The following is a 56361-nucleotide window of genomic DNA, read 5'->3' as shown; positions in this document are numbered from 1 at the left end:
TTCTTTGCCAGGGTTCTGGAAGCGGCTTGAATAAAGATCCTTGAGGCGGTCGATTTGCCCGCCGCTTTTCGCCGTGCGCCACGATTCAAGAGCGGCTTCGAAATGCTTCCGGTCGGTGTCCAGCGCTTCAGGTTGCACCCACTGCAGTTCTGGCGCAATCACCACAGGGGTGGTTCGGATCTGAATGGTCGAAAGCAGCTTCTCCAGATCCGGATTCGACAGCACCACGCAGCCATCCGAAGCCTGGGGTGCGCGCACAAATTGCTCCCTGGGAGTTCCGTGCAGCCAGATGCCGCTGCCGGTCTTGCCGCGCTGCATGTCGAGTGGATTGGGGTAGTTGATGGGCAATGCGCCCACCCCGTACAGGTCGGGCAGGTTGTCGGGGTTGAGGTTGCTGGTGATGTAGTACACGCCCAGCGGCGTGCGCTTGTCACCCTCCACCGCCTTCTCAATGCCAGACAGACCCACCGAAATGTAGAAGTCGCCCAGCAGCTTCAACTTGGGCGGGGGCGCGATCCGGCTGCCAGACGCCGAGGGTGTCTGGTTTTCAAACAGGTACAACCTGGATCGCGACGCGTCCACCGCAATGGCATGGCGGCTTTGCGACGAAAGTGTGAGGAACTGGGTGGGTACGCTGCCTTCGGGTGGGCGCTCGGTGAGCGCGCTCAGCCGGCGGCGAGACTCCTCGCGGAGCACTGCCAGCTGCTGGGCTGCGGCCTGGGCTTTGGTGTCAGGCACATCGCCAAGTTGGCGAACCGGGCGCATCTGCAGGCTCAACAGGTCGCCGTGCACCAGATGGGCGAGGTGAAAATTGGGGTGGTCACGCACCAGCTGGTCGGTCTTGACCAGCGCCTCCCGGTGCTTCCCCTGGCTGATCAGCCGGTACACATTGATCAGCCGCGCTTCAGCCTGTCCCAGCAGCGGGGCGACTTTGGCGAGACCTTCATCTGACAGACTTTGGGCCTGAAGGCCTGAAATGACAGGCTCGTTGTCGGTGAACTGCGTCGCGTTTTGTACCTTGGCCAGCGTGCTGTCCAGCAAAGTGGGGGGCTCTGTGGCGGAAGAGGACAGCGTACCTGAGCGGAATTCCAGCAAGTCCAGGGACGTGCTTGTGGACACATCGCGTGCCACAAAGGCCGAAAACAGGAGCCAAGCCGCAACCGCGGCGCCCAAGGCCACGGCGCCCATGAACCACCGCGGGACGCCGCTGGGGCCATTGGTCAGGTAGGCGGTTGGGACGCTGGCGTGCCCTCGCTGAAAAAACCGCCGACCGGCCATCAGGAGCCTGTGGATTCGCGCACGATCAGCCAGCGATTGCCACTCTTGACCATGTCCAGTGTCTTGCGGCTGGTCACGCTCAGCGAATCGGAGGTGTAGTCCTGTTTGAAGCGGGCGGAGGCACGGTCACCCGTGACCGACACCGTGACATCGCTCACGTCCACGCCAATGCGGTTGCGGGGCATGATGCGCGCCTTTCGGTCGGCTTCCCAAGCGCTGCGCGACTGGCCGCCAGGCGGCGTGAAGTTGCCGGCGTATGCCCCCAGGTAACCCGTCATGTTCTTGCTGGCCCAAGCCTTCGCCCAGGCCTGCACAGCCGCTTCGACATCGGCTTGGGCATTGCCAGCCGCGGGAGTGGGGGGCGCTGCAGCAGCGGGCGCTGCCACTGGCGGCTTGGCGGCTGCGGCCACCGGTGCTGCCACAACGGCAGAGGGCTTGACCCCTTTGGTGTCGGCAGCAAAGAGGTTGCGGATCAAACTCAGCTTGGGCGCGACCGCAGGGTTTCCTGCGTCGAGTTGCAGCGCCTTGCTATAGGCCTGACTGGCCAGCTTGGCGTACACATCGCCCAGATTTTCATGGGCGGTGGCATAGCTGGGGTTGGTCCGGATGGCCATTTCCAGCGCTGCACGGGCCTTGTCGAACTGACTTTGACCCGCGTAGAGCACAGCCAGGTTGTTGTAGGGCTCGGGCAGCTCGGGGAAGTCTTCCGTGAGCTTGGAGAAGGTGGCGATGGCCTCGGCGGGCTTGCCGCCCTCGGTCTGGATCACGCCCTTGATGAAGCGCATCTGCGGATCACGAGGCTTGCCCGCGAGGTACTGGTCCACCTTGCTGAGCGCTTCGGTCAGTTGCCCGGCACGCATCAGGCGGTTGACCTCGGCATAGTCGTCTGCCTGCGCCATGACGAAGGACGAGGCCAAGGCAGCGGACACCGCCACGGACAATGCCATCAAGCGCAGTGGGGCCGCGACCAGGGAGTGGGCAAGGCCACGGACGGAGGAGGTCAGGGCAGAGGGTGTTTTCATGGGGTGGATCATGGGACCTCAGATGGCGAAAGCAGCAAACCTAAGGCCCGATGGGGCCAGTTGCCAAGACTATAGCGCTCCAGCTGAAGCGGTTGAATCGCATTGGGCTGGCTATACTGGCGCATTGTATCTGAGGGTCCTCGCCCAATGGCCGTTCGCCAACGCTGCGGCGGCCTCGTCTGCACCCCCTTTCTCTCCCTTGGTCCTTTGCTCCAGATTTTCCCGTTTGGGCGGTTATTGAGCGCTCCACCGGCTGCACGCGGTTGTGGTCGGTTCAACGTGTTTCTGGTGACGTTTTCTTCATGACTTTGCGTATTTTCAACACCCTGTCGCGCAGCATCGAGCCCTTTGCGCCCCTGGAACCCGGTCACGTCCGCATGTATGTGTGTGGCATGACGATCTACGACCTGTGCCACATCGGCCACGCCCGGATGATGATGGCGTTTGACGTGGTGCAGCGCTGGCTCAAGGTCAGCGGTTACCGTGTGACCTATGTGCGCAACATCACCGACATCGACGACAAGATCATCAGGCGGGCGGTGGAGCGAGGCATCACGCTGCGCGCGCTGACCGACGAGATGACCCTTGCGATGCACGAGGACATCGCCCAGCTCGGGATCGAGCCCCCCAGCGTCGAACCGAGGGCCACCGAATATGTGCCGCAGATGCTCGCGTTGATCGAGCGGTTGAAGGCAAAAGGCCTGGCCTATCAGGCGGAGAACGGCGACGTGAACTACGCCGTTCGCAGGTTCGAGGGCTACGGCAAGTTGTCTGGCAAGTCACTCGATGACCTGCGGGCGGGCGAACGTGTGGCGGTCGCCGGCGACAAGAGCGACCCTTTGGATTTTGTGTTGTGGAAGTCCTCCAAGCCGGATGAACCGGACGAGGCACGCTGGGCGAGCGCGTTCGGGCCGGGCAGACCGGGGTGGCACATCGAGTGCTCCGCCATGTGCAGCGCGACGCTCGGCGACAGTTTTGACATCCATGGCGGCGGTGCCGATCTCCAGTTTCCGCACCACGAGAACGAGATCGCGCAGTCGGAAGGCGCGACCGGCCAGCCGCTGGCCCGTTTCTGGATGCACAACGGCTTTGTGCGGGTGGACAACGAAAAGATGTCCAAAAGCCTGGGCAACTTTTTCACCATCCGCGAAGTGCTGGAAAAATACGATGCCGAGACGGTGCGGTTTTTCATTCTTCGCGCCCACTACCGCAGCGCGCTGAACTACAGCGATGTGCACCTCGACGACGCCCGGGGTGCGCTCAAGCGCCTTTACACCGCGCTGTCTCAAGCCCAGCCTGGCCCGCTTGCGCAGATCGATTGGGATGAACCATTTGCCGCGCGTTTTCGCGCCGTCATGGACGAGGACTTTGGCACGCCTGAGGCGGTGGCGGTGCTGTTCGATCTGGCGACCGAGGTCAACCGCAGCAAGGACGCACAGCTCGCAGGTCTGCTCAAGGCGCTGGGCGGTGTGCTGGGTCTGTTGCAGCAGGACCCGCAGACTTACCTGAAATCGGGAGGTGCTTCCGACGGGCTGGACGAAGACCGCATCCAGGCGCTGATGGCCGAACGCGCTGCTGCCAAGGCGGCGAAGAACTTTGCAGAAGCCGACCGAATTCGCCAGGAGCTGCTGGCACAAGGCGTGGTGCTCAAAGACGGCCCGACGGGCACCACCTGGGAGCGCAGTTGATGGCTTCTTCCGTGTTGCCCGACGTCGGTCCGGAAGCGCCAGAGTACTGGCAGGAGGCCTGCCGCCACCTGATGAAACGCGATCGGGTCATGAAGAAGCTTATTCCTTCGCACGCCGGTGTGAGCCTGCAGTCGCGCGGCGATGCCTTCGTGACGCTCGCGCGCAGCATCGTTGGGCAACAGATCTCGGTGAAAGCGGCGCAATCGGTCTGGGACCGCTTCGCCCTGTTGCCGAAAAAACTGGTGCCCGCCCAAGTGCTCAAACTCAAGGTGGATGACATGCGCGCAGCCGGCCTGTCGGCGCGCAAGGTCGAGTACCTGGTGGATCTCGCGTTGCACTTTGCCAACGACCAGGTGCACGTGAAAGCCTGGGCCGATATGGACGACGAGGCCATCATCACCGAGCTGGTGGCCATTCGCGGCATCGGCCGCTGGACGGCCGAGATGTTCCTGATTTTTCACCTGATGCGTCCCAACGTGCTGCCACTGGACGACATCGGCCTGCAAAACGGCATCAGTCGTGCCTACTTCTCGGGCGAACCCGTGAGCCGCAGCGAGATTCGCGAAGTGGCCGCTTCTTGGGCGCCGTTCTGCAGTGTCGCCACTTGGTATATTTGGCGCTCGCTGGACCCGCTGCCGGTCAGCTACTGAAACGTCACAGGACGTCGTTCGAACAAGACCAAAGGAGTCGCACCTTGGCCAAAAGAAATTTTCTCGACTTCGAGCAACCCATTGCCGAACTCGAAAGCAAGATCGAAGAACTGCGCTATGTGCAAACCGAATCTGCGGTGGACATTTCGGCAGAGATTGAACAGCTGTCGGGCAAGAGCCTGCAGCTCACCAAAGACATCTACAGCAATCTCACGCCCTGGCAGATCACCAAGATCGCCCGGCATCAGGATCGGCCCTACACGCTGGACTATGTGCGCGAAATTTTCACGCACTTCCAGGAGCTGCACGGTGACCGTCACTTCTCCGATGACCTGAGCATCGTGGGGGGGCTGGCCCGTTTCAATGGCCAGCCCTGCATGGTGTTGGGGCACCAGAAAGGCCGCGATACCAAGGAGCGGGGTCTGCGCAATTTCGGCATGACCAAGCCCGAGGGTTACCGCAAGGCGCTGCGTCTGATGAAGCTGGCCGAAAAGTTCAAGCTGCCGGTGTTCACCTTCGTGGACACGCCCGGTGCCTATCCGGGCATTGACGCTGAAGAGCGCGGCCAGTCCGAAGCCATCGGTCGCAACATCTTCGAGATGGCGCAGCTGGAAGTGCCCATCATCTCCACCATCATCGGTGAGGGTGGTTCGGGCGGCGCTCTGGCCATTTCGGTGGCCGATCAGGTGTTGATGCTGCAGTACTCGGTGTATTCAGTGATCAGCCCCGAAGGTTGTGCATCGATCCTCTGGAAAACCAGCGACCGCGCCAGCGACGCTGCCGACGCGCTGGGCATCACCGCACACCGCCTCAAGGCGTTGGGGTTGGTGGACAAGATCGTGAACGAGCCAGTGGGCGGCGCGCACCGCGACCATGGTCAGATGGCGGCCTTCCTGAAGCGCGCGCTGGGTGATGCCTGGCGCCAACTGGCCGACCTCAAGGTCAAGGAGTTGGTGGACCGCCGCTACGCACGCCTCAACAGCTACGGCCGCTACACCGACACCAAGGCCGACAGCAAGCCTGAAAAGCGCTGACGTGACCGCAGCGCCAGCGCCCAACCCGTGCGGGCCGGCGCTGGACCGCTGGTGTGCGCGCTGGCTGCCCGATCCCTCAGGCTTCATCGCTGTGGCCTACAGCGCTGGTGCCGATTCCACCGCCTTGCTGCTGGCCGCGCGCGAACGCTGGCCCAGCCGCGCGGTGGCCCTGCATGTGCACCATGGCCTTCAGGCTGCGGCCGATGGCTTCGAGTCGCACGGCCGTGCTTTCTGTGAGCAGTTGGGTCTTCCGTTCTCATCAAGCCGCGTACAGGCAGCCCACGAACAGGGTCAGAGCCCCGAAGAAGCCGCGCGCGACAAACGCTACCGGGCCTTGGCCGACATGGCGCAACAGGCGGGCGCTGCTTGCGTGCTGCTGGGGCAGCACGCCGATGACCAAGCCGAAACCTTGATGCTGGCCCTCAGCCGCGGCGCTGGCCTGCCGGGGCTGGCGGCCATGGCGGAACGCTTCGAGCGGCATGGCGTGGTCTTTGGCCGCCCGCTGCTCGGGCTGCCGTCACAGGTCCTGCGCGAATGGTTGCTGGCCCAGGGTCATGCGTTTGTGGACGACCCGACCAACACCGACCCCCGCTACACCCGCAACCGCATCCGCTCGCTGCTGCTGCCGGCGTGGGAGGCCTGCTTTCCAGGTTTTCGCCCCATGTTGGCACGCAGCGCCCGGCATGCCGCACAGGCGCAGACGTTGCTGGACGATCTGGCGGGCATCGACATGGCGCAGACCGGTGCGCCGCCAGCCATCCTGGTGTTGAAGGCCCTGAGCCGCGAGCGCCAGGCGAACGTGCTGCGCCGCTGGTTGCGCAGCAGTGCAGGGGTGGCCGCCAGCACGGTTCAACTGGACGAACTGCTGGACCAGATCGCCGATTGCACCACTCGCGGCCATCGCATCCGGATCAAGGTGGCCAGCGGATTTGTGACCCGTGAGGGCGAGCGCCTGGCGTTTGTCCCGCCTGACAACACCCCGCCGATATAATTCCAAGGCTTTGCCGGGCGGATTTGATGGTCCTCCGGTGACAACCGCAAGGCCACGCGTTGCGGTCATTCCAATCACTCTTCCAACCTCGTCCAAACCGATGGCTTTGATAGTTCACAAGTACGGCGGCACCTCCATGGGGTCCACCGAGCGCATCCGCAACGTGGCCAAGCGCGTGGCCAAGTGGCACAGGGCCGGACACCAGATGGTGGTGGTGCCCAGTGCCATGAGCGGCGAAACCAACCGCCTGCTGGGCCTGGCCAAGGAGCTGGCCCCGAGCAAGACCGACAGCGCTTACGGCCGCGAACTCGACATGCTGGCCGCCACCGGTGAACAGGCTTCTTCGGCCCTGCTGGCGATCGCGCTGCAGGCCGAAGGCATGCAGTCGGTGAGTTACGCCGGCTGGCAGGTGCCGATCAAAACGAACAGCGCCTACACCAAGGCCCGCATCGAATCGATTGATGATGTTCGAGTGCGAGCCGATCTGGACGCCGGCAAGGTGGTGATCGTCACCGGCTTCCAGGGCGTGGACCCGGACGGCAACATCACCACGCTCGGCCGTGGTGGCAGCGACACATCTGCCGTGGCGGTGGCCGCCGCGCTGAAGGCCGCCGAGTGCCTGATCTACACCGACGTGGACGGCGTCTACACGACCGATCCGCGTGTGGTGCCCGAAGCACGCCGGCTGTTGCGCGTGAGCTTCGAAGAGATGCTGGAAATGGCCAGCATGGGCAGCAAGGTGCTGCAGATCCGCTCGGTGGAATTCGCCGGCAAGTACAAGGTGCCCCTGCGCGTGCTCTCCAGCTTCACGCCCTGGGACATCGACCTGAATGAAGAAGCCGCCTCCGGCACCCTGATCACTTTTGAGGAAGACGAACAAATGGAACAAGCCGTCGTTTCCGGCATTGCCTTCAACCGCGACGAAGCCAAGATCTCTGTGCTGGGCGTGCCCGACAAGCCCGGCATCGCCTACCAGATCCTGGGCGCGGTGGCCAACGCCAACATCGAAGTCGATGTGATCATCCAGAACCTGAGCAAGGACGGCAAGACCGACTTCAGCTTCACGGTGCACCGCAACGACTTCCAGAAGGCCATGGACATGCTCAAAAGCACGGTCGTGCCCGAGCTGGGCGCGGCCGACGTGGTGGGTGATGCGCGCATTTGCAAGGTGAGCATCGTCGGCATCGGGATGCGCAGCCATGTGGGCGTGGCCAGCCGCATGTTCAAGTGCCTGAGCGACGAAGGCATCAACATCCAGATGATCTCCACCTCGGAAATCAAGACCTCGGTCGTGATCGACGAGAAGTACATGGAGCTGGCTGTGCGCGCGCTGCACCGCGAGTTTGATCTGGACCAGACGGCCGACAGCATCGCCGGTTGATTTCGTTGCCTTCTTGAGAGTCCGATAGGGACCTCAAGTTGAGGCATAATAAGAGGCTCTGGAGTGATGACCGAGTGGCCGAAGGTGCTCCCCTGCTAAGGGAGTATGGGGTGTAGAGCCTCATCGAGGGTTCGAATCCCTCTCGCTCCGCCAGTAAGACAAGGCTCCCACGCAAGTGGGAGCCTTTTGTCTTTCTGGGCCCAGTGTTTTCGCGGGGTTGCGGGCGGTGACCGATTCTCTGAGGTCTCGCACGCGACGGCAATATCGGCCCACCCGGCGGGGCATTCTCAAACGGCAGTTTTTGGCAGTGAGGCTTTTGGTTGAGCTTCAGTAGCTGATTTAGTGCCGTACCAGGAGGAGGGTGACGTATTGAGACCTCTTCAGATCAGTACGATTTGGAGCATGGAGGCCCGCTTTGCAGCGAAACCACCAGTCCAAGTGATGGGGAAGCGGTCGGTGGCACGGTGCCAGTGATGTCGGGCTCGAAGAGGGCGCCGCGTCAATGTCACTTTCGGGCCGGAGCCGCCGGCGGTGAGGGGGCGCCGGCGGTGGCCGACGGGTTGCACGGGTCCTTGGCATCGGTGTTGCCGGTTTCGATCAGCGGCAGGATGGCGGCCGCAGGGCCTGCCACGGTCCCCAGGGCCAGCGCGCCCAGCACGCGCTTCGCGAGACCCTTGGGTTCGATGCCCACCGCCGGGTCCGCCAGCGTTCCGGTGATGGTGACGGGCGTCCTCAGGGACAGCAGAGACCAGTCCTTGGGTCGTGTGACCACGTGCAGGTTCAGCGATTCGTCGCGAAGGCTGACCTGGCCGGTGATCCACAGCGTGCTGTCCTTGTTGTCCATCACAGCCAGGGTGGGTTGGATGACGCCGTCGCGCACCACCAGATCGAACCGGGCGCAGCGCAGGGGCAGCGGGCGGTCCCCGGTGATCACCACCTCCAGGGCCTGCGCGAGGTCGAGGCCCATGGCTTCGGTGACCAGGTGCGACAGGGTGCCTTCGCGCAGCCTGAGGTGCAGAGGGCCGTCGGCCGAACCCAGGATGGCCGCCGTCGAGTTGCCGGCGCCCCGCAGGTGCAGGTTGCCGGAGAGCACGCCGGTAAGGTAGGCCTGCACCGAACGATCGCCGCCCTGGCGGGCCTCCTTGCGCTCGCGTTTGAGCGCGGTCGTGGCGGTGGCGGCTGGGGCCTTGCCTTCTGCCGAACCGGGGCGCAGGCCCCTGATCCAGCCCGCCATGTCGATGCCCTCGAACGCCAGACGGGCTTCCCATTTCGCGGGGGTGGCGCTGCTGTCCAGCGCCGTCATGCCCTTGAACTGCCCGCCCGACACCACGGCCTGCAAGTCCTCCAGTCGCAGCACGCCACCGTTCAGGAGCAAGTGGGTTTTCAGCTGCCGCAAGGGCGCCATCGCCTGGGTGCCGAAGTCCAGCTCCTGGATCGCCACGTGCACATCGGCGTCCATGGCTTTCAGCGAGGGCAGGTCGAAGCGGCGTTGCGGCAGGGCGCGGCCCGCTGGCGTGTCGGCAGGCGCCGCCGTGCCCGCCTTCCTGCTCCCGCCGATGGCGGGTCCCAGGTCGGCCAGGGCGAGCTTGGGGCCGGTGATGGTGCCCGACAGGCGTGGCGGCTGGGTGTGCTGCTGGTACTGCATGTCGCCCTGGAGGCGGCTGCTGCCGATGTGCGCGCGCGTCGTCTTCAGCCGCCAGACGCCGGCATCCTGCTGCAGCTCGCCACGCAGGTCGAACCCCGGTGTTCGCGGCAGGGTCAGCCCCAGGGGTTTGGCCACGTCCGCCAGCGAGGGGCCTGCCACTTCCACCTTGCCCTGCATTCGCCGCGAGCCCAGCAGCGAAGCGGCCTGGCCATCGAACAGCACGCGTGTGGACGCGACCGTGCCCTCGATCCTGACCGGCACCCAGGGGGCGTCGGCAGCGGTGGCCGGGTCCTGCAGCAAGGGCAGCGTGCTGCCGGCGCGCACCGCCAGCTTGAGCGGCAGGGCGCGGTAGCGCCCCGTGATGGACGCTGCATAGCCGGTGTCGGTGCCGGTGCCGGGGCTTCTCGCGGCGCTGCCTTCGCTGCCGCGCAGTTGCACGGCGACGTCGGCGTCCTGCAAGGCATCCACCCATGCGATCCGCCCCTGGCCCACGGTCAGTTCGCCGAAGCCCGGCAGTGCCGCCTTGGCGGACGCACCGGTCTCTGGCGGGGTGCTCCCTGCACCCAACTGCCAGTTCGCCGTGCCGTCGGCGGTGCGCACCAGATGCGCATCGAGCACGTCGGCGCGCAGGGCTTGAAGGTGCAGGGTGCCGCCCTGTCGCCAGCGCCACACATCGGCCCAGCGCCAGGCCAGTGTGATGCGCTGCGCTTCCAGCAGGGGCGGTGCCTTGAAGCGGGGATCGGATGCGATGTGCAGGTGGTCGACGTCCAGCCGCGGTCGCCAGAGGAGGTGCAGCTTCACCGCGCCCTGCAAGGTCACGGGCACGTCGGCGCTGCGCGACATGGCGCGCTCCAGCGGTTGCCGCAGGATCAGCCAGCCGGCCACTTCGCCCCACGCGATCACGGCCGCCAGCAGACCGACCACTCCCGCGGAGGCCCACAGGATGGGCCGACGGGTCCACGCTGGCCGATCCCGCAGGGGAGCCGATGGCGGCGGAGGGAGATCGCGAGGCGAAGTATTCACTTGGCGTTGAAACCGTGGCAACAGAGCGCAGTTTCGGTTCGATCATAGAAGTCGGATCTTGAGAATGTCGTGCGCCAACGCACACACCGTCCCAGATGGGCGCGCCCTCGGCCGACAGGCGCACGGCATTGGCTGGTGGACGTCCATGCGAACGGCGTGGTGGGGCACCTCACCCCGGGCGCCACCCTGCCGTCGTCCCAGATCACCCCGTCATCGACCAATCCCACGCACACCCGCCAAGGCTTCACGGGAGCGTTCCGCCTCGTTGCCGACGACGTGCAGCAGGGCGGTGCGCTGGGTCGCTACGCGGCTCAAGCACTCAAGGCCACGGACCGTGGCGGTGATGGCCTGTGCAGGTCTGAAATGATCACCTTGTCCGCGAACGCGCTGGGTGATGAAGCGGCCATGCAGGCCGCGGGCTCGGTGGGTCCCCAGAAGTACCTGCCGGCGCTCAAAGCCAGCCAGCACCAGGGCGCGTCCGGCCACGTGGTGTTCGATGAAAAAGGCGACCGCAAGAACGCTGCGCTGACGCTCTACACCGTCAAGGCGGGCCAGCGGCTGAAACTGGCCGTGATCCGCTGATGGCTCAGGGTCTGCAGACCGTTGGGTCTGTGGGCCGGGGGTGAGGGGCCCCTGCCATCACACCGTCATCTTGAACCCGTAACCTCGGGGTGATCCGCTGGTCCTGACGGTTGAACAATATCGGGACACCAAACAACCATGGCGCTTCGAGTGGCCAGGCACACTGTCGACGGTGATGAGACCTGGCTTGAGTGGGATGTATGCCCCCATCGGCGACACGACCCAAGGGCGTATCTACAATCCCGGCATGGCTTTCCACCCCACCATCACTGCCCACACGGCAGCTTGCTTGCCCCTCGCGGCGGGTGACGCTGTGGCCGGTCGCCAGCTGATGGGTTCGGCGGGACTGCGCCAGCCGGTCGCACATTCCTGAGCCCGGCGATACCCCTTCCTCCTTTTTGCGCAAACCAACCATCGCCGGGCCCCAACCCAGCGCGATCGCGGGCGTCGCCTTGTTCTGGCGGGCCAGCACCAGTTGGAGTGCACCATGCACAAGAACCTTGCGGGTGAGCGGCTGCTCACCGAAATCGATTTCGTTCGCCTGAGCAACCTGCGCGGCGCACAACTCCCGCCCGAACTGCTCGACACGCTCGAATCCCTGGACCTCGTTCCCTCGCGCGAGATCCCCCCCGACATCGTCACGATGTACTCGCAGGTCATCGTCGAAGACCTCGAGTCCCGGACGCGGCAGAAGCTCACGCTGTGTTACCCCAGTGACGCCGAGCCGCACCTGGGCTTCATCTCCGTGCTGTCGCCCGTGGGCGCGAGCCTGCTCGGTCAGCGTGAGGGTGCGATCGCCCGCTGGCGCACGCCCAATGGGGACGCCTGCGCGGCCAGGATTGTCACGCTGCTGTTCCAGCCCGAAGCCAGCGGCGACTACACCACCTAGCCGCCCGTCGCCACCGATCAGACCCCGCAGGCCTCGCGCTGCGGGGGCATGCCCTCGTGCGCCCAGGATGCCCCACGCACTTCGGCACCAGCTCAAGGGAATCGATGGCGCGTGGTGGTGGGCGGATGCCGGTTGTCATGGACCGTGCGTTCGGCGTCACCATCAAAGACCCCGATGGCAACACCTTCATCGACCTGTCCGCCGGTGTGGGCGTCAGCAGCGTGGGGCGTTGCCACCCGACGCACTCGAAGCGGCGGTGAAATTCGCCAAACGCGTCACCGGCCGGCACCAGATCATTGCCTTTCATGGCGGGTACCACGGCGTGTGGAATGCCTCGAACGCCCTGACCACGGGCACGTCGTACCACAAGGGCTACGGACCGTTCATGGGCGGTGTGATCCACGCGCCGTATCCCTATGCCTACCGGTTCCCCTTCGACACCACCCACAAGAGCGCCGAACAGATCGCGGGCGAGTACGTCGACTACCTGCTCAACACGCCGTACACCGCGGCCGACGATGTGGCGGCCGCGATCGTGGAGCCGGTGCAGGGGGAGGGCGGGTACGTGCCCATGGCGGGCCTGGTGATGCGCTCCGACCTCGCGGCCAAGATTCCCGATGGATCAGCGCCCAACACCTTCGCGGCCAATTCGCTGTCCGCTGCGGTGTCGCTGACCACCATCAGCCTGCTGCAAGACCCGGAGCTGGATCTGCTGAACCGTGCCCACCAGCTGGGTCAGGAAGCACAGGAGGCGCTGGACGTCTTTGGCGACGCGCTGAAAGCCCTCTGAGCAGGGCTAGGCGGGGGCTTGCCACAGGTTCCATGAAATGCACCGACCGGCCCACCTGAGGTCCGGCCGGTGCACCTGGCTGCGATGTCAAGGCTCTGGAAGTTTCGACAGCTCCAGACAGATGTCCTCTTTCAGGCGCAGCAGGTGGGGGGCGAGGGTCTTGACCCAGCGGTCAACATGCTCCTGTGTGGACACGCTGACGTTGATGACACACGTGCCTTCCGAGGACGGGAACGCTGTCGAGAGGGCGACCACCTCGGGCTGCCAGCTGGCCCAGCAATAGCCCTTTGAATTCATGCTTTCCATCGACGCTTCGATGGCTTGTTGGACCTCGGGCCAGTGCCGGCCGTTGCGGCGTTTGAAGATGGGCTTCAGCACCTGGTAGCGCTCCAACGGTGCCGTCGCCAGGTACGCCTGACCGAGCGAAGTGAGTTCCATCGGGACGCGCTGGCCCGACACGACATTGCGCAGCGCGACGCGGCGGTTGTAGCGGATCGACTCCAGGTAGACCATCTCGTCGCGATCAGGGTAGGCCAGTCCGACGTTGATGCGCTCGCGCTCGGCCAACGCGCGCATGCGCGGTGCGGCGATGGCCAGCACCTGTGAGCCCGATCGCATCGCATGGCCCAGGCTGAGCACCAGCGGTGCGAGCCGGTAGGCACGGCGGGCGCGGTCTTGCTGCAGCAGACCGGCCGCCACCAGGGTCTGGGTGAGGCGGCTCACCGTGGAGTTGGACAGACCTGTGCGCTCCGCGATCTCCCCGTTGCCCAGCAGATCCGACCCCGGCCGAAAGGCCCGCAGGATGTCGGCGCCGCGCAGCAGCGAGCGGTTGGAGGCCGATCGGCCGGGGTTTTCTTCGAGCGGGTTCATGGTGTGCCTTTCGAGGGTTGACCCCTGTGCTGCTGCGGTTCCAGCGCTTCAGAGGCCCATTCTAAATTCCACTGAATGGAATAGCGTGGGTTTCAAAAGCACCGCGTGGTCCTAAGCTCAGGGCTCGGCCCATCGGTCGATGCGGCGCTACACCAGGGGTCGCACCCGAGCCCTTCCATCAAGGAGACATCCCATGAAATCGTTCCCCACTTCCCTGCTGCGTGGCCTGGCCAGCGGCCTGTGTCTGAGCCTGGCGGTGTTGGCTGGCGCTGCCCACGCCGAATACCCCGACAGGACCGTGCGCATCGTCGTGCCGTTTGCTGCTGCCGGCGGAACCGACCTGATCGCACGCACCCTGGGCCAGGGCATGTCCAAAGAGCTGGGCCAGACGGTGATCGTCGAGAACAAGCCTGGCGCCGGCACCGTGATCGGCACCGACCTGGTCGCCAAGAGCCCTCCCGACGGCTACACGCTGGTGATCGCCACGCTGGCGCACGCGGTGAACCCGAGCCTGCTGACGAAGCTGCCCTACAACAACGAGACCGCGTTCGCCCCCGTGAGCCTGATCGGGAAGGGCCCGAACGTGCTGGTGGTCCGTACCGAGAGCCCGTACAAAACCGTGAAAGACATCCTGGACGCAGTGAAGGCCGGCAAGAAACTGACCTACGCATCGCAGGGCAACGGCACCTCGGCTCACCTGGCGGGTGAGATGTTCACCAACCTGACCAAGGTCGAGCTGCTTCACGTTCCCTACCGCGGCGCAGGCCCGGCCATGACCGACCTTCTGGGTGGCCAGGTGGACCTGTTCTTTGGCACGGCTGCAGCGGTGTCCAGCATGGTCGACCAAGGCAAGCTGCGGGCCATTGCGGTGACGACACCCGAGCCATCGCCCGCATTCAAGGGGATTCCCACGGTCGCCTCAACGGTGCCCGGCTACTCGGTCGAAAGCTGGTACGGGTTCTTCGTGCCGACCGGCACACCCGCCCCCGTGATCGCGAAGCTCAACGCCGCCGTCAAGAAGGCCGCGCAAAGCCCCGAATTCGTGAAGAAGGTGGAGCACGAAGGCCTGGTGGTCACCGCTTCTGATCCCGCCGAGTTCGATCGCTATGTGAAGGCCGAAGAAGCACGCTGGAAGAAGCTCGTCAAAGAAAACAACATCAAGGCCGACTGAGCGAACGACAACCCAGCGACCCAGCAACACCATGGAATACAACCTCATTGAACTGACGGTGACCAGCGGCATCGCCACCCTCACCCTGAACCGCCCCGACAAACGCAACGCCATGAGCGACGGCATGCGCTCGGAGTTCATTCACGCCCTGGAGTCGATGACTGCCGACAAGGCGATCCGCGCCCTGGTGCTCACCGGCGCTGGCAAGGGCTTTTGCGCAGGGGGCGACATCAGCGGCATGCAGAAGCGCATGAACGCGCCTGCGGGTGAGGTGGGCTTCAACGGCTGGCACCGCCAGCAGCGCGTGCACCACACGCAGTCGCTGCTGCACACCTGCCCCAAGCCGGTGATCGCCGCCGTGAACGGCGCGGCCTCGGGTCTGGGGGCCGACACGGCGCTGGCCTGCGACTTCATCATCGCCAGCGAGTGGGCGAGCTTCGCCTGGTCGTATGTGCTGCGCGGCATCATCCCGGACGGCGGCGGCATGTACTTCCTGCCGCGCCGCGTGGGCCTGGCCAAGGCCAAGGAATTGATCTTCACCGGCCGCCAGGTCAAGGTGGACGAAGCGGTGGCGCTGGGCATCGTGGACCGCAAGACCAGCGCAGACACATTGTTGGTCGATGCCCAGGCCTGGGCCGCGGAGCTGAGCCAGGCCTCCAGCACGGCGCTGGCGCTGACCAAGACCATCCTCAACCAGAGCTTCGAGCTGAGCTCGCACGATGTGTTCGCGCAGGGCAGCCAGGCACAGGGCATCTGCTACACGAGCAGTGAACACCGCGCCTCGGTGGAAGCGTTTCTGGCCAAGGCCGCCAGCAAGGAATGAAGACCATGGACGCCACCACCTCCACCCCCATGAACGCGATCTCCCGCCTGCTGCAGCCGCGCAGCGTGGCCATCATCGGTGCCTCGGCCGACCCCGGTAAAACCGCTGGCCGCCCGGTCGCTTACCTGCAAAAGCACGGCTTTGCCGGCCGCATCCTGCCGGTGAACCCCAAGGCCGACCGCATTGGCGACCTGCCCTGTTACGCCGACATTGCATCGCTCCCGGAAACGCCCGATGTGGCCATCGTGCTGCTGGGTGCCGAGCGTGCCCATCTCGCGGTGAAGGATCTTTCGGCGCGCGGTTGCGCGGCCGCCATTGTGCTGGCCAGTGGTTACACCGAGACCGGTGAAGATGGCGCGCGCCGCCAGCAGCAGCTGGTGGAGGCGGCCGGCTCCATGCGCATCCTGGGCCCCAACACCATCGGGCTGGTGAACCTGACGGACAGCATCGTGCTCTCGGCCACCGGCGCGCTGGAGATGGATGAATTCCCGGTCGGTGGCATCGGCGTGGTGTCGCAAAGCGGCGGCATTCTGGGCTCGCTGCTCTCGCGAGCCGCCGCGCGCGGCATTGGTCTCTCCAAGCTGATCTCCACCAGCAACGAGGTGGACCTGGAGCTGGCCGATTTCATCGACCACCTGGCAGACGACCCTGCCACGCAGGTGATCGCGCTCTACATCGAAACCGTGCGCGACCCGGCCAAATTCCGGGCCGCCTGCCTCAAGGCCGCGCGCAAGGGCAAGCCGGTGGTGGCCTTCAAGATCGGCCGCTCGGAAGCGGGCGCCCAGGCCGCCGTGTCGCACACCGGCGCCATGGCCGGCGCCGACCGCATGTACGACGCACTGTTCAAACAGGTGGGCGTGATCCGCGCGCAGACCTTCAACGACCTGCTCGACATTCCCGTGGCGCTGGCCACCGGGCGCCACATGCGCGGCCAACGCGTGGCCATTCTCACCAGCACCGGCGGTGCCGGCACGCTGGTGTCCGACGACCTGGGCGTGGCCGGCTTCGAGACACCGGCGCCCGACGCCGCCACGGCCGAGGCGCTGCGCGCCCTGCAGACCGGCAGCGAAGCCGTGCTGGACCGCAACCCGATCGACGTGACGCTGGCTGGATTGCGGCCCGACCTGCTGCGCGGCGCGATCCGGGCCCTGCTGGCCAGTCCGAGCTACGACGCGCTGGTGATCATCGTCGGCTCGTCCAGCCTGGCCATGCCCGAGCTGATGGCCAACGCCATCCGCGATTGCCTGCCCGATTCGGACAAGCCGGTGATGGCCTATGTGAGCCCGCACGCACCCGAGGTGGGCGCCTTGCTCACGCGCCACGGCGTGCCCGCCTTTGCCGCGGCCGAGAGCTGCACCGCGGCGCTGGCGGCCATGTTCAAGGTCAGCAGCTTCGTCGCACCGGTCGAAGAAGCGGATGCAGGAAGCGCCGTCGCCGTGGGTGAACTGCCTTCAGGATCGCTCGACGAGGCACAGGCCAAGCAGCTGTTTGCGCGTTTCAGCGTGCCCTGTGCGGCAGAGCGCATCGTCACCACCCCGGCCGAGGCCGAGGCCGCCGCGCGCGAGCTGGGTGGCCGTGTGGTGCTGAAGATCCTGTCCTCGCAGATCACGCACAAGAGCGATGTGGGGGGCGTGGCCGTCGGCCTCACACCTGAAACCGTGGGAGAGCGCCTGACGGCCATGACCGCCGACGTGCACGCCAAGGCCGGTGTGCGTCCCGACCGCTTCCTCGTGCAGGAGATGGTGGGCGGCGGCACCGAGCTGATCCTGGGCATGCACCACGATGCGCTGGGAACGGCGGTGCTGCTGGGCATGGGCGGCATCACGGCCGAGTTGTTCAAGGACACCACCATGCGCCTGTTGCCGCAGGATGCTGCCGGCATCCACGGCCTGAGCCGCGCCGATGCACTCTCGATGGCGAAAGACCTGAAGACCTGGCCGCTGCTCGACGGCTTCCGGGGCCGGCCCAAGGCGGACGTGGACGCGCTGGTGGACGCCATCGTGGCGTTTTCCCGCATGGCGGCGCAGCTCGGTGACCGTCTGGTCGAGGCCGAGATCAACCCGGTGTTCGTGCGCACCCAAGGCCAGGGCGTGAGCGCGGCCGACGGCGTCGTCGTGCTGGCCTGAGGACCATTTCATGACGCCACGTGTGCACCTGGAACGGGATGGCGCGGTCGCCGTCATCGTGATCGAGAACCCGCCGATCAACGCCGGTTCCGCCGCCGTGCGGCAGGGCCTGATGGCGGCGATCGAAACACTGCGCACCGACGACTCGCTGGAAGGTGCGGTGCTCATCGGCGCCGGCAGCACCTTCATTGCCGGCTCGGACCTGCGCGAGTTCGGTCAGCCGCTGACCGAACCGCAACTGCCCTCGGTGATTGCCGCCATTGAGACCTGCGGCAAACCGGTGGTCGCCGCGCTGCATGGCGCTGCGCTGGGTGGGGGCTTCGAGCTGGCACTGGGTTGTGATGCGCGCGTGGCCGCACCGGGCACGGTGGTCGGGTTGCCCGAGGTGACGCTGGGCATCATCCCCGGCGCCGGTGGCACGCAGCGGCTGCCGCGAATCGTCGGCATTCCGCGTGCGATCCGCATGATCTGCTCGGGCGAACGGGTGCCCGCTGCGGCGGCGCTGGAGACCGGTCTGGTGGACCAGATCACCACCGGTGGCCTGCGCTCTGCGGCGGTGGCCTGCGCGAGAGCACTCATCGGTCGAAAGCAGCGCCTGCGGGACCGGGCCGTCCCGACCGCTCCGAGTGCGGACGTGGCCGAGGCCGCGACCGCCGCCCTCAAGGCCGGCAAGCGCCGGCCCGCGGTGCAGGCGGCCATCGACGCGATTGCGGCCACTGCCGCCGTGGGCATCGACGACGGCCTGGCCAACGAGCGCGCCGTGTTCCAGCAATTGCGTGTCTCGCGCGAGGCCTTTGCGTTGCGGCACCAGTTCTTTGCCGAACGCGACAGCGGCAAGCACCCTTCACTGGACGGCGCCGTTCCACGCGCCGTGGAGCTCGTGGCCGTGATCGGCGCGGGCACCATGGGTTCCGGCATCGCCATCGCGGTGCTGGACGCGGGTTACCGCGTGCTGCTGCTGGAGCAGGATGCTGCCGCGTTGGAACGTGGCGCACAACGCATTCACGGGCATTACGCCTCGCGGGTGCAGGGCGGCAAGCTCAGCGCCAGTGGGGCCGCAGCGGTGGAAGCGCGGCTGCAGACCAGCCTGGACTGGACCGAACTGGCCCGCGCCGACCTGGTCATCGAGGCGGTATTTGAAGAGCTGGGTGTGAAGCAGCAGGTGTTCCAGCGCATCGACGCCGTGGCGCGACCGGGCGCGGTGTTGGCTTCCAACACCTCGTACCTGGATCTGGATGCGATCGCGGCGGCCACCTCAAGGCCGCACGACGTGATCGGCCTGCACTTCTTCAGCCCCGCGAACGTCATGAAGCTGATGGAAGTGGTGCGCGGCCAGGCCTCTGCGCCCGATGCGCTGGCCACCGGCCTGGCCCTGGGCAAACGGCTGAAGAAGCTGCCGGTGCTGACCGGCAACGCCTTCGGCTTCATCGGCAACCGGCTCTACGCGGCCTACCGCAGGCAGTGCGAATTCATGATCGAAGAGGGCGCCTGGCCCGAACAGGTCGACGCTGCGCTGCAGGCGTTTGGCTTTGCCATGGGGCCGTTCGCGGTGGCCGACCTGTCGGGCCTGGACATCGCCTGGCGCATGCGGCAGGCACAGGTCGCCAACCGCGACCCGAAGGCGCGCTACGTGCACATTCCCGACCGCCTGTGCGAGGCCGGGCGCCTGGGTCGCAAGACCGGTGCGGGGTATTACCGCTACCCCGAAGGCAGCAAGGGCCCGCAGGTGGACGAAGCCGTGCATCGGCTGATCGAACAATGTCGGACCGACAAGGGCGTTCTCGCCCGCGATCTCAGCGATGACGAGATCGTGCGCCGGGCGCTGCTGGCCATCGTCAACGAGGCGGCGCAACTTCTGGCCGAAGGGGTGGCCGAGCGCGCCACCGATGTGGATGTGGTGCTCGTCAACGGCTACGGTTTCCCGCGCTGGGAAGGTGGCCCGGTGTTCTGGGCCCGCGAACGCGGCGCTGCTGCCCTGCAGGACGACATGCTTTGGCTGGCCGGCCTCAGCGGGCCGGGCTTTGTGGCCGGCGACATGCGTCACCTGCTCACCACGGAGAACTGAACATGCACGCTGTTGAAACATTCGCGCGCTTCGCAACGGGCTTTGCCCGGACACCGCTGCCCGCCGAGGTGGCGCACCACGCCCAGCGCGCGGTGATCGACTGGTACGCCTCGATCTACCCGGGCCTGGACACCCCTGCGGTGCAGGTGCTGACCCGCACCATGGCCGACGACTTGGACCGGGGCGCGGCCCAGCTGGTGCAGGGGCGAGCAGCCACCACGCGCGCGGCGGCCCTGATCCAGGGCACGGCCGCACACGCTGCCGAGGTGGACGACAGCTTTCGCGATGCGATGTACCACCCCGGCGCGGCCACCATCGCCGCCGCGCTGGCGGTGGCCCAGTCCACGGGCGCGAGCGGTCCCGAGTTCCTGCGCGCCGTGGTGCTGGGCTACGAAGTCTCCACCCGCATCGGCGTGGTGATGGGACGCCCCCATTACAGGTACTGGCACAACACCGGCACCATGGGCAGCTTTGGCGCGGCCGCCGCTGCGGCGAGCCTGCTGAAGCTGGACGAGGCTGCCTTTGCCCACGCGCTGGCCATTGCCGCGACCTTCACCGCCGGGCTGCAGCAGGCCTTTCGTCTGGAGGCCATGGCCAAACCGCTGCACGCGGGGCGTGCGGCCGAGGCCGGTGTGCTAGCGGCACAACTCGCTGCGGGCGGCATGCGCAGCTCGCTCGATGTGCTCGAAGGCGAATCGGGCCTTGGACAGGCGATGAGCGAAGGGCCGGACTGGTCCGCCGTGGGGGCCACGCTGGGCACCGACTTCCACATCACCCGCCTGACCTTCAAGAACCACATCGGTTGCGGCCACACCTTTGCGGCCATCGATGGCGCGCTGGAACTGCAGCGCCAGCACGGATTCCGCCACGCGGACATCGAACACCTGGCGCTGGGCGTCTACCAGCCCACGCTGGACATCGCCCCCCACGTGGACCCGCAGAACGCCGACCAAGCCCGCTTCAGCCTGCACTACATGGTGGCCACCGCGCTGTTGCACGGCAGCGTGCGTCTCTCGGCGTTCGAGCCGGACCGGCTGAACGACCCGGCCACGCGTTCGTTGATACAGCGCATCGACAAGGCGTTGGATCCCGAGGTGGACGCCGCCTTCCCGGGCCGGCGCGGTGCGCGGGTGTCGATCACGCTGTGCGACGGCCGCCAGCTGACGCTGCTGCAGCCCGACCGCAAGGGCGACCCGGAACTGCCGCTGTCCGATGCCGATCTGGAGGGCAAGCTCATGGAGCTGGCCACGCCGGTGATCGGCGAAGCATCCGCCCACGCGCTGCTCGGCCGCATCTGGCAACTGCACCAGAGCGCCCAACTTCCTTGAAAAGAGACCCCATGACCCACGCCTTCATCTGCGACGCCGTTCGCACACCCTTTGGCCGCTACGGCGGCGCCCTCTCCAGCGTGCGCGCCGACGACCTCGGTGCCATTCCTCTGCGGGCTTTGATGGAGCGTCACTCGCAACTGGACTGGGCCGCGGTGACCGACGTGATCTACGGCTGCGCCAACCAGGCCGGTGAAGACAACCGCAACGTGGCGCGCATGAGTGCGTTGCTGGCGGGCTTGCCGGTCTCGCTGCCAGGCTCCACCGTGAACCGCCTCTGCGGTTCGGGCCTGGACGCACTGGGCACGGCGGCGCGCGCGATCAAGAGCGGCGAGGCACAACTGATGATCGCCGGCGGCGTGGAGAGCATGAGCCGCGCGCCCTTCGTGATGCCCAAAGCCACCAGCGCGTTTTCGCGCGCCAACAGCGTGGAAGACACCACCATCGGCTGGCGCTTCGTCAACAAGTTGATGAAGGCGCAGTACGGCGTGGACAGCATGCCCGAGACGGCGGAGAACGTGGCGACCGAGTTCAACATCTCCCGCGCCGACCAGGACCGCATGGCCGTGGCCTCGCAGACGAAGGCCCTGGCGGCGCAAGAGGCGGGTGTGTTCGACGCCGAGATCGTGCCGGTGCATGTGCCGCAGAAAAAGGGTGATGCCCTGGTGGTGAACCGCGACGAGCACCCGCGCGCCACCACGCTGGAAGCGCTCGGGAAACTGAAGGGGGTGGTGCGTCCCGACGGCAGCGTGACAGCCGGCAACGCCTCGGGCGTGAACGACGGCGCCGCCGCGCTGCTGCTGGCCAGCGAAGCCGCCGCAGCGCGGCATGGCCTCACGCCGCGCGCCCGGGTGGTGGGCATGGCCACCGCTGGTGTGCCGCCGCGCATCATGGGCATGGGCCCGGCTCCCGCCACCCGCAGGGTGTTGGCGCTCACCGGGCTCTCGCTGGCGCAGATGGACGTGATCGAACTCAACGAAGCCTTTGCCGCACAAGGCCTGGCCGTGCTGCGCGACCTGGGCCTGGCCGACGACGACGCGCGTGTCAACCCGAATGGCGGCGCCATCGCTCTGGGCCATCCGCTGGGTGCGAGTGGCGCCCGCCTGGCCACCACCGCCATCAACCAGCTGCACCGCAGCGGTGGCCGCTACGCGCTGTGCACCATGTGCATCGGGGTGGGGCAGGGCATTGCGGTGGTGCTGGAACGGGTTTGACGCGCCTTTCAGATCACACTGATAGCCCATCACCGGTCCGTCCGACCAATTTTGAAAGGGTGAGCCACCATGGATCTGCGTCAACTCCGCTATTTCGTGACCGTTGCCGAGGAGTTGAACTTCAGTCGTGCCGCACTGCGGCTGCACATGAGTCAGCCGCCTTTGTCGCACCAGATCAAGATGCTGGAAGACGAGCTCGGCATCGTGCTGCTGGAGCGCAACCGTCGCGAGGTCAAGCTCACGGCGGCCGGGCGCACCTTCCTCCACGACAGCCGTGCGCTGCTGGACCAGGCGCAGGTCGCTCTCCAGCGGGCCCGTCTCTCGGGACAGGGGCGAACCGGCACGCTGCGGGTGGGCATGGCCACCTCGGCCATCGACCGCGTGTTGCCCGCGTTCCTGGCCGGCGTGCGCGAGCGCGGCGCGCTGGCCCAAGTGGTGTTGACCGACATGGGTTCGGAAGACCAGGTGCGCGCCCTGACACAGGACCGCATCGACCTGGGGTTTGTGCATGCTCGCGTGGTGGCCAAGGCACTGGCCCGCCGGCCCGTGCACATTGAAGGACTGGCCGTGGTCCTGCCTGAAGGCCATGCTTTGGCTGGGCGCAGTGCGCTGGGTCTGCTCGATCTGGCCGAGGAACCCATGATCACCTTTTCGCGCGAACACCGCTCCGCCTTGTTCGACTCGCTCGTGGCGGCCTGCATGAATGCGGGTTTCAGTCCGCGGCTGGTGCACGTGGCGCGACACCCGATGAGCATGTTCCAGATGGTGCGGCAGGGGCTCGGCATCTGCGTGGTGCCTGCTTCCTATGCCAGCGCCGCAGGCACGGGTCTGTGCGTCATCGCCTTGCCCCCCGCGGCTGGCGTGATCCAGATCGACGCGGTGTGGCGACCCGACATCACGTCGCCGCTGTTGCAAGAGGTGGTCGATTTCGTGCTGCCCGATCTGGTGCCGACCATGGGCTGAGCCCATGAATTGAACCGCCGTGGTTCAACCGTAGCGCAGGCCCTGGCCACGCTGGGTGACGGTCTCGGTGGGATCTGGCCGTGGGCCACTCCACGGCAGATCGAAGGGCAAACGGCCCGTCGGCGCATGACGGCCCGTCAGCACATCGAACAACGCCTCCGGCCGCAGACCGAAGTGCGCCACGATGGCGGTGGCCCAGGGCGCGATCCGGGCCAGATCGGCCGGTCGCTCCAGGTAGATCGACACCACAGTGGGCACACAGCCGGCGATCTGGCGAAACGACCGGTACGCGGGGTCATCCTCGGCAAAGCCCGTGTCACCTTCGCGGTAGCGGCGTCCGAAGAAGTGTTGCGGGTGCAGCACTTCATGGGGCGTGCTCAGTCCGACGATGGCGAGGTCGGCGTCTTCGGGCCGTTCCGCCACCTCCAACCCGTACCGCCGGGCCAGGTCGGCATCGATCTGGTGCAGGTACAGCTTCGGCCTGCCGCGCAGCGGCAGCGTGGCCCCGTGGTTCTTCAGAAGGACCAGCGAGCGCCGCTGCGCTTCCAGCGCCATCGCCTGCACGGTCTCGTGGCCCACCAGGGACTCGGCCGCTTCCTCGTCGACGTAGGGATCCTCGAACAATCCCAACGCAAACCGCTGGGTCATGATGCGATGCACCGCCTGGTTCAGGGCCTCCATCGGCAGCAGTCCCCGCTGGACCGCGTCGATGATCCAGCCCGGATCCTGCGCACCGCCAAACTGGTCCACACCGGCCAGGACCGCCTTGGTGAAACGCTCGCTCTTGGGCAGGTCTTCCACCCCCCAGGGCATGGCAATGTCTTCCGGACCCGGCTGGCTCCCGGGTGGCGCTCCTTCGATGCAGGCGCGGCTGGCACCGTCGGTGATGTGCCAGTCGGACATCACCACACCGGCGAAGCCAAATCGATGGCGCAGGATGTCGGTCAGCAGTTGCTTGTTGAAGCCCACGCCCACACGTTCGATCTCACCCTGGGTCCCTTGCACGGTCAGGCCCGCTGGCGGCAAGCTGTAGGCGGGCATCACGGCCCCCACGGCGGCAGCAAAGGCGCCGGTGAACGGCACGATGTGCGATTCGATGTCGGCACTGGTGGCGCCCATGTGCCGGCCGTAGTGGTTGTGGGCATCGAAGCCATCGACCTGTGTGGCGCCGTAGCCCACCCAGTGCTTGACCACCGAAACCACGCTCTCGGGGAACAGACCACGATCACCCGCCTGCATGCCTTCCACGTAGGCCCGGACCAGGCGCGCGGCCAGTTGGGGCTCGTTGCCGAAGCAGCCGCTGCCGCGGTGCCAGCGCGGATGGATCGCGAGATCGGCCATCGGCGAGAGCGCCATGCGGATGCCCACCGCACGGTACTCCTGCCGCACGCTCGCGGCACAACGGCGCACCAGATCTTCATCGCCAATGGCCGCCAGACCGGCGGGGTCGGGCCACTGCGTGAACGCGCCCGCCGCCACGCTGACCCCTTGCGATGCGGCGAACTGGTTGCGGGGGTCGGACGACAGCAGCGCCGGGATGCCCAGCCGGCCCGTTTCGGCGATGGCCTGGAGCTGGTTGTGCTGTGTAGCTATCTCGCGCACCCCGGTGTTCAACCGGTTCAGAAACGCCGTGATGTGGCGCCCGAGCACCATGTCGGCCACCGCGGGGAACGCCCAGGCCACGCCAGCGCCGGGCAGCGTCGAGGAGGCCGAGGACGGCGGGTTGGCGTGCATCATGGCGCCCGCCTTCTCGGCCAGGCTCATGCGAGCGACAAGGTCGCTCGCGCGCTCGCTGGCGGGTCGCCGCCAATCCTCATAGGGATCGAGCTGGCCGTTGCGGTTGTGGTCCTTGAACCGCAGACCCTCCAGGTCCAGCAACGGGACATGGCGGGCCTGCAGGTTCGAATGCATGGGAGTCAGACCTTCAATGCGGATGGCGCTGTTCAGAAGCGGTGGCTCAGACCGAATTCGATGCCGCGGGAAGCCTGACCAGCCACGGCCGCCGGCGGCGTGCTCACGGCGAACTTGGCCGCGCCCTTGTTGGTGATGCGGGCGTAGGTGCCGTACAGGCTGGTGCGCTTGGACAGCGCGTGCACATAGCCCAGGGCCACTTGCGTGGCATCGTCCGCGCTGATCGAGGTCCCGCCCTGCTGGCCGGAGGCGTCTGCCCTTGTGATGTTGGCGCGCACCGTGCCAGCCGAACCGACCGGCACATGGACGCCCAGCTGTGTGATGGTGCGTTTGGCCTCAAGGTACTCGTTGACCACCAGGCTGCCGAAAAGCTTGACGACGCCCAAGTCGTAGCGTCCGGCCAGCGAGGTGCGCTTGTGGTCGCCCGCCGTGGCGTCGATCACGCTGTAGGCGCCTGAGACGTCCAGCGGGCCAGCCGCATAGCCGAGGCGCGCGCCCCTGAAGGCCGATGCGGCCACACCTTCGCCCGCTGCCCACATGGCGTTGGCATAGAAGCCACCCAGTGTCTTCGGTGTGTTGTAGGCCACCGAGTTGTCGGCGCGGGCCCAGAGACCGGTGGCTTCGATGCCGCTGCCGAACGCTGTCGAGTGGAACTTGCCCTGGTCGGCCAGCCCGCTGGTGCCAAAGGTGTCGTACTCACCGAAAGCGGTGTAGCCCGGTGTCAATGAGCGGCCCAGGATGACCTCGCCCAATGCGCCGGAGAGGCTGACGGTGGTGCGGCGGTTCCAAAGGCGGGTGGTGTTCGCGGTGCCGTTGTCGAGGTTCACCGTGCCCTCGATCCATCCGCCCGCTTTCATGCCACCGCCCAGGTCTTCTTCCACCCGAATGCCGAACCGGCTGCCCGCCAGGCCACCGCTGGCCAGACTGGTTTCTGACTCGGCACCGTTGGTGGTTTTGCGGATCCCTGCGTCGGCAACGCCGAAGACGGTGACATGGCTTTGCGCGGATGCGCCGGCCGCGGTCAGCAGGCCGGCCAGGGCGATGGTGAGGTGGGTGTGTTTCAAGTGAATCTCCGGTGATCGGTGTTGAGGGATGCCGCGGCGGAATTTAGGACCGCTCACAAGGGCCGTCCAATACCGTTGGCATCCATCTCTGATTGCGTCCGCGAATAAGCGGCCAGCATCCGGGTCAGCGGCGCCGGAGGGGGTTGTCGTCTGCTCAAAGGGAGGAGGGAGAGGAGGGTGGAGGCAGGCTCGCGTTATCCGGTCGTGAGATATCAGTCGTTTCCAATCGGTATTGGACTGGGCATCGTCAGCGTCCTAAAGTTTGCGCTCCAAACAGAGGAACGACCATGAACTTGAATGCTGAACAACACGGGTCCGTCACCCGTCGATGGACTGCGCGGGCCATGTTGGCCTTGGTGGTGTCCGCGTCGGGCATGGCGTTCGCCCAGTCCGATCCGGGCTATCCCTCCAGGCCGATCAAACTCATTGTTCCGTTTGTGCCTGGTGGGCCCAACGACATCGCGGCGCGGCTCGTTGCTCCCCACCTTGCCGAACGATTGAAGACCTCGGTCATCGTGACCAACATCGGTGGTGCGGGTGGGCGCATCGGCTCCAAAGCGGTGACCTCCGCGCCTGCCGACGGGTACACGATCATGATTGGGGGCACCAACCTCAACGTGGTGATACCGGCCGTCTTCAAGGGACTGGACTACGACCCGGTGAAGGACTTTGTTCCGGTGGGCGCCATCGCGACCGACGCCATGTTGCTGGCGATTCACCCCGGCTTGCCGGTGAAGAACGTGGCCGAGTTCGTGCAGTACAGCAAGAGCCATCCCGGCAAGGTGAATGCGGGTTCAGCGCCCGGGATCGGTCCGCATTTTGTGATCGAGCTGTTCAAGCTGCGTACTGGTGCCGACATGACTTTCGTGCCCTACAAAGGGGCCGCACTGGCGATCCAGGACACGTTGGGCGGTCACCTGGCGATGACGGTCACCAACAAGGCGGTGCTGCTGCCGTTGATACAGAAAAGCCAGCTGCGCGCGCTGGCCGTGACAAGCCCCTCGCGCATGGCCGACTTGCCCGACGTTCCCACGCTGAAGGAAAGCGGGGTGCTCGGTGTGCCATCGATCAATTGGTATGGGCTGCTGGCGCCTGTCGCCACGCCACCGGCGGTGGTTTCCCGCCTGCAATCGGCGCTGCGAGAGGTGGGCAAGTTGCCTGCCGTGCTGGAGGGCATTCGAAAGCTGGGGCTTGAGCCTGAGTTCGAAGAGGACTTCGGTGCCGCCCTGTCTGCCCAGCGACGCGAGTGGGCTGCGATCGCCAAAGAAACGCGCATCACGCTGGAGTGACCTCACCACACCGTCACCCGACCAGCGAATCTCAATCAACACCCACCTTCCGCATGACATCCACATCCCAACCCCGAACATTTGTGCTCGTTCATGGCGCAGGCCATGGCGCCTGGGCATGGCGCCGCCTGGCCGATCTGCTGCGCGCCCATGGTCATCGCGTGCACACGCCCACACTCACAGGGCTCGCCGAGCGTTCACACCTGATGAGTGGAGACATCACGCTGCAGACCCACATTCAAGATGTGGTGAATCTGTTCCGCTGGGAAGACGTCGAAGACGCGACGCTGGTGGCCCACTCCTACGGCGGCTGGGTCGTCAGCGGCGCCGTCGAGCAACTGGAGTCACGTGTTTCCGCCCTCGCGTATGTCGATGCGTTCCTGCCTGAAGATGGGCAACGCGGCCACGACCTGCTGAACGAGCAGCAGAAGGCCCAACTGGAAGCGGCCAAGGCCCTGGGGGAAGTCTCCAGGCCCGGACCGACCAGCACCGCCCTGCGCATACAGCGCCCCGAAGACGCGGCCTGGGTCGACGCCCACATCACACCGCAGCCGCTGGGCGTTTCCATGGACCCTGTGCGGCTGAGTGGCGCCCGCGAGCGTGTGCGACACAAGCTGTACGTGCGCACGCCCTTGTTCCCGCAGCCTGTCTTCGACGCGGCACTCGCACGCTGTCAGGCCGATGCCGGCTGGCGCACCGCGGTGATGGACGGTTGCGGCCACGACCCGATGATCGACGACCCCGAAGGCCTGGCGGCGCTGCTGGAAGGGCTGAAGTGACCGCCGGGCCTGTGCTGCGGGTGTTGGCGCCGCAAGCCTTCTCGCACGCGCTGGATGCGCTGGCGAAGCACTTCACCGATGCGGGCGGGCCGGCCGTGGCGATGGGCTACGGACCGGCGACCGGCAGCAGCGAACGCGCCATCACGGCGCGACTCGATCGCGGCGAGGTGGCCGACGTGGTGTTGCTCCCGACAAGGCTGCTGGAAGAACGGTCACGCACAGGCCTGGTCCTGACGGGCACCTGTGCAGAGGTGCTGCGCTCCGGCATCGGCCTCTGTGTGCACGTGGAACAGCCGCTTCCCCTGATCGGAACGCTTGAAGAACTGAGGCTGGCGCTGCTTCGGAGCCGCTCGGTGGCGCTGTCGCAGGCCGGCAGCGGCGAGTACGTGGCCGGGCAACTGCTGCAGCGTCTGGGCATCGATTCCGACGTGTTGGGCCGTTGCCAGCGTTTCGCCCATGAGCCGGTGGCCGCTGTGGTGGCGCGTGGAGATGCCGAGCTGGGTTTCCAGCAGGTGTGCGAACTGCTGCCTGTGCCGGGCATCCGGTTTGTGGGCGCGCTGCCTGAAGCGGTCCAGCACCGAACCGCGGTGTCCGCGGGTGTGCTCGCTTCGAGCGCGCAACCGGGGCTGGCGTTGAGCTTTGTCCGGCACCTGCGATCACAGGCGTCCGTCCCCGTGCTGGCCGCAGCGGGACTGGACGCCGCAGCGGACTTGTGAGGGGTCGACTTGCCACAGGTCGGGGTCTTCGGTGGACTGCTTATTCGCGGTTGCGATCACAGTTCAATCCACACGGTATTGGACCGCCGGAAGCTGCCTCAATAGACTTTTCCTCAGTGAAATCAACGCAGAAAAACTCGCCTCAACCGGGGCCGGAGTCCACCATGAACGCAACCCATCCAGCACAGCAAATGGCGAACTGCTCCGCCGATTCGGCGGAGCGTGGCGCATCCACGCGCCTGCTGCCGACCGAGCGTGTGGGCATCAACGGCAAGGAGCTCGCCGCTGTCGAATTGCCGGCCGGATTCAGCATGCACGACGGGCGCCGTCTTCGCATGCGCGAAGTCACCATCGAGCCCGGTGGCTTTCTGCCCATGCATTCGCACGCGAGCCGTCCGGCTGTGGCCTTCGTACTTCAAGGGGTGATGACCGAGTACCTCGAAGGCGAGGACCAGCCCGTCACGGTCCGGTCGGGTCAGTCCTATGCGACCTTCATGAAGCCGCACGCCCTGCAGAACCAGGGGGCGGTTCCGGTCGTTTTTATCGAGATAGACCTCGTCTGATTCCTGCATTGCTGCTCGTCGCCTGCTGTGCAACCCCGGCACGTGCAGAGCCTGAGCTTCGCCATTCCACCAAGGAGACATTGAAATGACATTTCCGTTCCAGATCAAACCGACACAGCGTGTCACCCGTTGGGCCGCATGCGCCATGACCGCGCTGGCCACCACGCCCCTGTGGGCGGCGGAGAAGGTGGAGGTCATTCACTGGTGGACCAGCGCCAGTGAAACGGCGGCGGTTGCGAAGTTCAAGGAAGCGGCGGTCCGGCGCGGACTCGAGTGGGACGACCTGGCGGTGGGCGGTGGCGACAGCCAGCGCATTCTGCTCAAGACGCGCGTGGCCAAGGGCGATCCACCGACCGCAGCGCAGATCAATGGTGCTGTGCGCAGCTATGCGGCCAATCCCGACATCGTGGCCAACCTCGACGCCGTGGCGGCCCAAGGCAAGTGGGACGAGGTGCTGCCCGAGCCGGTGCGCCGCTATGCGCGGCTGGGGACCAAGAGCTATGTCGCGGTGCCCGTCAACGTCCACCGCCAGAACGTGATGTGGATCAGCACCGAGGCGATGAAGAGGATCGGCGCCACGGCCGCGCCCAAAACCTGGGATGAATTTTTCGCCATGGCCGACAAGGCCAAGGCCGCAGGCATTCAGCCGCTGGCGATGGGGGAGGACATCTGGGTCAACTTCACTTTCATGCAGGTGGCCTTCACCACCCACAAGCCCGATGAGTACCGCAAGGCGTTCTATGACGGTGACGAGGCCCAGCTCAAGGGTGCGGGCATGGTCAAGGCCTTCGAGGTGATGCGCCGTTTGCGTGGCTATGTGGATCGCAGTGCCTCCACCCGCAAGTGGAACGAAGCCACCCAGATGGTGATTCAGGGCCGTGCCTTTGCGCAGGTGATGGGTGACTGGGCCAAGGGCGAGTTCACCGTGGCCGGCAAGCGCCAGGGCGCTGACTACCTCTGCGCCACGGTGCCCGGCAGCGGCCGGGGACACGTGTTCACGTCCGACGCGTTCCTGTTCTTCAAGGTCGCACAGAACGCCAAGGCCCAGGCCGATCTGGCGCAGGTGTTCATGGACAAGGATGCCCAGGTGGCCTTCAGTCTGGCCAAAGGCTCCGTGCCGGTGCGGACCGATGCCGATGTCTCGAAGTTCGACGATTGCGCCAAACAGAGCCACGCCGATCTCGTGGCCGGTGGCAAGGACGGCACGGCGGTCGCCACACCCAACCTGTTCCAGTCGCCCGCACGCATCGGTGCGTGGCGTGACGTGGTGCTGTCTTTCTGGAACGACGACAGCATCACGCCACAGCAGGCGGCCTTGAGCTTCGCCAACGCGGCCAAGGCCAATCGTTGAGCGTGATCGATCAACCCAACGCCGTCGCAACATGAGCGCCTCTTCACGACTCTTTCTGGACAAGTGGCTGCCCCAGCTGGCCGTGTCGCCCGCGCTCGTGGTGAGCCTGGTGTTTTTCTATGGGCTCACGATCTGGGTGGGCGCGGTGTCGTTCACCGACTCCGAGGGCGTGGTCACCTGGAACTGGGTGGGCTGGGATCAGTACATCCGTCTGTTTGCCGATGACAGCTGGTGGCGCTCCCTGTGGAACCTGGCCAAGTACCTGCCGCTGGTGGTGGGTCTGCCGCTGATCCTGGGCTGCCTGCTGGCCATGCTGCTGGACCAGAAGGTGCGCTTTGAAAACGGCATCCGCACCGCCGTGCTCTATCCGCTGGCCTTGAGCTGGATCGTGGCCGGCACGATCTGGCGCTGGCTGCTGACCCCCGATACCGGCATCGAGAAATGGCTGATCGGCGCGGGTTTTGAGGGTGCCGTGTTCGACTGGATCGTGCAGCCCAAAATGTCCATCTACGCACTCGTCATCGTGGCGGTCTGGGCCAGCACGGGTTTCGTGATGTCGATGTTCATCGCGGGGCTTCGCAGCATCGACGACTCGGTGATCAAGGCCGCCATGATCGACGGCGCCAGCAAACCGCGTATCTACCTGCGCGTGCTCCTGCCAACGCTGAGGCCCACCATCTTCAGCGCCGCGCTGATCCTCTTGCCCGCAGCGCTGCGCACCTTCGACCTGGTCGTGGTGCTCACCCAGGGTGGGCCCGGTCAAAGCAGCGTGCTGCCGGCCTTCTATGTGTTCGACCGCTTCTTCCGCCGCGACCAGATGGGCCTGGGTGCCGCATCCGCCATGGTGCTTTTGATGACCTGCGCGATGGTCGCTGTGCCTTACATCCTGGGCGAGCTGAAGAAGCACCGCCACGACTGAACCCCATGGACCTCTACCTCTTTCCTCTCGGAGATCAACATGCGTGAACGCTTGCCGGGTGAACGCCGTGGCCTGGGCCGCTGGCTCGTGTACGGCAGCCTGTTGCTGGCCGTGCTGTTCTTTGCACTGCCGGCGTGGTTTGCGCTGGTGAATGCCTTCAAACCGCTGGCCGACCTTCAGGCCGGCAACGTGCTCGGCCTGCCATCGCAGTGGACGCTGGAGCCTTGGGTCGAGGCCTGGAGCACCGCTTGCACGGGCGCCTCGACGTGTGGCGGACTCTCCCGCTATTTCATCGACTCGCTGCTGGTGGTGGTGCCTGCCACGGTCATCTCCACGCTCTGGGGGTGCTTCAACGGCTACGTGCTGGCGAAGTGGCGCTTTCGCGGGGTGGACCAGGTGTTGTTCCTGATGATGTTCGGCATCTTCATGCCGGCGGCGCTGTTCGTGTTTCCGCTGTCGGTGGTGTTTTCGCAGCTGAACCTGTCGCACTCGCTGGTCGGTCTGGTGCTCGTGCACACGCTGTACAGCGTGCCGGTAGCGCTCTATTTCCGCAATTACTTCGTCGGCTTTCCGGGCGAGCTGATCAAGGCCGCGCGCATTGACGGGGCGGGTCTGTGGGTAATCTTCTGGCGGGTGGTGCTGCCCACCGCGAAACCCATCCTGGTGGTGGTCGGGATCATGCAGTTCACCGCCATCTGGAACGACTTCATCTTCGCGCTGGTGCTGGCGCCCAGCGATCAGCAGCTGGTCACGGTGGGCCTGAACAACCTGACCAACGTGCAGGAAGACGTGCCCCGCTACAACACATACATGGCCGCTGCCGTGATCGCCGGCGCGCCCACCCTGGTGCTCTACATCCTGGCCGGCAAGTACTTCGTGCGCGGGCTGACCGCTGGCGCCGTCAAAGGCTGAACTTTTAAAAACGAGGAGTCATAGACCATGGCCAGTGTCAGCATTCGCAACGTACGCAAACACTTCGGCAGCACCACCGTGCTGCACGGTATCGATATCGAGGTCGCCGACGGCGAGTTCCTCATCCTCGTCGGCCCGTCTGGCTGCGGCAAGAGCACGCTGCTGTCGATGATCGCCGGGCTGGACACGGTCAGCGAGGGAGACATCTCCATCGGTGACCGGGTCGTGAACGACGTCAGCCCGAAGGACCGGGACATCGCGATGGTGTTTCAGAGCTACGCGCTGTACCCCAGCATGACGGTGGGCGAGAACATCGCCTTTGCGATGGAGATGCGCAAGGTGCCCAAGCCCGAGCGCGACGCCGTGGTGGCGCGTGTGGCCAAGACCTTGCAGATCGATCAGCTGCTGGACCGCCGGCCGGCGCAGTTGTCCGGGGGGCAGCGGCAGCGGGTGGCGATGGGCCGTGCGCTGGCGCGCGATCCCAAGGTGTTCTTGTTCGACGAACCGCTGTCCAACCTGGACGCCAAGTTGCGCGTGGAGATGCGGGCCGAGATCAAGTCCCTGCACCAGCGCCTGAAGAGCACCGTGGTCTACGTGACCCACGATCAGATCGAGGCCATGACGCTCGGCGACCGCATTGCGGTGATGAAGGACGGTCGGGTGCAGCAACTGGGCACACCGGAAGACATCTACGACCGGCCCGCCAACCTGTATGTGGCCGGGTTCATGGGCTCACCCACGATGAACTTCCTGCCGGTGACGCTGCAGATCGAAGACGGCCGCTGGGTGGTCGACCTGCGCAACACCCAGGGACACGCGAAGATCGTGCTGGGCGCCGTCCAGGACCCCAGCTGGACCGGGCGCCAGGTGGTGCTCGGGCTGCGGCCTGAACACCTCCACGACGTCAAGCCTGAGCATGCCGCTTCGCTGGAGGTCGTGTTCGACATGATCGAGCCCACCGGGGCGGACACCTTCGGCTTCACCGAGATCAACGGCAGCCGTGTGGCGATTCGCCTCTCCCCGAAGCGCGTGCGGGCGGCGGGGGAGCGTCTGCACGTGGCGGTGGACGTTTCTGCCGTCTGCCTCTTCGATCCCGAAACGGAGCGCCTCATCGCCCCTTGAGCGAGCGCTTGCGCGCAACGAGAGGCGGTTTTTTTACCAGCCAGGAGACAACACCATGACCACCACCCACACCCGCCGCTGGTTGCTTCAGGCCGCGGCCGCCAGCACGCTGCCCACCAGCCTGGGTGCCTGGGCGCAGACGGCCGAACCATCGAAGCCTGCACTGCCGCTCTACAAGTTTGTCGTCGGCTTCGGTGCGGGCGGTGTGCCGGATGCGGCGGCCCGTGCCATGGCGGCCCGCATTTCGGAACGCTGGGGCATTCCGGCCCTTGTCGAGAACAAGCTGGGGGCCGGCGGCACGCTGGCGGCCCAGGCGGTGTTGAACGCGCCGGCCGACGGCACGACCATCCTGAGCGTGTCACCCGCGCACGCCACGGCGCCCGCCATCTTCAAGAAGGTGCCCTACGACACACTGCGTGATTTCACGCCGGTCACCTTGATCGGCGACGGTCCCGCGCTGATCGTGGCGCCCAAGGACCTGAAGGCCAAAGACCTGGCCGATCTCGTTGCACAGGCGAAGGCACAGCCTGGCGCGTTGAACTACTCGTCGGCGGGCGTGGGCAGCAGCTCGCACTTTGCCGCGGCCTTGTTCTGCATGCAGGCAGGCATCGACGTGCTGAACATCCCCTACAAGGGTGTTGGCGAAGCCATGACCGAAACCATTGCGGGTCGGGTGCACTTTCACGTGGCGCCCTATGTTTCGGCGATCAAGCTGGTGAACGAGGGCAGGGTTCGCGCACTGGCCGTGACCGGCGACAAACGCCTCCCCGACCTGCCCGACGTGCCCACCGTGGCAGAGGCGGGCATCGCGGGCTACGAGTGGAAGTTCTGGTACGGCTTGCTGGTGTCGGCAAAGACACCCGCACCGGTGGTGGAGCAGCTGCACAAGGACATGACGGCGGTCCTGCGGCTGCCCGATGTGCAGAAGCAGCTGGTGGCCATGGGCGTGACGCAGTCCACGGCCTCACCAGCCCAGTTCCGTGCGCTGATCGAGTCCGAGATCACCAAGTACGCCCGCATCGCCAAAGCGGCGAACATCCAGCCGAACTGAGGAACCCACGGTCATGCGAACCACCCTCAACGGCATCGAGGTCGAGTACAGCATCGACGGAGACAGTGGTCCCTGGCTGGTGATGTCCCACTCGCTGGGTTGCGACATGGCCATGTGGGACCCGCAGATGCCGGCGCTGACGGGGCGCTACCGTGTGCTGCGCTACGACACGCGTGGGCACGGTCGCAGCGAAGCGACGGCAGGGCCCTACACGCTGGACCAGTTGGCCGATGACGCCGCCGCGCTGATGAAGCACGTCGGCATTCGGAGCGCTGTCTGGGTGGGGTTCTCCATGGGCGGAATGATCGGGCAGACGTTCGCGCTGAAGCACCCCTCGCTCACACAGGCCGTGGTGCTGGCCGACACCACGAGCGAACACCACGCCACCCCTCACTCGGTGTGGGACGAGCGCATCCGGGTGGCGTTGGAGCAGGGCATGGCGCCGCTGGTGCAACCTGCTATCGGCCGCTGGTTCACGCAGGCTTACCGCGAGCGACAGCCCGAGCGGGTGGCCGCGGTGGCGCGGACGATTGGCCGCACCTCGGTCGATGGATGGGCCGGCTGCTGCGCGGCCATCTCGGGTGTGAACACCACATCCCGCCTGCACGAGATCGCCTGCCCGGTGTTGGTGATCGTGGGCGAGCACGACATCGGGACGCCCCTGGCGTCGGCGCTGACCATCCACCGCGCGCTGCCCGACTCGGTGCTGGCTGTCGTGTCGGACGCTGCCCACATGACCTGCATTGAGCAGCCTTCTCAGTTCAATCGCGTGCTGAGGCAGTTTCTGGATGCAAGGGTTGCCCTCCACGGTTCAACCGAGGACCCATGCATCCCTTGATATGCGTGTCCATCGTAGCCCACCAAGTGCCTCCCCACCGTCGGCGACGGACATAGGTCATTCGCATGAACGGGTGGCGGTTGGCGGCTTGTGTCAGGTGGTCGTTTTGCCCGCCTGACAGTGCTCCAGCGCATCCACCACGGCCTGCAGTGCCCGACCACAGTCGTCTCTTGTCAGGCTGCCTCCCATGCAGATCCGCAAACCTTCTGGGGGATTCCGGTCGGTGGAGAAGGTGCTGCCCGCGACCGCTGCGACACCCAGGCTTCTCAGCTGATCGGCCATGTCCGACGCGACGCAGTGGCCATCTTCACGCGCCTGCAGCGGCAGCCAGGCATGAAAGCCGTTCGGCTGGGTCCGCACACCGTGGCTCGCCAGACGGGTGCGGATGGTCTGGCTGCGCCATTGGCATTCCTCACGGATGGCGGCCAGAACTTCGACACCGGTGCCCTGCTCGAACCAGTCCGAGACCACGTGGTTGATCATGGGTGATGCCATCACCGTCGTCGCTCGCAGGGCGCCGGCCAGGCGTTGGTGAGTGGCCGTGGTGGGGGTCAGCACGTGGGCGGTCCGAACACCGGCGCCCAGCCATTTGGACAGGCCGCTGATGTAGTAGGTCAGCTCCGGCGCGAATTCGATCAGCGGAGGCGGGGCCGCAATGGGCAGCATGCCGTAGGCGTCGTCTTCGATGATGGGGACGCTGTGTCTCAGCGCGATGTCGGCCAGCTGTTCCCGGCGTCGGATGGGCAGGGTCGCGGTCGTGGGGTTGTGCAGGTTGGGGCACAGGTAGAGCGCGCCCACCGGCGTGCTCTTGCAGGCGGCCTCGAAGCTCTCCGGGATCAGTCCCTGTCCGTCCATCGAAAGCGGATGCAGGCGGGTGCCCAGCTGGGCGGCGATGGCCTTGATGCCCGGGTAGACCAGCGGCTCCACACACAGCGACTGCCCGGGTTTGACCAGCAGGCTGGTCAGCGCCAGCAGGACGCTGTGGATGCCCGGGGCCACAAGCAGCCGCTCCGGCACGGCCTCGGGCACCCACTGGGCCATCCACTGCGCGGCCTGGTACCGGTCCCGGGTGGCCCCGCCAAAGTCCTGGTAGCGCATCAGGTCCTGGAAATTCGCCTGCGCCATCGACCGGGCCGCCTGCTCCTGGGCTTGCTGAAACGCTGGATGGTCCGCCAGCTCGGGCGGCAGGTTCATGGTCATCTCGGCACCTGTGCCGGCGCGCAGCGGCAAGCCGATGAACGAGCCGCGCACGAACGAGCCCAGACCCGGTCGGGAGACGATCAGTCCACGTTCCCGGGCCTCGGCAAAGCCCCGCACCACGGTGGTGTAGTTGAGGTCCAGCTGTGACGCCAGTTCTCGCAGGGGGGGCAGGCGTTCTCTCGGAGCGATCCGCCCCATCTGCAGGTCGTTCGCAATCAGCTCCGGGATGAGCTGGTAAGCCGGCAGCGTGCTGCTCCTGAGTCGGGCGATCCAGTGGGTGAACGACATGACGGTTCCGGACTGTGAGGCGATGTCTTCAAACGATCGCCCGAGTGTGCCTGTGCCACTGGCAGATTGCATCTCTGGAGGTCCATTTCCCATGGGCAAAACAGTGCGCGGTGGCCAATGATCGGGTGCATTGATCGCATGGGCGCTCGTTCGTTTTGGTGCGCCCCCTGCAAGAGCAATGGCGGTGCTCGAAGCACCCGCGGTGCAGCCACGCCCCTTTGATCGGGTCTTGATTGCCGACGACGGTGCTGGCGTGGCACGTCCTTGGCTATGGGAAGGCAGGTGCCCAGCCTGTGCTGGCACCCACCGGGTTTCGACAGAGCCCGCCTTTCAACCCACCGCCACAAGGACCCCCATGCCCCAAGTCACTCACCCCGCAGCCCAGAAGGGCGATTTCCTGGTCGACTACGAAGAGAAGGTTTTTGAAGATGTGAAAGCTGCACCCGGTGAGAAGGCCCTCGTGACCTTCCACACCGTGGCCTTCGAAGGCTCGATCGGTTTCGTCAACCTGCTGCAGGCCACACGGCTGCAGCGCAAGGGCTTCGAGACCTCCATCCTGCTGTATGGCCCTGGCGTGACGCTGGGGGTCAAGCGTGGCTTCCCCAAGCTGGGTGACTCGGCTTTCCCCGGGCACCAGAACTTCAACGAACAGATCGCCAAGTTCATCGCCGAAGGCGGCAAGGTCTACGCCTGCCGCTTTGCGCTGCAGGCGCTCTACGGCCACGGCGAAGGTGCGCTGATCGAAGGCATCCGCCCGATCAACCCGCTGGATGTGCTGGACATCGTGCTGCTGCACCGCAAGGACGGCGCTTTCATCCTCGACACCTGGACGCTCTGATCCCAGAAAGAACGGCATGGCTGACATGAAGAGAACCGTTCGGGCGGCCGCCGCCCAGATCGCCCCGGATCTGGAAAGTGCCGATGGCACCCTGGCGCGCGTGCTGGAGACGATCCGCGATGCTGCGAAGCAGGGGGTGGAGCTGATCGTCTTTCCCGAGACCTTCGTTCCGTACTACCCGTACTTCTCCTTCATTCAGCCGCCGGTGCAACAGGGGCCCGCGCATCTGCTGCTGATGGAGCGTGCCCCCACCGTGCCGGGTCCACTGACCGACGCCGTGGCGGCCGCGGCGCGCGAGGCCGGCATGGTGGTGGTGCTGGGTGTCAACGAGCGCGACCACGGCAGCCTCTACAACACCCAGATCGTGTTCGATGCCGATGGCCGCCTGCTGCTCAAGCGTCGAAAGATCACGCCCACGTACCACGAGCGCATGGTGTGGGGGCAGGGCGATGGTTCGGGCCTCACGGCGGTGGACACCCGCGTCGGCCGTGTCGGCGCGCTGGCCTGCTGGGAGCACTACAACCCGCTGGCGCGCTACGCGCTGATGGCCGAACACGAAGAGATCCATTGCGCGCAGTTTCCCGGCTCGCTGGTGGGACCGATCTTTGCCGAGCAGATGGGCGTGACCATCCGCCACCACGCGCTCGAATCGGGCTGCTTCGTCGTCAACGCCACCGGCTGGCTGACCGATGCGCAGATTCGCTCCGTTACGCCGGATGACAAGTTACAGGGTGCATTGCGCGGCGGTTGCCACACCGCCATCGTTTCGCCCGAAGGCAAGTACCTGGCCGAACCGCTGACCGAGGGCGAAGGCCTGGTCGTTGCTGATCTGGACATGGCCCTGATCCACAAACGCAAACGCATGATGGATTCGGTGGGCCATTACGCGCGGCCGGAGCTGCTGAGCCTGGCCGTGCGCCGCGAGCCCAACCGCACGACCCGGCCCTGGCCCGCTGCCACCGCCGACACGGATGCCGGTCTCACCTTCGAGGCCGCCACCGGCCAGCCCGCCGACACCACCCACCCCCTTTGACCGGAGATGACCATGACCGCGATCGCCATTGACACGCCGCCGCGCCTGGCGGATGCGCCGAACAGCCGGCAACTGATGACCGAACTGCAGTCCCAGGGCTTGCGCCTGCTGGACCCGTCGGCCGGGGCGGCCAGCCGCCGGGGCGGGGCAGGGCCGTCGGACCACAAGGCCGTGACGGTGGACGGTGTCACGCTGATGGTGCCGGTGCACACGGCCACGGCTTTCAGCTCGCCCTTCGTGGCCGACGCGCCCGGTGCTGACGGGGTGAGCGTGCTGCGTCGGGGTAGCATCCCCATCGCGAGCATCCGATTCCCGACCCAGCCCCGCTTCTACGGGCTGAGCACCGCCGACGGTATTCCCTACCAGCAGATCGCGACCCTGCACGGGGCCGACGTGCTGGCCACCACCGTGCTGCAGACCTGCATCCGCTACGAGAGCCGGCGCAAGGCCTGCAAGTTCTGCGCGATCGGCCAGTCGCTGGCGGCAGGGCGCACCATCGCACGCAAGACCCCGGCGCAACTGGCCGAGGTGGCCAAGGCCGCGGTGGAGCTCGATGGTGTGAAGCACATGGTCATGACCACGGGCACACCACCCACAGCCGACCGGGGGGCGCAGATCCTGTGCGAAAGCGCGCAGGCCATCCGCACAGCGGTGGACCTGCCCTTGCAGGCCCAGTGCGAGCCACCCGACACCGACGCCTGGTTCCAGCGCCTCAAGGACGCGGGTGTGGACACGCTGGGCATGCACTTGGAGGTGGTGGGCGACGCGCTGCGCCAGCACATGCTGCCGGGCAAGGCCGAGGTGCCCATGGCGCGCTACTGGGATGCGTTTGCCGCCGCGGTGGACGTGTTCGGGCGTGGCCAGGTCAGCACCTACCTGCTCGCCGGCCTGGGCGACAGCCCAGAGACCTTGCTGGCCACCAGCCAGCGCCTGCTGGACCTGGGGGTCTATCCCTTTGTCGTGCCATTCGTCCCCATCAGCGGCACGCCGCTGGAAGACATGCCCGCGCCGACGGCCGATTTCATGCGCAGCGTGCTGGCGCCGCTGGGCGACATGGTCGCTGAGGCAGGCTTGAGGGCTGGCGACATCAAGGCCGGTTGTGGCCGCTGCGCCGCCTGCTCGACGCTGTCTCGCTACGAAACGCCATTGGCTGCTTGACACCATGGACGCGCCCACCATGCATTCCCTGTCCCATACCGTGGCCAACCTGGACCGGGTGCCCGAGCCCTGGTGCGATCTGAGCAGCAGCTACCGGCCGCAGGCTTTCCGTGTGCAGTGGGCCAGCGGCCCCTGGATGAACCAGGAAGCCCACGCGCTGCGCCGGCAGGTGTTTTGCGCGGAACAAGGGCTGTTTGATGGCGACGATGTGGACGACATCGACCGCAACGTGCCGTCGGTGCGTTCGCTGGTGGCGCTGTCCTGCCTGGCCGGGGAGCCCGACGAGGTGCTGGGCACGGTGCGCATCCACGAGGCGCTGCCTGGCACCTGGTGGGGCTCGCGTCTGGCGGTGCGCCGCGACTGGCGCCAACACGGCAAGCTGGGCAGCACCCTGATCCGCCTGGCGGTGTGCAGCGCCCACGCGCAGGGCTGCACCGAATTTCTGGCACACGTGCAGGCGCAGAACGTGGCACTGTTCCGTCGCATGCACTGGCAGGTGCTGGACGAGATGGTGCTGCACGGCCGGGTGCACGCGCTCATGCGCGCGGACCTGGACCACTACCCGCCGTGCGCGACGCCGTTTGCCGGCTTCGTGCTGACCCAGGGAGCAGGCGCATGACCCCGGTGGAAGACCTGGTCGCCCGCCTGCGTGCCAGTCGCGGCTTCACCCACAAGCGCGACATCGCGGGGGTGATGGCGCAACTGGCGCCGACCACCGGTGTGACGGCAGTGCCCAACGGGGACGACTGCGCGGTGCTCCCAGATCCTTCGGGCACCGGGCATGTGTTGCTTGCCATTGAAGGCCTGGTGCAAGACCTGGTGGAGTCCATGCCCTGGTTCGCCGGCTACAGCGCCGTGATGGTGAACCTGAGCGACGTGGCGGCCATGGGCGGGCGCGCGGTGGCGCTGGTGGACGCCCTGTGGGCCAGCAGCGAGCCCCAGGCCCGCGACGTGCTGGCGGGCATGCGCGCTGCGGCCGAGCGCTACGGCGTGCCGCTGGTCGGCGGGCACACCAACCTGCAGAGCGCCAGCGGGCAGCTCGCTGTGGCCGTGCTGGGTCGGGCGCAGCGACTGATCAGCAGCTTTGCCGCGCGGCCCGGCGACCACCTGCTGGTGGCGGTGGACTTGCGCGGCCAGTGGCAGGCGCCGTACCCGTTCTGGAACGCCTCGACCGAGGCGCCAGCCGAGCGCCTGCGCGGCGACATGGAACTGTTGCCCCAACTGGCCGAGGCGGGCTGGTGCGACGCCGGCAAAGACATCAGCATGGCCGGCGTGCTGGGGTCGATCCTCATGCTGCTGGAGTGCTCCGGTGTGGGCGCCGAGATTCACCTCGACGACTTGCCGCGCCCGGTGAGTGAGATCGACCTGGGCTCAGACAGCGCCGTTTTCCTGCGCTGGTTGTGCGCCTTCCCCAGTTTCGGTTACGTACTGAGCGTGCGACCCGAATACGCCGAGCGGGTGCGGGCGCATTTCGGGGCACGCAACATCGCCTGTGCCGACGTGGGCACGGTGTGCGAGGGAAGCCGCCTGCGTGTGAGCCACGAGGGTGAACAAGCCTTGCTATGGGACCACGCTCAGACCCCCTTCATCACCAGCCGGGAGCCGTCATGAACAAGCGTCTGCGCATCGGGCTGCTGACCCATTCGGTGCGAGCACGCGGTGGCGTGGTGCACACATTGGAGCTCGCTCAGGCGCTGGTGGCGCGAGGACACTCCGTTACGGTGATGGCGTCTGCCGAGCCGGGTGAACAGCTGTTCCGTGAGGTGGACTTCCCGCTGCATGTGTTGGGCCTGCCCCATCTCACGGGTGATCTGCAAGCGCAGGTGGCGCAGCGCATTGACACCCTGGTCCAGGGCCTGCCACCGCTCCTGACGGACGGGCGCTACGACGTCCTGCACGCGCAGGACAGCCTGAGCGGCAACGCCCTGGCACTGCTGCGGCAGCAGGGCAGGGCGCTGCCACCCTGGGCGCGCACCGTGCACCACCTGGACGTGTTCGAGAGCGCCACCCTCATGGCCTGGCAAGAGCGCGCCTGGCGCGCCGCCGACGGGATCGCGTGCGTGAGCGATCTGTGGACCGATCACTTCCGCGAGGTGCTGTACCACCCCGCGAGGCGCATGCACAACGGCGTGAACCTGGACCGCTACCGGATCGAAGCGACTGCGGGTGATGAACTGCGTCTGGCCGTGCTGGGGCTGGACCAGCAGGCGAGTCCGGTGTGCCTGTTGGTCGGGGGTGTCGAGCAGCGCAAGAACAGCGTGCGGCTGCTGCAGGCCTTTGCCCAGCTGCGCCGCAGCAACCCGGCCTGGGCCGATGCACGCCTGGTGGTGGTCGGCGGCGCCAGCATGTTGGACCACAGCGCCGCCCAGCGCGCCTGGGTGCACACCCTGGTCGAGAACGGTCTGAGCGAGGGTGTGGGCCAGCCCGTCCTGCGCACTGGCACCTTGCCCGACGACCTGATGCCAGTACTGATGCGGCGCGCCGCCGTGCTGGCGATGCCTTCGTTGATGGAGGGGTTTGGTTTGGCGGCGCTGGAGGGGCTGGCTTGCGGCACGCCGGTGCTGGTGTCTCGTCGGCCGCCGTTCACTGAACACTTTTCTACCTCACCAGGCGTCGCCTGGTGCGATCCGGAAGACACCGCCTCCATCGCATCGGGGCTGCAAGCCGCCGCCAGCATGCCCCGCCTCACCGCCACCCCGCCGGTCTGCCTGGACCACAGCTGGATCCGCAGCGCGGCACTGCACGAAGCCTGGTACGCCGAGCTGTTGGCCGCACATCGCAAGGCTGCGGACCATGAACCTCTAACCCTTTGCAACTGAACCGGAGACCCCCAATGCCCGCCATGCACTACACCATCCAGTGGCCCGACGCCTCACAGAGCGTGTCGTACTCGCCCTCGCTGGTGATCGAAGACTTTTTCACGCCCGGCACCGACTACCCGCTGGACGATTTCCTGCGCCGCGTGCGCGAAGCCACGGCCATCGCCAACCAGCGGGTGCAGGCCAAGTTCGGTTTTGTGTGCTCCCGCGCCGGCGATCAGCTCGTGGACACCGAAGCACGCGCCGCCATCTTTGCCGGGCAGCCCGGCACTTCAGTCCGCATCGTCGGTTTTGCACCGGCCCAGTCCTGATCCACCCCACCCGATCCCGTCAAGGAGTTTTCCATGTCTTCATCTCAAATTCCCCGCCACAGCGTGGTCATCGTGGGCGGCGGCCAGGCTGGTCTGTCGGTCAGCCACGGCTTGCAGTCCCTGGACATCGACCACGTGGTCCTCGAAAAGCACGAGGCGCTGCACGCCTGGCGCACCCAGCGCTGGGACAACTTCTGCCTGGTCACGCCCAACTGGCAGTGCGCCTTGCCGGGGCATGCCTACCAGGGCGATGCGCCGCACGGCTTCATGAAGAAAGACCAGATCAATCAATATCTGGCGGGCTTCAAGGCTGCGGTGGATGCGCCGCTGCGCGAAGGCGTGGCGGTGGAGCTGGTGCAGCCGGTGGCTGGAGGCTTTCTGGTGCGCACCAGCGAAGGCGAGTGCCTGGCCGAACAGGTGGTGGTGGCTTCGGGCGGCTACCACCAGCCCATCGTGCCGCGCCTGGCCGAACGCTTGCCAGAGAGCATCCGCCAGATCCATTCGGCCGACTACCGCAACGCCGACCAACTGCCCCCCGGCAAGGTGCTGGTGGTTGGCTCGGGCCAAAGTGGGGCGCAGATCGCGGAAGACTTGCATCTCGCGGGCCGCCAGGTGGTGCTGGCCGTGGGCGATGCACCGCGCTGCGCACGGTTCTACCGCGGTCGCGATGTGGTGGACTGGCTGGCCGACATGGGCTACTACGACATGCCCGTGTCGCAGCATCCGCTGCGCGAGGGTGTGCGCGACAACACCAATCACTATGTCACCGGCCGCGACGGCGGGCGCGACATCGACCTGCGCCGCTTTGCGCAGGAAGGCATGGATCTTTACGGCTTGCTCGAAGGATTGGAAGGGGACACGCTGCGCTTCGCCACCAACCTCGGCGCAGCCCTGGACCAGGCGGACCGCACCTACAACGGCATCAACGCCGCCATCGACAAACACATCGCCGAGCAAGGCATTGATGCACCGGCGGGCGAGGTCTACCAGCCCGTGTGGAGCCCGACCGAGGAGCGGGAGACCCTGTCGCTGGCCGAGTCCGGCATTACCTCCGTCATCTGGTGCATCGGCTTCGCGCCCGACTTCCGCTGGCTCAATGCACCCGTGTTCACGGGGCGTGGCCACCCGGTGCACGAGCGCGGCGTGACTTCGGTGCCGGGCCTGTACTTCGTCGGTCTGCCCTGGTTGCACACCTGGGGGTCCGGCCGCTTCTCGGGTGTGGCGCGGGACGCGAAGTTCATCGCCGAGCGCATCGCGCACCACCAGGCCCACCAGGCCGAAACCCGACCGGGCAAGGTCTGCAGCGCCGAGATCACGCTGGCCTGAGCATGCACCTGCTGGAGACTGGCGAGAGGCATCCGGAGGCGGTGCAACCGACACCGCACCGGCGCACCGCCGCAACGCGCTTTGACCGCGAAAAATCGCTGCAACTGGTGGCGGGAATGCCGGAGCTCAACGCCTGCGGCCTGTCGGAAACCTGGCTGCAGCGCACCTGCGGGTCGCAGCATTGGCTCGCGCTGGCTCAGGCACTGGGCCAGCCATCGGATCGATGGGTGGACACGCGGGGGCGCCGAGTCTACGCAGCCTTTGGCTGGCTGCGCCTGCGCGAGGCGCAACTGGACCAGAGCCGGGAAGGGCAGTCGCTACGGTTGAACAGCCGCCTGCGCTGGCTGGGGCGGTCCCATGCCTGGAGCCACCACCGCCTGGCCAGCGCCGACATCGCGATGGCCGAGCTGGACATGCTGTCGGTGTTTGTCAGTCGGCACCAGGCGGGCGACAACCACTCGGTGCGCCGGGCCGACATGGCCGAGGCCATGGTGGACGATCCGACGCCCGACACCGCTGGCTTGCTGGGGCGGCTGCGCCAGTGGCGGCAGGCCTCGACAACCCGACACCCCGCTGTGCGGTCATGGCGAACCACGCCCTGTCCGCGTTCGGACTTCAATGGGGCCGGCTTGCTCTACTTCCCATCGTTCACAGCACTGGCCGACAGGGCGATGTGGCACTGGGGCCTGCTGGAGGTTCACTCGACGGTGCTGAGTCGCGAGTGCCTGTTCCTGGGAAATGTCGGCCTGGGTGAATCGATCGACGTTCTGCTGCTGGAGACCCAGGCGTCGGGACCGTGCAGCCGGTTTCTGCTTCAGTTTGTCAGTGCGGACGTTGGCCGTCGTCTGGCAGAAGTGGAGGTTTTTGTCAACGCGCCCCATTCGCGCTCGGAGCGGTGGTGCTCGAACGGGTCTGAGTAGACGCGTTGAAATTCCACAGGTTGGAATGGGAGGGGTGCTGCGAGTGCGCATACCTCCTAGAGTCGTGTTGGCCGAAGACGAGATCCGACGCCCACGGCCGCACAACACATCCTCTGGAGACATGAATGAACACATCCCTCGCAAGCAGCCTTCCCCAGCTGCTCAAGATGCTCGCAGGCCTCGCTGCGGCCGTCGCGCTGGTCAGCGCTCCCGCCCACGCCTTCCCCGACAAGCCCATCAAGCTGGTGGTGCCCTTCGCTCCCGCTGGCGGCACGGACCTGATCGCCCGCACGCTGGCGGTGGAGATGGCCAAGGACCTGGGGCAACCCGTCGTGGTGGACAACAAGCCGGGCGCCAGCACCCTCATCGGCACCGACCTGGTGGCCAAGAGCGCGCCCGATGGCTACACGCTGGTGGTCTCGTCGATCGCTCACGCGGTCAACCCCAGCCTGATGGCCAAGATGCCCTACTCGACCGAGAAGGACTTTGCGCCCGTGTCCATGATCGTGCGCTCACCCAACGTGCTGGTGGTGCGCGCTGACAGCCCCTTCAAGTCGCTCAAGGACGTCATCGCCGCCGCGAAAGCCGATCCGGACAAGCTGAGCTACGCATCACCCGGCAATGGCACCTCGTCCCACCTGGCCGGTGCGCTGTTCGCCGACATGGCCAAGGTCCAGATCAAGCACGTGGCCTACAAGGGTTCGGGCCCCGCGCTCACCGACCTGCTGGGTGGACAGACCGACATGATCTTTGCCACCTCGGGCTCGGTGGGCAGCTTCATCGAGAGCGGCAAGCTTCGGGCGCTGGCCATCACCTCGGCCGAGCGCTCCACGGCATATCCCAGTGTGCCGACCGTGGCCGAGGCCGGCGTGCCCGGTTACGCCACCGAAGGCTGGTACGGCTTCTACGCGCCGGCGGGCACGCCCGCGGCCGTGATCGACAGGCTGAACGCGGCCACACGCAAGGCCGCCGCCAGCGAGGTCTTCAAGTCCAAGGTGGTGAGCGAGGGCATGGTGGTCCAGACCGGCACACCGGCCGAGTTCGACGCCTTCGTGCGGGCCGAAATCCAGCGCTGGTCCAAGATCGTCAAGGCCGATGTGCTCGCCAAGTGAGGCGTCTGCCATGAAGCCCGTTCTCCAGGGTGTCCGGGTGCTCGATCTGACCCATGTGCTGGCCGGTCCGTTCGCGGGCTACCAGCTCGCGGTCATGGGTGCCGAGGTGATCAAGATCGAGTCACCCGAGGAACCCGATCAGGCCCGTTTCCAGGGCTCGGACGCCGCACTCAACGACGCTGGCATGGGCACGGCCTACCTGTCGCAGGCGTCGAACAAAAAGTCCCTGGCACTGAACCTCAAAACCGAGGCGGGGCGCCAGGTGTTGCGGCAACTGGTGCTGACCGCCGATGTGCTGATCGAGAACTACCGCCCGGGTGCCTTCGACGCGCTGGGCCTGGGGTATGCGGACCTGTCGGCCATCAACCCTCGGCTGGTCTACTGCTCCATCTCGGCCTTCGGCAGCACCGGCCCCAAGCGCGAACTGACCGCCTACGACGGCGTGGTGCAGGCTTACGCCGGGATGATGGCCATGACCGGTGAGCCGGGCACGGCGCCCGTGAAATGCGGCGCACCGGTGGTGGACTACGCCACGGGCACCACCGCTGCCATGGCCATCCTCGCGGCGCTGCTGCAGCGCAGCCAGGGTGACGGCCTGGGCCAGTTCGTCGAGGTGGCGATGTCGGATGTGGCGATGATCCTCGCCAGTTCGCACCTGACCGGCTACCTCTGGAACGGCGCGCACCCGGAGCAGAAGGGCAACCGCTACCCCTTCGCCACCATCGGCTGTTACCAGGCCAGCGACGCGCCGCTGATGGTGTCTGCCTCCAACCTGCGGCAGCAGCGGCGGCTGTGGGAAGCGCTGGGGCGCGCCGATCTGGTCAAGGACAACAACCGGGAGCGGATCAAAGGGTATGCCGAAGAGGCCCAGGTCCTGACCCAGATCATCGCGACCGAGCCCGTGGCGCACTGGGAGTCGCTGCTGCGCGAACACCGCGTGCCCGTCTCCCGTGTGCAGCGTCTGGAAGCGATGCTGGCGGACGAACACGTGCGTGGTCGCCCGGTGCTGCACCGGTTCGCCGACGAGGCCGGCGCGCTGGCGGGGCTGACCGTTCCGGTGTCGGGCTTCCAGCTCTCGCGCAGCCCGGTGGCGGTCACGTCGCCGCCGCAACCGGTCGGCGCACAAAACCACGAACTGCTGTCGGCGTTGGGTTACCCGCCCGGTGACATTGACGCGATGTGTGCCCAGGGCGTGATCGCCTGAGCGGGCCCAACCCTCCAACACCTCCACATCCTTCGACCCCCATGAAGAACCCCTCAACGCGACCCTCCGGCCGTCTGCGCCGGCACCTGCTGCTGGCCGTTGGCCTCGCCTGCGCCACGGTGCCCACATGGGCCCAGACCGCCAGCGGCTTCCCTTCCAAACCGGTGCGCCTGGTAGTGCCGTTTCCCGCTGGGGGCGGCACCGACAACATGGCCCGTGCGCTGGCCGACAGCCTGTCGAAGATGTGGGGGCAGACGGTCATCGTGGACAACAAGGCCGGTGCTGGCACCGTGGTGGGCAACGACTTTGTGTCCAAGAGCGCGCCCGACGGCCTCACGCTGCTGCTCAACACCAGCGCAGTCGCCATCGTGCCCGGCCTGAACCCCCGGCTGCCGTACTCCGTTGAAACAGGGCTGACGGCGGTCACCACGCTCGGCCACGCGCCCAATGTGGCGGTGGTGCGGCCCGACAGCCCGATCCGGTCGGCGTCCGACTTCCTCGCCCAGGTGCGTGCCCAACCGGGCCGTTTCACCTACGGTTCGGCCGGCAATGGCACCTCCACCCACCTGGCGGCCGAGCTGCTCAAGACCACCGCCAAGGTGTTCGTGATCCACGTGCCCTACCGTGGCGCCACCCCGGCCATGACCGACCTGATGGGCGGGCAGATCGACCTGGCCTTCGGCACCTTGCCCAGCGTCGCGCCCTACCTGGCCAACGGCAAGCTGCGCGCGCTGGCCGTCACCAGCGCAACGCGTTCGGCCCTGCTGCCCGATGTGCCCACCTTTGCTGAGTCGGGGCTGAGCGGGTACGCCGCGCCGGTCTGGTACGGCATTTTTGTGGCCGGCGGTACCCCGGCGCCGCTGGTGCAGCAGCTGTACCAGTCGATCCAGCGCGCGGCCGACAGCGAAGAGTTCCGCAAGCGCATCCGGGCCGAAGGGTTGACGCTGACGCTGGACCCGCCGGCCGCGGCCGATGGGCTCTACCGCGCCGACATTGCCAAGTGGAAGAAGGTGATTCAGGTCCAGTCCATCAAGGTGGATTGAGGTTCTGGTGACGACGTTCGTGAAGGTTCTTTGATGGCTGACGGCTTGGCCAGCGAGGCTCCGGGCAGCGCTCGCTTGGCCGCCTGCGCGCAGATCTCGGCACTGGAGTCGTCTTGCGATCGCATCACGCAGCCGATCCTGGGCCAGCACATGGTCTGGCACCGGGTGGGGAGCGGCCCGCCCCTGGTGCTGCTGCACGGCGGCCACGGCAGCTGGCTGCACTGGGCCCGCGTGATCCCCGAACTCTCATCCAGCTTCAGCCTGTGGATGCCCGACATGCCCGGGTACGGTGAATCGACCCTGACCCCCACGGGTGGGCTCATTGAGCTCGTCGTCCAGTTGCGGCAGGGCCTGGATGCGCTGCTGGGTGCGCGCACCCAGATCCGTCTGGGTGGGTTTTCTTTCGGTGGCCTGGTCAGCGCCCAGCTGGCTGCACAGCGTGGGCATGTCGAGCGCCTGGTGCTGATCGGCCCTGCGGGCCATGGCGGGCCTCGCCGGCAGACCATCTCGCCTTTGCCCTGGCGAGACCTGGACCCCGATGCCGACCCCTTTGGCTGGGCGAACCGCATGCGGCACAACCTGCTGGCGCAGATGCTCCACAGCGAGGCGGCCGTGGATGGGCTGGCGATGGAAATCCAGTGGCGAGGGTGCATGAACACCCGGTTTCGCAGCAAGCCGTTTTCTCGTTCGGCCGCGCTGGCTGCGGCACTGGACGCGCGCCATGGAGGCACCTTGGAGATCTGGGCCGAGCACGACGTCACCGCAGCGCCGCACGGGATGGTGACGCGGCCCGTGCCGAACGGGACCTCCCGACGAGGGCTCATCGTCGGTGGGGCAGGGCACTGGCTCATGCATGAGTGTCCCGCCACCACCGCCGTGCTGATGAAGCACGGGTTCGGCGTTGACTGACATGCGCCCACGGCAAGGTGTCCGTGGATAGGCCCTGGAGCGCCCTTGGCGTTCCTGTTTCCGCGGGCTTGCGGCCCTTGCCGTCGAACCTTTCAAACCGTACCCTTGAGCCGAGAGCGTTCGTGGGTACGATGCCATCGGATCGGTGCCCTGGAGGCAGGCCGCGCCTGCGCGCGGCCCCTTGGGGCACAGGTGACCGATCGGTCGGGCTGCCCTTGTGGCCCGAACGCCCGTGTCTGTCCCACTTCAGGAGAACCCGGATGATCAGCAAGAACACAATTTGTCTCTGGTACGACGGCACCGCGCTGGACGCCGCGACGTTCTACGCCGCCACCTTCCCGGACAGCGCGGTGGGCGCGGTCCTCCGCGCGCCTGGCGACTATCCCTCGGGCAAGCAGGGCGATGTCCTCACGGTCGAGTTCACGGTGATGGGCGTCGCTTGCATGGGCCTGAACGGGGGGCCGACGTTCCGGCACAGCGAGGCTTTTTCGTTCCAGGTGGCCACCGACGATCAGGCCGAAACGGACCGGCTGTGGAACGCCATCGTCGGCAACGGCGGCCAGGCAAGCGCCTGTGGCTGGTGCAAGGACACATGGGGACTGTCGTGGCAGATCACGCCACGCGCCCTGACGGCCGCGATCACCGATCCCGATCCGGCGGCGGCCAAGCGCGCGTTCGAGGCCATGATGGAGATGACCAAGATCGACATCGCCGCGATCGAAGCGGCCCGTCGCGGCTGATGGCGCGCCCCGCGTCCCGTTGCAGCGGGCCTCCCGCAGCGTCAGAGGGGTCGCTCCAATGGCTGTATCGTCGGGGCTGGATGGAGCTGGTCGCGCTCAAGTCCCTTCTTCTCGTGGTGCGACCTGTCGAGCAGCGCCTTGAATCCGAGGCATCCATTGTTTTTTGATGAGGACCAATCCACCATGTACAAGCATCTCTTCGTGCCCGTTGACGGCTCCGAACTCTCCCGCCGTTCGATGGAGGGCAGCATTGAACTGGCCCAGCAGCTGGGCGCGCGCATCACGGGCTTTGTGGTCGAGCCCGATGTGCCGCTGACGGCGGCGACCTCGCACACCGAGCCCCTGCTCGATCGCATCAAAGACAACGAGGCCCAGAACGAGGTCCATGCGGCCGCCCTGCTGGGGCAGTTTGAACAGCGCGCGGTGGCGGCTGGCGTGGCGTTCACGGCGCACCATGTGACGGCCTACCGGGTGAGCCAATCGATCGTGGAGGAGGCGGAGAAATCAGGCTGCGACATGATCGTCATGGTGACGGAGGGGCGCAGCCGCGTGGGCAAATTCATCTTTGGCTCACACACCAAGGACGTGATCATCGAAAGCTCCTTGCCGGTGCTGGTGCTGCGCAAGTGAACGACTGAGCCCTTCCCCCGCTGACGTCCCGCCGGGGCGCTGCAACGGGGGCAGGGCGCCCCGGGGGGCTGACCGCGGACCGGCAGGAGGCGTCGCTGTTGCCCGCGCGACGCAGGGGCATGGCGACCCGCCGCGACAATGCCCGGATGTCCCGACCCACGTCCCCCTCGCTGTCTGGCGCAGCCTTCGCCTCCCTGCTGCTCATTGCTTTCATGATGGGCGCCAACCACGTCGCGGCGCGGCTGGCGTTCAACGACGGTGTGGACGTGACCACGGCGGTGCTGTTTCGCAGCGGCATCACCGCGCTGGTGGTGCTGGCCCTGCTGCGCAGCACGCGCACCGCGCTGCGGCTCGATGCGCGTCAGCGCCGGGCGCTGCCCGCCATCGGGCTGCTGATCGGTGTGCAAAGCCTGTGTCTGTATTCGGCGGTGGCGCGGTTGCCGGTGGCGCTGGCCTTGCTGGCCTTCAACGCGTACCCCTTGTGGACCGCGTTGTGGGCGCGGGTGGTGTATGGCGAGCGGCCCGAGCGCCGTGTGCTGGCCGCGATGCCGGTGATGCTCGTCGGGCTGGCGCTGGCGCTCGATGTGTCCGGCGCTGCCTCGGGGCTGGGGGCGGCCGGGCACTGGGCCCGCATCGGGTCGGGCGTGGCCTTTGCGCTCGCGGCCTCGGCGACCTTTGGCCTGGCGCTGGTGCTCACGCAGCACGAGACCGTCGGCCTGGATGGCCGCCTGCGCACCGCCGCGACCATGGGCCTGGTGGCCGTGCTGGCGCTGGCGGGAGTGGTGGTTCAGGGGGGGCCGAGTTTGCCGGCCACGGCCACCGGCTGGTGGGGCCTGATGGGTTTGACGGCGCTCTACGGCACGGCGTTCACGCTCATGTTCACCCTGCTGCCGCGGCTGGGCGTGGTGGGCAACTCGGCCATCATGAATGTGGAGCCCATCTTTGCGCTGCTGCTGGCCTGGGCGGTGCTGGGTCAGTCGATTGCGCCGGTGCAGGTGGCGGGCGGGCTGCTGGTGGTGGCCACGGTGATGTGGCTGGGCCTGCGGCGCCGCTGATCAGTCGTCGTCCAGCGAGGCGCTCCAGCGCTGGTTCCACTCGCCCCCCGGGGTAGCCCGGCCGCGCAAGCTGTCCATGTCGCGCCGGTCGCGCTTGCTGGGACGTCCCTGGGTGAGGCCCTGGGCGGGCTCGGGCGCGAGGCGGCGCTGTTCGGCGTTGGCCAGGCGCTGGGCCACCGAGTCTTCGGTCTCCTGGTACAGCAGCGCCGCCACGGGCGCTGGCCCGCGCACGCCGCTCAGGGCGCGAACCGTCACCGTGCGCACGACCGGGCCTGAACGCACCTCCACCGTGTCACCCACCCGCAGCTCCCTGGCCGGCTTGACCGTGGCGCCATTGACGTGGACACGTCCCTTGTCGATGTCTTCGGCACTGAGCGAGCGCGTCTTGTAGAAGCGCGCGGCCCAGAGCCATTTGTCCAGGCGGACCTTGCCGCTGCCTTGGGGTTCAGTGTGGTTCATGAGGGGGTTTGGCGTTCGGCGGTGACCAGGGGCAGGCGCACGGTGGCGTCGAGACCGTGCACCACGCCGTGTTCGACGCGGTTGTCCAGTTCGAGGCTGCCGCCCAGCGACTGCACGATGCCGTGGCAGATCGCCAGGCCGAGGCCCGAGCCGGCGCCGGAGGGGCGCGCGCCGTGGTCGGTGGCGAAGGGCTGGAACAGGCGCTCCCGCAGCGTCGCCGAGATGCCGGGACCGCTGTCGCGGATGGAGAGCGCCACGGCCTGCGCGTCTTTCACCATCGCCACCGCCAGGCGCGAACCGGGCGGGGTGTTCTTGATGGCGTTGTGCAGCAGGTTGCGCCCGAGCTCGCGCAAGGCCCATTCGTGCGAGCGCACGCGGGCGGGCACCACGTCGAGCGAGAAGTCCAGCTCCTGTTCGGCGATCAGCGGGGCGAGGTCCAGCGCCACCGAACGCACCACCTCGGCCCAGTCGATCACCGGCGCGTCCTTGTCTTCGCGCAGTTGCTCCACCTTGGCGAGCGCGAGCATCTGGTTGGCCAGCTCGGTGGCGCGCTCCACGGTGTGGCCGATTTCGTCCAGGGCCTGCTGCGGCGGCACGTCGCCGCGGCGGGCCGACTGCACCTGGGTTTTCAGCACGGCCAGCGGCGTGCGCAGCTGGTGCGAGGTGTCGCGCACGAAGCGCTTCTGATGTTCCAGCAACTGCGACAGGCGCTGCATGTGCTGGTTGGCGGCTTCCAGCAGGGGCAGCAGCTCGCGCGGCGCGCTCAGCGTGGGCAGGGGCGACAGGTCGTTCTCGCTGCGGTGGGCCAGCGCGTGGCTGAGCGCGCGCACCGGGCGCGTGGCGCGCTGCACGACGAAGACCACCACCAGCACGATCACGACCACCAGGGCCGCCTGGCGCCAGAGCGTGTCGATCAGGATCTGGCGCGCCAGGGTCTGCCGCAGTTCCAGCGTTTCCGCGACCTGGATGGTGGTCATGCCCTGACCGGCCACGCCCGCGACCGGTTGCAGCAGCACCGCCATGCGCACCGGCGCACCCCGGTATTCGTCGTCGTAGAAATGCACCAGAGCCGCGTAGATCTTCTGGTCGGGCAGCTGGGTGCGCGGCGCGGGCAGGTCTTCGAAGCCCGAGACCATTTCGCCCTTGAAGCCGCTGACGCGGTAAAAGATGCGGCTGCGGTTGTCGGCCTCGAAGGCCTCCAGCGCGGAATACAGCAGCGACGACCGCACCACGGCCTGCGCGCCGTCGCCGACCACCTCCAGCTGTTCGCCGAGTGATTTGGCGGTGGCCAACAGGGTGCGGTCGTAGGCCGTGTCGGCGGCGGCAAGGGCCTGGCGGTAGAGCACCACGGTGTTGATCAGCACAAAGCCGAACAGCGGCAGCAGGATGCCCAGCAGCAGGGTGCGGCGCAGCGATGGCACCCTTGATGAGGCTTGGGTCGAGCGCTTCATCCCGGGGTGCATCGCACGAGGGAGCGCCCGCCCGGAAACACCGCGGAACCGGCTTTGCCGGGCCGCAGGTGTTGCCCCCTGGAGGGGGTGGCGAGAAGCGACGCGGGGGGGCGCTTCATGCGCTGGCCTTGAGCAGGTAGCCCAGGCCGCGCAGGGTGACGAGTTGCGCGCCGGTGTGGGCGATCTTCTTGCGCAGCCGGTAGGCCACGACCTCGATGGCCTCGGGTTGCACGTGGCTTTCACCGGGGAACACGAGCTCGAACAGCCGCTCCTTGGTGATGGCCTGGCCGGGGTTGGCGAGCACGGCGCGCAGCAGGGCGAGCTCGCGCGGGGCCAGTTCCAGCGGCGAGCCGTCGTGGTACACGGCCCCGCTGTCGCGGTCGGTCTGCATGCCGCACCAGCTCGTGCTGCGCGAGGGCAGGGGGCTGGCGTGGTCGCCGTTGTTGGCAGAGCGGCGCACCAGCGCGCGCACGCGCGCTTCGAGTTCGTCCAGGTCGAAGGGTTTGGGCAGGTAGTCGTCGGCGCCGGTGTTCAGGCCGATGATGCGGTCGCCCACGGTGCCGCGCGCGGTCAGGATGATCACGGGGGTCTTGAGCCCGGCGGCGCGCGCATCGCCCAGCACCTGCAGGCCATCGCGCCCGGGCAGGCTCAGGTCGAGCAGCACCGCGTCGGGCAGGCTGGCCTGCCAGAGTGCCAGCGCGCGGTCACCGTCGCCGCAGGTGAGCACCTGCATGCCCCGGCGTTCCAGGGTGCGCTGCAGGGTGGCCTGCATGGTGGGGTTGTCTTCGATCAGGAGCAGTTTCATGCTGGCGAGATTATGAGCATGGGCCGCAACAGCGGCCAGCCGCCGGGCCGCCCCAAGGCTGGCCAGCCCCCTTTGGGAGGCAGCGACCCGCGCAGCGGCGGAGTGTTGGGGCAACGGAATCCAGCGCCGGGCCGCCCCAAGCTGGATGTGCACCCCCTTGGGGGGCAGCGACCCGCGCAGCGGTGGAGTGTGGGGGCAACGGAATCCAGCGCCGGGCCGCCCCAAGCTGGATGTGCACCCCCTTGGGGGGCAGCGACCCGCGCAGCGGTGGAGCGCGGGGGCAACAGTACTAGGGTTTGTCCTGAGGGGGCCGACAGCCGAATGACAGCGCCAGGCAGCAAGATCACCACCGTCGATCAACTCCCACGGAGACAACCCATGCGTCGCGATACCTTCCTCAAATCCCTGGCCGCTCTGGCCGCTGCCGGTGCCCTGCCCAACGCGGCCTGGGCCGCCGGTGCCAACGTCAAGATGATGATTCCCGCCAACCCGGGTGGTGGCTGGGACGGCACGGGCCGCGCCCTGGGCGAAGCCCTGCGCGACGCCAAGGTGGCCGACTCCGTGACCTTCGAAAACAAGGGCGGCGCGGCCGGCGCCATCGGCCTGGCCCAGTTCTACAACTCGGCCAAGGGCGACCCGAACGCCATGATGGTCATGGGCGCCGTCATGCTCGGCGGCATCATCACCGGCAAGCCGCCGGTGTCGATCACCCAGCTGACCCCGATCGCCCGTCTGACCACCGAATACAACGTGTTCGTGCTGCCCGCCAGCTCGCCGTTCAATTCCATGAAGGACGTGGTCGAAGCGCTCAAGAAGGACCCCGGCAGCGTCAAGTGGGGCGGCGGTTCGCGCGGATCCACCGAGCACATCGCCGCGTCGCAGATCGCCCAGGCCGTGGGCGTGCCCGCCGCCAAGATCAACTACGTGCCGTTCCGTGGCGGCGGTGAAGCCGTCGCCGCCATCCTGGGTGGCAACGTCACCGTGGGTGGCAGCGGCTACAGCGAGTTCCAGC

53 protein-coding genes and 1 tRNA gene (1 of these 54 only partly in view) are annotated in these 56361 nt (G+C 66.8%); 44 read left to right on the top strand and 10 right to left on the bottom strand.

Annotated features, from left to right (window positions below; translation table 11 throughout):
• Together IV088_RS04020 and IV088_RS04015 are read right to left on the bottom strand one after the other, a co-directional pair.
• Nucleotides 1–1188, bottom strand: the 5' portion of a protein-coding gene (locus IV088_RS04020) for a murein L,D-transpeptidase family protein (protein WP_291098023.1). Its footprint begins 225 nt before the window's first position; the window shows 1188 of its 1413 coding nt (coding positions 1–1188); it begins with the start codon at nt 1186–1188; the stop codon falls past the left edge of the window.
• 89 nt (nt 1189–1277) lie between these two features.
• Nucleotides 1278–2225: a tetratricopeptide repeat protein gene (locus tag IV088_RS04015; RefSeq protein ID WP_291098020.1), complete on the bottom strand. Its 948-nt coding sequence runs from the start codon at nt 2223–2225 to the stop codon at nt 1278–1280.
• Between the two features lie 377 nt (nt 2226–2602).
• On the opposite strand from IV088_RS04015, the gene cysS reads away from it, so the two are divergent.
• From cysS to IV088_RS03985, 6 genes are all read left to right on the top strand, one after another.
• Complete coding sequence (gene cysS / locus IV088_RS04010) at nt 2603–3988, top strand: cysteine--tRNA ligase (RefSeq protein WP_291098016.1); 1386 nt, start codon at nt 2603–2605, stop codon at nt 3986–3988.
• Entirely contained in the window at nt 3988–4638 is a 651-nt protein-coding gene (locus tag IV088_RS04005) for a DNA-3-methyladenine glycosylase 2 family protein (protein ID WP_291098014.1), read from the top strand. The genes cysS and IV088_RS04005 overlap by 1 nt, the downstream gene beginning before the upstream one ends.
• Before the next feature lie 44 nt (nt 4639–4682).
• Nucleotides 4683–5672, top strand: a complete 990-nt coding sequence (locus IV088_RS04000; RefSeq protein ID WP_236964951.1) for an acetyl-CoA carboxylase carboxyltransferase subunit alpha — start codon at nt 4683–4685, stop codon at nt 5670–5672.
• 40 nt (nt 5673–5712) lie between these two features.
• Complete coding sequence (gene tilS, locus IV088_RS03995) at nt 5713–6663, top strand: tRNA lysidine(34) synthetase TilS (protein ID WP_291098213.1); 951 nt, start codon at nt 5713–5715, stop codon at nt 6661–6663.
• A 100-nt stretch (nt 6664–6763) separates the two neighbouring features.
• The gene (locus IV088_RS03990) at nt 6764–8044 is read left to right on the top strand and encodes an aspartate kinase (RefSeq protein WP_291098009.1); all 1281 of its coding nucleotides are present in this window, start codon (nt 6764–6766) and stop codon (nt 8042–8044) included.
• Nucleotides 8045–8104: 60 nt separating this feature from the next.
• A tRNA-Ser gene (locus IV088_RS03985) sits at nt 8105–8197 on the top strand.
• A 352-nt stretch (nt 8198–8549) separates the two neighbouring features.
• Here IV088_RS03985 and IV088_RS03980 read toward each other — a convergent pair.
• Nucleotides 8550–10613, bottom strand: a complete 2064-nt coding sequence (locus IV088_RS03980) for an AsmA family protein (protein WP_291098006.1) — start codon at nt 10611–10613, stop codon at nt 8550–8552.
• Nucleotides 10614–10847: 234 nt separating this feature from the next.
• On the opposite strand from IV088_RS03980, the gene IV088_RS03975 reads away from it, so the two are divergent.
• From IV088_RS03975 to IV088_RS03960, 4 genes are all read left to right on the top strand, one after another.
• Nucleotides 10848–11294, top strand: a complete 447-nt coding sequence (locus tag IV088_RS03975; RefSeq protein ID WP_291098003.1) for a hypothetical protein — start codon at nt 10848–10850, stop codon at nt 11292–11294.
• A gap of 487 nt (nt 11295–11781) precedes the next feature.
• On the top strand, nt 11782–12183 hold the full coding sequence (locus IV088_RS03970) for a GreA/GreB family elongation factor (protein ID WP_291098000.1): 402 nt from the start codon (nt 11782–11784) through the stop codon (nt 12181–12183).
• A gap of 137 nt (nt 12184–12320) precedes the next feature.
• Nucleotides 12321–12443, top strand: coding sequence for a hypothetical protein (locus IV088_RS03965; protein ID WP_291097997.1), 123 nt, complete (start codon nt 12321–12323; stop codon nt 12441–12443).
• Nucleotides 12440–12973 carry an aminotransferase class III-fold pyridoxal phosphate-dependent enzyme gene (locus tag IV088_RS03960; RefSeq protein WP_291097994.1) on the top strand — a complete coding sequence of 178 codons (534 nt, stop codon included), beginning with the start codon at nt 12440–12442 and terminating at the stop codon, nt 12971–12973. Before IV088_RS03965 ends, IV088_RS03960 begins: the two co-directional genes overlap by 4 nt.
• Nucleotides 12974–13060: 87 nt before the next feature.
• Here IV088_RS03960 and IV088_RS03955 read toward each other — a convergent pair whose 3' ends face one another.
• The gene (locus IV088_RS03955; RefSeq protein WP_291097991.1) at nt 13061–13843 is read right to left on the bottom strand and encodes a helix-turn-helix domain-containing protein; all 783 of its coding nucleotides are present in this window, start codon (nt 13841–13843) and stop codon (nt 13061–13063) included.
• 193 nt (nt 13844–14036) lie between these two features.
• Between IV088_RS03955 and IV088_RS03950 the strand changes: the two genes are divergently transcribed.
• The 7 genes from IV088_RS03950 (at nt 14037) to IV088_RS03920 (ending at nt 23533) form a co-directional block, all read left to right on the top strand.
• Nucleotides 14037–15014: a tripartite tricarboxylate transporter substrate binding protein gene (locus IV088_RS03950; RefSeq protein ID WP_291097988.1), complete on the top strand. Its 978-nt coding sequence runs from the start codon at nt 14037–14039 to the stop codon at nt 15012–15014.
• A gap of 31 nt (nt 15015–15045) precedes the next feature.
• Nucleotides 15046–15837: an enoyl-CoA hydratase/isomerase family protein gene (locus IV088_RS03945; protein ID WP_291097985.1), complete on the top strand. Its 792-nt coding sequence runs from the start codon at nt 15046–15048 to the stop codon at nt 15835–15837.
• A 29-nt stretch (nt 15838–15866) separates the two neighbouring features.
• On the top strand, nt 15867–17963 hold the full coding sequence (locus IV088_RS03940; protein WP_291098210.1) for an acetate--CoA ligase family protein: 2097 nt from the start codon (nt 15867–15869) through the stop codon (nt 17961–17963).
• Nucleotides 17964–17973: 10 nt separating this feature from the next.
• Entirely contained in the window at nt 17974–20028 is a 2055-nt protein-coding gene (locus IV088_RS03935) for a 3-hydroxyacyl-CoA dehydrogenase NAD-binding domain-containing protein (RefSeq protein WP_291097982.1), read from the top strand.
• A 2-nt stretch (nt 20029–20030) separates the two neighbouring features.
• Nucleotides 20031–21356: an MmgE/PrpD family protein gene (locus IV088_RS03930; protein WP_291097979.1), complete on the top strand. Its 1326-nt coding sequence runs from the start codon at nt 20031–20033 to the stop codon at nt 21354–21356.
• Nucleotides 21357–21367: 11 nt separating this feature from the next.
• Entirely contained in the window at nt 21368–22570 is a 1203-nt protein-coding gene (pcaF, locus tag IV088_RS03925; RefSeq protein WP_291097976.1) for a 3-oxoadipyl-CoA thiolase, read from the top strand.
• A 69-nt stretch (nt 22571–22639) separates the two neighbouring features.
• Nucleotides 22640–23533 (top strand): LysR family transcriptional regulator, encoded by an 894-nt coding sequence (locus tag IV088_RS03920; protein ID WP_291097973.1) that lies wholly within the window; start codon nt 22640–22642, stop codon nt 23531–23533.
• A 24-nt stretch (nt 23534–23557) separates the two neighbouring features.
• Here IV088_RS03920 and IV088_RS03915 read toward each other — a convergent pair whose 3' ends face one another.
• Together IV088_RS03915 and IV088_RS03910 are read right to left on the bottom strand one after the other, a co-directional pair.
• Complete coding sequence (locus tag IV088_RS03915) at nt 23558–25444, bottom strand: glycoside hydrolase family 3 N-terminal domain-containing protein (protein ID WP_291097970.1); 1887 nt, start codon at nt 25442–25444, stop codon at nt 23558–23560.
• 32 nt (nt 25445–25476) lie between these two features.
• Nucleotides 25477–26508 carry a porin gene (locus tag IV088_RS03910; protein WP_291097967.1) on the bottom strand — a complete coding sequence of 344 codons (1032 nt, stop codon included), beginning with the start codon at nt 26506–26508 and terminating at the stop codon, nt 25477–25479.
• Nucleotides 26509–26795: 287 nt separating this feature from the next.
• Here IV088_RS03910 and IV088_RS03905 point away from each other — a divergent pair, with 287 nt between their 5' ends.
• From IV088_RS03905 to pcaD, 10 genes are all read left to right on the top strand, one after another.
• Nucleotides 26796–27797, top strand: a complete 1002-nt coding sequence (locus IV088_RS03905; RefSeq protein WP_291097964.1) for a tripartite tricarboxylate transporter substrate binding protein — start codon at nt 26796–26798, stop codon at nt 27795–27797.
• A 53-nt stretch (nt 27798–27850) separates the two neighbouring features.
• The gene (locus tag IV088_RS03900) at nt 27851–28576 is read left to right on the top strand and encodes an alpha/beta fold hydrolase (RefSeq protein WP_291097961.1); all 726 of its coding nucleotides are present in this window, start codon (nt 27851–27853) and stop codon (nt 28574–28576) included.
• Nucleotides 28573–29292 carry a substrate-binding domain-containing protein gene (locus IV088_RS03895; RefSeq protein WP_291097957.1) on the top strand — a complete coding sequence of 240 codons (720 nt, stop codon included), beginning with the start codon at nt 28573–28575 and terminating at the stop codon, nt 29290–29292. The genes IV088_RS03900 and IV088_RS03895 overlap by 4 nt, the downstream gene beginning before the upstream one ends.
• 164 nt (nt 29293–29456) lie before the next feature.
• A complete protein-coding gene (locus IV088_RS03890) occupies nt 29457–29855 on the top strand; it encodes a cupin domain-containing protein (protein ID WP_291097954.1) in 399 nt (132 codons plus the stop codon).
• An 85-nt stretch (nt 29856–29940) separates the two neighbouring features.
• On the top strand, nt 29941–31206 hold the full coding sequence (locus IV088_RS03885; protein ID WP_291097950.1) for an ABC transporter substrate-binding protein: 1266 nt from the start codon (nt 29941–29943) through the stop codon (nt 31204–31206).
• 31 nt (nt 31207–31237) lie between these two features.
• Complete coding sequence (locus tag IV088_RS03880; protein ID WP_291097947.1) at nt 31238–32125, top strand: carbohydrate ABC transporter permease; 888 nt, start codon at nt 31238–31240, stop codon at nt 32123–32125.
• Nucleotides 32126–32164: 39 nt separating this feature from the next.
• Nucleotides 32165–33037 carry a carbohydrate ABC transporter permease gene (locus IV088_RS03875; RefSeq protein WP_291097944.1) on the top strand — a complete coding sequence of 291 codons (873 nt, stop codon included), beginning with the start codon at nt 32165–32167 and terminating at the stop codon, nt 33035–33037.
• 27 nt (nt 33038–33064) lie between these two features.
• The gene (locus tag IV088_RS03870; protein ID WP_291097941.1) at nt 33065–34159 is read left to right on the top strand and encodes an ABC transporter ATP-binding protein; all 1095 of its coding nucleotides are present in this window, start codon (nt 33065–33067) and stop codon (nt 34157–34159) included.
• A 55-nt stretch (nt 34160–34214) separates the two neighbouring features.
• Nucleotides 34215–35210: a tripartite tricarboxylate transporter substrate binding protein gene (locus IV088_RS03865; RefSeq protein ID WP_291097938.1), complete on the top strand. Its 996-nt coding sequence runs from the start codon at nt 34215–34217 to the stop codon at nt 35208–35210.
• Between the two features lie 13 nt (nt 35211–35223).
• Nucleotides 35224–36048 carry a 3-oxoadipate enol-lactonase gene (gene pcaD / locus IV088_RS03860; RefSeq protein WP_291097935.1) on the top strand — a complete coding sequence of 275 codons (825 nt, stop codon included), beginning with the start codon at nt 35224–35226 and terminating at the stop codon, nt 36046–36048.
• A 93-nt stretch (nt 36049–36141) separates the two neighbouring features.
• Here pcaD and IV088_RS03855 read toward each other — a convergent pair whose 3' ends face one another.
• Nucleotides 36142–37536, bottom strand: a complete 1395-nt coding sequence (locus IV088_RS03855) for a PLP-dependent aminotransferase family protein (RefSeq protein WP_291097933.1) — start codon at nt 37534–37536, stop codon at nt 36142–36144.
• A gap of 355 nt (nt 37537–37891) precedes the next feature.
• Between IV088_RS03855 and IV088_RS03850 the strand changes: the two genes are divergently transcribed.
• The 16 genes from IV088_RS03850 (at nt 37892) to IV088_RS03775 (ending at nt 52634) form a co-directional block, all read left to right on the top strand.
• Nucleotides 37892–38374 carry an MSMEG_0572/Sll0783 family nitrogen starvation response protein gene (locus tag IV088_RS03850; protein WP_291097931.1) on the top strand — a complete coding sequence of 161 codons (483 nt, stop codon included), beginning with the start codon at nt 37892–37894 and terminating at the stop codon, nt 38372–38374.
• Between the two features lie 16 nt (nt 38375–38390).
• A complete protein-coding gene (locus tag IV088_RS03845) occupies nt 38391–39407 on the top strand; it encodes a Nit6803 family nitrilase (protein WP_291097928.1) in 1017 nt (338 codons plus the stop codon).
• A gap of 75 nt (nt 39408–39482) precedes the next feature.
• A complete protein-coding gene (locus IV088_RS03840) occupies nt 39483–40565 on the top strand; it encodes an MSMEG_0568 family radical SAM protein (RefSeq protein ID WP_291098208.1) in 1083 nt (360 codons plus the stop codon).
• A 19-nt stretch (nt 40566–40584) separates the two neighbouring features.
• Nucleotides 40585–41184 carry an MSMEG_0567/Sll0786 family nitrogen starvation N-acetyltransferase gene (locus IV088_RS03835; protein WP_291097925.1) on the top strand — a complete coding sequence of 200 codons (600 nt, stop codon included), beginning with the start codon at nt 40585–40587 and terminating at the stop codon, nt 41182–41184.
• Nucleotides 41181–42176, top strand: a complete 996-nt coding sequence (locus tag IV088_RS03830) for a sll0787 family AIR synthase-like protein (protein ID WP_291097923.1) — start codon at nt 41181–41183, stop codon at nt 42174–42176. Before IV088_RS03835 ends, IV088_RS03830 begins: the two co-directional genes overlap by 4 nt.
• Nucleotides 42173–43384 carry an MSMEG_0565 family glycosyltransferase gene (locus tag IV088_RS03825; RefSeq protein ID WP_291097918.1) on the top strand — a complete coding sequence of 404 codons (1212 nt, stop codon included), beginning with the start codon at nt 42173–42175 and terminating at the stop codon, nt 43382–43384. The genes IV088_RS03830 and IV088_RS03825 overlap by 4 nt, the downstream gene beginning before the upstream one ends.
• A gap of 14 nt (nt 43385–43398) precedes the next feature.
• On the top strand, nt 43399–43695 hold the full coding sequence (locus IV088_RS03820) for an MSMEG_0570 family nitrogen starvation response protein (protein WP_291097915.1): 297 nt from the start codon (nt 43399–43401) through the stop codon (nt 43693–43695).
• A 33-nt stretch (nt 43696–43728) separates the two neighbouring features.
• On the top strand, nt 43729–45021 hold the full coding sequence (locus IV088_RS03815; protein ID WP_291097912.1) for an MSMEG_0569 family flavin-dependent oxidoreductase: 1293 nt from the start codon (nt 43729–43731) through the stop codon (nt 45019–45021).
• Nucleotides 45022–45023: 2 nt separating this feature from the next.
• Nucleotides 45024–45941 carry a Pnap_2097 family protein gene (locus IV088_RS03810; protein WP_291097909.1) on the top strand — a complete coding sequence of 306 codons (918 nt, stop codon included), beginning with the start codon at nt 45024–45026 and terminating at the stop codon, nt 45939–45941.
• A 167-nt stretch (nt 45942–46108) separates the two neighbouring features.
• Entirely contained in the window at nt 46109–47053 is a 945-nt protein-coding gene (locus tag IV088_RS03805) for a tripartite tricarboxylate transporter substrate binding protein (RefSeq protein WP_291098205.1), read from the top strand.
• Nucleotides 47054–47063: 10 nt separating this feature from the next.
• The gene (locus IV088_RS03800) at nt 47064–48257 is read left to right on the top strand and encodes a CoA transferase (RefSeq protein WP_291097906.1); all 1194 of its coding nucleotides are present in this window, start codon (nt 47064–47066) and stop codon (nt 48255–48257) included.
• Nucleotides 48258–48298: 41 nt separating this feature from the next.
• Entirely contained in the window at nt 48299–49300 is a 1002-nt protein-coding gene (locus IV088_RS03795; RefSeq protein ID WP_291097903.1) for a tripartite tricarboxylate transporter substrate binding protein, read from the top strand.
• A gap of 33 nt (nt 49301–49333) precedes the next feature.
• A complete protein-coding gene (locus IV088_RS03790) occupies nt 49334–50209 on the top strand; it encodes an alpha/beta hydrolase (protein ID WP_291097902.1) in 876 nt (291 codons plus the stop codon).
• 260 nt (nt 50210–50469) lie between these two features.
• On the top strand, nt 50470–50949 hold the full coding sequence (locus tag IV088_RS03785; protein ID WP_291097901.1) for a VOC family protein: 480 nt from the start codon (nt 50470–50472) through the stop codon (nt 50947–50949).
• A gap of 183 nt (nt 50950–51132) precedes the next feature.
• On the top strand, nt 51133–51579 hold the full coding sequence (locus tag IV088_RS03780) for a universal stress protein (RefSeq protein WP_291097899.1): 447 nt from the start codon (nt 51133–51135) through the stop codon (nt 51577–51579).
• A gap of 146 nt (nt 51580–51725) precedes the next feature.
• On the top strand, nt 51726–52634 hold the full coding sequence (locus IV088_RS03775; protein ID WP_291097898.1) for a DMT family transporter: 909 nt from the start codon (nt 51726–51728) through the stop codon (nt 52632–52634).
• Here IV088_RS03775 and IV088_RS03770 read toward each other — a convergent pair whose 3' ends face one another.
• The 3 genes from IV088_RS03770 to IV088_RS03760 all read right to left on the bottom strand — a co-directional run bounded on the left by IV088_RS03770 (nt 52635) and on the right by IV088_RS03760 (nt 55349).
• Nucleotides 52635–53093 carry an RNA-binding S4 domain-containing protein gene (locus tag IV088_RS03770; RefSeq protein ID WP_291097895.1) on the bottom strand — a complete coding sequence of 153 codons (459 nt, stop codon included), beginning with the start codon at nt 53091–53093 and terminating at the stop codon, nt 52635–52637.
• The gene (locus IV088_RS03765) at nt 53090–54544 is read right to left on the bottom strand and encodes a sensor histidine kinase (RefSeq protein WP_291097893.1); all 1455 of its coding nucleotides are present in this window, start codon (nt 54542–54544) and stop codon (nt 53090–53092) included. Before IV088_RS03765 ends, IV088_RS03770 begins: the two co-directional genes overlap by 4 nt.
• Before the next feature lie 115 nt (nt 54545–54659).
• Nucleotides 54660–55349, bottom strand: a complete 690-nt coding sequence (locus IV088_RS03760; protein ID WP_291097891.1) for a response regulator transcription factor — start codon at nt 55347–55349, stop codon at nt 54660–54662.
• A gap of 378 nt (nt 55350–55727) precedes the next feature.
• Between IV088_RS03760 and IV088_RS03755 the strand changes: the two genes are divergently transcribed.
• Nucleotides 55728–56361, top strand: a 634-nt coding sequence (locus IV088_RS03755) for a tripartite tricarboxylate transporter substrate-binding protein (protein WP_291097889.1), incomplete at its 3' end; no start/stop codon positions are given.

It is taken from the genome of Hydrogenophaga sp. (assembly GCF_018780075.1).
Classification (GTDB): Bacteria; Pseudomonadota; Gammaproteobacteria; order Burkholderiales; family Burkholderiaceae_C; genus Hydrogenophaga.
This window is presented reverse-complemented; position numbering and strand designations above follow the sequence as displayed.

Excerpts from the sequence above, each read along its gene's own strand:
- IV088_RS04015 (WP_291098020.1), bottom strand. The coding sequence starts at position 2,225 with ATGGCATTGTCCGTGGCGGTGTCCGCTGCCTTGGCCTCGTCCTTCGTC.
- cysS (WP_291098016.1), top strand. The coding sequence starts at position 2,603 with ATGACTTTGCGTATTTTCAACACCCTGTCGCGCAGCATCGAGCCCTTT.
- IV088_RS04005 (WP_291098014.1), top strand. The coding sequence starts at position 3,988 with ATGGCTTCTTCCGTGTTGCCCGACGTCGGTCCGGAAGCGCCAGAGTAC.
- IV088_RS03990 (WP_291098009.1), top strand. The coding sequence starts at position 6,764 with ATGGCTTTGATAGTTCACAAGTACGGCGGCACCTCCATGGGGTCCACC.
- IV088_RS03970 (WP_291098000.1), top strand. The coding sequence starts at position 11,782 with ATGCACAAGAACCTTGCGGGTGAGCGGCTGCTCACCGAAATCGATTTC.
- IV088_RS03965 (WP_291097997.1), top strand. The coding sequence starts at position 12,321 with ATGGACCGTGCGTTCGGCGTCACCATCAAAGACCCCGATGGCAACACC.
- IV088_RS03955 (WP_291097991.1), bottom strand. The coding sequence starts at position 13,843 with ATGAACCCGCTCGAAGAAAACCCCGGCCGATCGGCCTCCAACCGCTCG.
- IV088_RS03950 (WP_291097988.1), top strand. The coding sequence starts at position 14,037 with ATGAAATCGTTCCCCACTTCCCTGCTGCGTGGCCTGGCCAGCGGCCTG.
- IV088_RS03945 (WP_291097985.1), top strand. The coding sequence starts at position 15,046 with ATGGAATACAACCTCATTGAACTGACGGTGACCAGCGGCATCGCCACC.
- IV088_RS03940 (WP_291098210.1), top strand. The coding sequence starts at position 15,867 with ATGAACGCGATCTCCCGCCTGCTGCAGCCGCGCAGCGTGGCCATCATC.
- IV088_RS03935 (WP_291097982.1), top strand. The coding sequence starts at position 17,974 with ATGACGCCACGTGTGCACCTGGAACGGGATGGCGCGGTCGCCGTCATC.
- IV088_RS03930 (WP_291097979.1), top strand. The coding sequence starts at position 20,031 with ATGCACGCTGTTGAAACATTCGCGCGCTTCGCAACGGGCTTTGCCCGG.
- pcaF (WP_291097976.1), top strand. The coding sequence starts at position 21,368 with ATGACCCACGCCTTCATCTGCGACGCCGTTCGCACACCCTTTGGCCGC.
- IV088_RS03920 (WP_291097973.1), top strand. The coding sequence starts at position 22,640 with ATGGATCTGCGTCAACTCCGCTATTTCGTGACCGTTGCCGAGGAGTTG.
- IV088_RS03915 (WP_291097970.1), bottom strand. The coding sequence starts at position 25,444 with ATGCATTCGAACCTGCAGGCCCGCCATGTCCCGTTGCTGGACCTGGAG.
- IV088_RS03905 (WP_291097964.1), top strand. The coding sequence starts at position 26,796 with ATGAACTTGAATGCTGAACAACACGGGTCCGTCACCCGTCGATGGACT.
- IV088_RS03900 (WP_291097961.1), top strand. The coding sequence starts at position 27,851 with ATGACATCCACATCCCAACCCCGAACATTTGTGCTCGTTCATGGCGCA.
- IV088_RS03890 (WP_291097954.1), top strand. The coding sequence starts at position 29,457 with ATGAACGCAACCCATCCAGCACAGCAAATGGCGAACTGCTCCGCCGAT.
- IV088_RS03885 (WP_291097950.1), top strand. The coding sequence starts at position 29,941 with ATGACATTTCCGTTCCAGATCAAACCGACACAGCGTGTCACCCGTTGG.
- IV088_RS03880 (WP_291097947.1), top strand. The coding sequence starts at position 31,238 with ATGAGCGCCTCTTCACGACTCTTTCTGGACAAGTGGCTGCCCCAGCTG.
- IV088_RS03875 (WP_291097944.1), top strand. The coding sequence starts at position 32,165 with ATGCGTGAACGCTTGCCGGGTGAACGCCGTGGCCTGGGCCGCTGGCTC.
- IV088_RS03870 (WP_291097941.1), top strand. The coding sequence starts at position 33,065 with ATGGCCAGTGTCAGCATTCGCAACGTACGCAAACACTTCGGCAGCACC.
- IV088_RS03865 (WP_291097938.1), top strand. The coding sequence starts at position 34,215 with ATGACCACCACCCACACCCGCCGCTGGTTGCTTCAGGCCGCGGCCGCC.
- pcaD (WP_291097935.1), top strand. The coding sequence starts at position 35,224 with ATGCGAACCACCCTCAACGGCATCGAGGTCGAGTACAGCATCGACGGA.
- IV088_RS03855 (WP_291097933.1), bottom strand. The coding sequence starts at position 37,536 with ATGTCGTTCACCCACTGGATCGCCCGACTCAGGAGCAGCACGCTGCCG.
- IV088_RS03850 (WP_291097931.1), top strand. The coding sequence starts at position 37,892 with ATGCCCCAAGTCACTCACCCCGCAGCCCAGAAGGGCGATTTCCTGGTC.
- IV088_RS03845 (WP_291097928.1), top strand. The coding sequence starts at position 38,391 with ATGGCTGACATGAAGAGAACCGTTCGGGCGGCCGCCGCCCAGATCGCC.
- IV088_RS03840 (WP_291098208.1), top strand. The coding sequence starts at position 39,483 with ATGACCGAACTGCAGTCCCAGGGCTTGCGCCTGCTGGACCCGTCGGCC.
- IV088_RS03835 (WP_291097925.1), top strand. The coding sequence starts at position 40,585 with ATGCATTCCCTGTCCCATACCGTGGCCAACCTGGACCGGGTGCCCGAG.
- IV088_RS03830 (WP_291097923.1), top strand. The coding sequence starts at position 41,181 with ATGACCCCGGTGGAAGACCTGGTCGCCCGCCTGCGTGCCAGTCGCGGC.
- IV088_RS03825 (WP_291097918.1), top strand. The coding sequence starts at position 42,173 with ATGAACAAGCGTCTGCGCATCGGGCTGCTGACCCATTCGGTGCGAGCA.
- IV088_RS03820 (WP_291097915.1), top strand. The coding sequence starts at position 43,399 with ATGCCCGCCATGCACTACACCATCCAGTGGCCCGACGCCTCACAGAGC.
- IV088_RS03815 (WP_291097912.1), top strand. The coding sequence starts at position 43,729 with ATGTCTTCATCTCAAATTCCCCGCCACAGCGTGGTCATCGTGGGCGGC.
- IV088_RS03810 (WP_291097909.1), top strand. The coding sequence starts at position 45,024 with ATGCACCTGCTGGAGACTGGCGAGAGGCATCCGGAGGCGGTGCAACCG.
- IV088_RS03805 (WP_291098205.1), top strand. The coding sequence starts at position 46,109 with ATGCTCGCAGGCCTCGCTGCGGCCGTCGCGCTGGTCAGCGCTCCCGCC.
- IV088_RS03800 (WP_291097906.1), top strand. The coding sequence starts at position 47,064 with ATGAAGCCCGTTCTCCAGGGTGTCCGGGTGCTCGATCTGACCCATGTG.
- IV088_RS03795 (WP_291097903.1), top strand. The coding sequence starts at position 48,299 with ATGAAGAACCCCTCAACGCGACCCTCCGGCCGTCTGCGCCGGCACCTG.
- IV088_RS03790 (WP_291097902.1), top strand. The coding sequence starts at position 49,334 with ATGGCTGACGGCTTGGCCAGCGAGGCTCCGGGCAGCGCTCGCTTGGCC.
- IV088_RS03785 (WP_291097901.1), top strand. The coding sequence starts at position 50,470 with ATGATCAGCAAGAACACAATTTGTCTCTGGTACGACGGCACCGCGCTG.
- IV088_RS03780 (WP_291097899.1), top strand. The coding sequence starts at position 51,133 with ATGTACAAGCATCTCTTCGTGCCCGTTGACGGCTCCGAACTCTCCCGC.
- IV088_RS03775 (WP_291097898.1), top strand. The coding sequence starts at position 51,726 with ATGTCCCGACCCACGTCCCCCTCGCTGTCTGGCGCAGCCTTCGCCTCC.
- IV088_RS03770 (WP_291097895.1), bottom strand. The coding sequence starts at position 53,093 with ATGAACCACACTGAACCCCAAGGCAGCGGCAAGGTCCGCCTGGACAAA.
- IV088_RS03765 (WP_291097893.1), bottom strand. The coding sequence starts at position 54,544 with ATGAAGCGCTCGACCCAAGCCTCATCAAGGGTGCCATCGCTGCGCCGC.
- IV088_RS03760 (WP_291097891.1), bottom strand. The coding sequence starts at position 55,349 with ATGAAACTGCTCCTGATCGAAGACAACCCCACCATGCAGGCCACCCTG.